The sequence below is a fragment of the Paenibacillus xylanivorans genome (assembly GCF_001280595.1).
GTDB classification, from domain to species: domain Bacteria; phylum Bacillota; class Bacilli; order Paenibacillales; family Paenibacillaceae; genus Paenibacillus; species Paenibacillus xylanivorans.
The window spans coordinates 1-52,361 of the sequence record NZ_LITU01000008.1; the positions used below are offsets into that span (position 1 = coordinate 1).

The window sequence follows — 52,361 nt, forward strand, 5'->3', positions numbered from 1 at the left end:
TGGTGGTTTTTATTTGTTTATAAATAAGAAAATTAGAATTAACTATTAGCTTGGATAAAGGGAACTATATGACTTAACATAGAAAACGCCACCTCGATATGAGGGGCGTTTTCTATATATAGAATGAACCTGTCCGTATGAGAAATACAGTTGTATTCATCAGGCAATACACCTAATATAACCAGGGACTTTCCCTTGACAGTCTAAATAACGCTTTGCTAAGATGGCAATAATAAATTTTTCAGAAAACGTATTTTCGGCATAAAATACAGCCTGGGATCTTCGGGTTTTGGACCGTAAAGCTGAGCAAACATAAGGAGGAACGCCCGCGTGTGGGAAGATAAATTTGGTAAGGAAGGTTTTACCTTCGACGATGTATTGCTGGTGCCCCGGAAATCCGAGACACTGCCTAAAGAAGTGGACGTATCTGTTCGTTTGAGTGACAGCGTTAAACTGAATATTCCTTTGATTAGTGCTGGTATGGATACTGTTACTGAAGCGACATTGGCTATTGCCATTGCCCGTGAAGGCGGTATTGGTATCATCCATAAAAATATGTCTGTTGAGCAGCAAGCGGAGGAAGTGGATCGGGTTAAGCGGTCGGAGAGTGGTGTTATTACCAACCCGTTCTCATTGACAGCGGAACATCTGGTTTCTGATGCAGAGTCGGTTATGGCAAAATATCGCATTTCCGGTGTACCGATTGTTGAAGGAGATCAAAAGCTTGTTGGTATCCTGACGAATCGTGACTTGCGTTTCATCCACGACTTCTCCATTAAAATCAGCGAAGTCATGACTCGTGAGAATTTGGTTACTGCTCCTGTAGGTACTACACTGCAAGAAGCAGAAGGCATTCTCCAGAAGCATAAAATCGAGAAACTTCCATTAGTAGATGAGTCTAACACACTGAAAGGCCTCATTACTATTAAAGATATCGAAAAAGCGATTCAATTCCCTAGCGCAGCTAAAGATGCACAAGGACGTTTGCTGGTTGGCGCAGCGATCGGGATTTCCAAAGATACCTTTGAACGTGCTGATGCATTGGTTCAAGCCGGTGTTGACCTGATTACGGTAGACTCGGCACACGGACATCACATTAACATCATTGATGCGGTTCGTCAGCTACGCGAGCGTTTCCCGAACCTTACGATTGTTGCAGGTAACGTTGCTACAGGCGATGCAACCCGTGAACTGATCGAAGCAGGAGCTTCGGTTGTCAAAGTAGGAATTGGTCCAGGTTCCATCTGCACAACTCGTGTAATTGCTGGTATCGGTGTTCCTCAAGTTACAGCAGTATACGATTGTGCAAATGTAGCACGTGAATATGGCGTACCAATCATTGCTGACGGTGGCATCAAGTACTCTGGTGAGATTACCAAGGCTCTTGCTGCAGGTGCTCATGCAGTTATGCTGGGAAGCCTGTTTGCAGGTACGGCAGAAAGCCCGGGAGAAACGGAAATCTTCCAAGGACGTAGCTACAAAGTATACCGTGGTATGGGTTCAATGGCTGCGATGAAACAAGGAAGTAAAGATCGTTACTTCCAGGATGATGACAAGAAACTGGTTCCGGAAGGAATTGAGGGACGTGTTGCTTACAAAGGGCCATTATCTGACACCATCCATCAGTTGATTGGTGGTCTACGTTCAGGTATGGGATACTGTGGTACAAGTAGTTTGGAGCAGCTTCGTAACAACACTCAATTCATTCGTATTACAGGTGCGGGACTTCGTGAGAGCCATCCGCATGACGTACAGATTACGAAAGAAGCACCTAACTACTCGTTGTAATCTGAATTGTGTTAATTATTTCCAGGGCAGGCTTGGCGATTTTCGCCGGGCCTGTCTTTTTTTGCGGATACCCCTGTGATAGAATAGAACAAGCGGTGATGATCCTTTAATGGATTAGGGCGTTGCGGCGGTTTTTTGACGTGAGTCTATGAAACTACTTCTGACAATGAATTTTGAGTGATAGAAGAGGGTTGCCCAGCTAAAAAATAAGCGCGGACGTCCTTTTACATAAGCATTTCATTTAATGCTAACTAAGTGACAATCGATTCGAACTATAGGAGCAATGACATTGCTCTTTCGATACAGCGCATATACTACACATCTCACACATCATCTTCACCTGATAGGGACTAAGAAAATATCGCAGCTCAAGCTGCACTGAAGCACACAATAGAAAGCTTCGGACCGAAGGGAGTATTCATCATTGAAAGCCAAAAAAATGAATAAGAAAAAACGTCAAATGCTCAAAAAGAGCGTAGCCTCGGTTATGCTGATTAATATGCTCTGCATGTCTGCGGTAATGCCTGTTATGGCTGCTGCAAATGATTCAGGACAGGTGTTGACCGCTGCTGCTACAACAACGAAAACAGAAAAAGCCGTGGACATTCCTTCGGCAGACTCACTGGGACTCGATGTTAAGTCAGCCGTGCTGATGGAAGCCTCAACGGGTCAGATTCTACTCAATGTTAATGCCGATAAAGCAATGCCGCCTGCCAGTATGACGAAAATGATGACAGAGTATATTGTGGCTGAGCAGGTCAAACAAGGGAAATTTAGCTGGGATGATGTCGTTACAGTCAAAAAGAATGCAGCGCAAAGTGTTGGCTCTCGAATTTTCCTCGCTGAAGGTGATCAGCATACTATTAAGGAACTATACATCGCCATGGCTGTAGGATCAGCCAATGATGCTACAGTAGCTTTGGCTGAACACATCGCTGGTTCCGAGGAAGCTTTTGTGAAAATGATGAATGATGAAGCGAAGCGTATGGGAATGAAAGATAGCTATTTCATCAACTCCACAGGTCTGGATCGTGCGGATATGCCTGCGGATTTCCGTCCAACTGAAGATAAAGAAATCGTTATGTCGGCACGAGATGCAGCCATTTTGTGCAGATATATCATCAGGGACCACCCGGACTACAAAGATTTTACAACAATTCAATCCTATAAATTTCGTCCCAATGACAAAGATCCAATTATTAACTATAACTGGATGCTGGAAGCGAATAAAAATATAACCAATTTCAAAAGCTATGCCTACGAGGGTCTGGACGGGATGAAAACAGGCCATACCACGAACGCAGGGAATAACTTTACAGGAACGGCTGAACGTGATGGCATGCGTCTGATTAGTGTGGTTATGGGTACGGATTCAGAGCCGGCGCGTTTCAGAGAAACGAAGAAAGTATTGGATTACGGTTATAACAACTTTGAAGTTAAACAGGCGGTTGCTGCCAAAACTAAAGTCACAGGCTGGGAAGCTGTACCTTTGAAAAAAGGGACGGAAACGACAGTACCTGTAGTGACTGATAATGCTGTTAGTTTCGTTGTACCCAAAGGTACTCAAAACTTGGATGTCACTTTTAAAGCCAATGTAACTGAAGCTGATAAGCTGGTTGCTCCAATCAAGGCCGGAACCAAAGTTGGGACGGTTACTTATACGTATAAAGCGGACGGAATCGAACCTCAGGAGAAGACAGTGAATCTCATTACCGCAGAAGAAGCTGAAAAAGGCGGTTGGTTCCGTCTCTTCTTCCGTGCAGTGAAAGATTTCTTCGTTGATCTGTTTGATGGCATTAAAAACCTGTTCTAATAGACAAGGTTCGAAAGAAGACGCGGTAATATGACATTATTAGTATAGTGTCGTTAGGCCATTGACAAAATCCAAGTAATTCCGACCTGATGGATTGTATATTTACAATTTTTCCGGTAAAATATCAAGTTAGAATTCTACGTACGAATCAGTTAAAAAGTCTATTGTTCTTCTAACTGACACTGCATATTCCAAATCCTGTTCATGGACAAGAACGACACATCCATTACGATAGGGTTGGGGTATGGAAGCGGGAATAGCACGCATTAAAAGAGGTGCCAAAGCTCGGATCGGACATTACGTTGAAGCCAAGGTCTTGGGTGAAGCGTTGCGCCGGATCGGTGAAGGGGCTTCCATGATCCGTACCAATTTCAAACTTGCACCTTCCGAGCGCATGCAGAATCGCGGCTGGTAAGAGAAAGGTGGATTTTAAATGAAGATCGGCGTATTAGCACTTCAAGGGGCAGTCACCGAGCATATTCGTAGTATTGAACGGGCCGGAGCAGAAGGATTGGCGATCAAACAGGTTCAGCAACTCGAGGAGCTGAATGGGTTGATTCTTCCTGGCGGCGAGAGTACTACGATTGGTAAACTGATGCGCAAATATGGTTTCATGGAAGCCATTCGGGCATTCGCTGCTGAGGGGAAACCGGTATTCGGCACCTGTGCTGGTTTGATTGTTATGGCTAAACATATTGCAGGACAAGAGGAAGCTCATCTGGAGCTAATGGATATGACCGTCTCCAGAAATGCTTTTGGACGGCAGAGGGAAAGCTTTGAAACGGATCTCCCGGTAAAAGGCATTGAGGAGACGGTAAGGGCTGTGTTCATACGAGCACCCCTGATTGAGAGTGTGGGGGAAGAGGTAGAGGTTCTCTCCATTTACAAGGATGAGATTGTTACTGCTCGCCAGGGGCATCTGCTGGCTTGCTCCTATCATCCTGAACTGACAGATGATTATCGACTGCATGCTTACTTTGTAGACATGGCTAGGTCGTATAAACAGCCTGTACAGAACCAATAGTGATTAATATACAAACCTATGATCTGCCGGTGAATCGGATCAGTCCTCCAGAGGCTCACAAGGCTTGCTGGCTCGGTACTGTCTGGTCAGATGCCTGCTGTAGCCCGTATCTGCTTCCAAAGCGGGAATCACGGCGTAGGGTAGCGCCGGAGGGCATAGGTTGTTTTTTAACATTGAAGAATGATGAAATTATACGGGGCCGCAAAGCTTTGGAATGAGTTCGTAAGGAAGGTTTCTACTTTGTGGTGTTACTTAGGAGGGGTATCTAGTGCTTGATGTGAAAATATTGCGGAATGAGTACGCACGTGTTGAAGAAGCGTTGACGAAACGTGGCAAATCGCTGGATCTAATCGCCGGGTTCACGGACATGGATGCCAAGCGTCGCGAGTTGCTGCAAGAGAGTGAAAACCTGAAAAGTCGCCGGAATACGGTATCCGGAGAAGTTGCCAAGCTTAAAAAGAGTGGTGAAAATGCGGACGAGTTGATCCTTGAGATGCGTGAAGTCTCCGATCGGATCAAAGCAATGGATGAAGAAGTGCGTGAGTTGGAAGTGAAAATCAACGATCTGACTATGGCGATTCCGAACATCCCTAACGAGAGTGTACCTGTTGGTGCATCCGAAGATGATAATGTGGAGATTCGTCGTTGGGAAGAGCCGAAGGCATTTTCATTTACACCAAAAGCACACTGGGAAATTGCACAGGATCTCGATATTCTTGATTTCGAAGCGGCTGCTAAAGTAACAGGCTCCCGTTTCACCTTTTATAAAGGGCTGGGTGCCCGTTTGGAACGCGCTTTGATCAACTTTATGATGGATCTGCACAGCGATCAGCATGGATACGAAGAGATTTTGCCTCCATACATCGTAAACCGCGACAGCTTGTTTGGAACGGGCCAACTGCCGAAGTTCGAGGAAGACCTGTTCAAGCTGAAAGATACCGAGTACTATTTGATACCTACCGCTGAAGTTCCGGTAACGAACTATCATCGTGAAGAGATTCTAAATGCAGACCAACTGCCGAAGCACTTTGTAGCATACAGCTCTTGTTTCCGATCCGAAGCAGGTTCTGCTGGACGGGATACACGCGGCTTGATTCGTCAGCACCAGTTCAATAAAGTGGAGTTGTTGAAATTGTCTTCTCCTGAGACCTCTTATGAGGAATTGGAGAACATGACTCAAAATGCGGAACGTGTGCTTCAATTATTGGGGCTGCCTTACCGTGTTCTGACGTTGTGTACAGCAGATATGGGTTTCACGTCTGCCAAAACGTATGACATTGAGGTCTGGTTGCCGGAAAGCAATACGTATCGTGAAATCTCGTCTTGCTCCAACTGTGAAGACTTCCAAGCACGTCGGGCTAATATCCGTTTCCGTAGAGAGCCAAAAGCGAAACCGGAATTTGTTCATACGTTAAATGGTTCAGGACTGGCAGTGGGGCGTACAGTTGCTGCTATACTGGAGAACTACCAACAAGAAGATGGAACAGTGGTTATTCCTGAAGCACTGCGTCCTTACATGGGCGGAGTCAGCGTGATCGCACGTCGTTCCTAGGAAGTTCAATTAAATGAATGAAATAAAAACCGTCTCCTGACAAATGGAAATTTAGAACTTTCCATGTTCACAAGGAGACGGTTTTTTGTAGTTTATTGCTTATAACGACTTTATGTTAGCTATAATCATTACCTATGCGAACGCATAATATATTAGTTCACGTATTCTATGGAGCGCAGCGCACGAACCAGGATCATAAGTGCTTCGTCTGTGGTTACTGCCTGTTTCGGTTCGAAGGAGGTACCCAATATCATCAGGATCTGCCGACGCTTTCTCCATTCCGAAGAAATGCTGAAAATAGCTAATCGAATCTCCCTTGTATACGTCGTCAGCTTTATAGTCAATGGCGTTACCCGCCAATACATGTGTCATTAGGCCTGCAGCCAATACGGTCGTCTTAACGGCACGTTTTCTAGCGTTTCCGGCTTTAAGCATTTGCTGATGTACATTCTTTCTTTTCTTTTCCATCTTTTCCACTCCTTATTAAATGTCGAACTAACGCAAAGAAAGAGCAAACGGAATCATATGCTGTGCGACTTCAAACTCCCTATGCGTAGAACCGATTTTGTTCATATTCACTTCAAAAATCCAAATCTCACCCAACGAATCGATCCCTACATCAATGCCCACCTCACAGATCCGCTCCTTCACATGGCCAGCAATATGATTAGCCGTCATGATCGCCATCTGTTGCAGTCTCGTTAGCATGACTTCTTCCTTTTGAGGGAACTCATGCCGAGATAGCCAGTCCCATGTCGTAAATGCACGTAGTGACCCGGCGTGGTTGACAACCTTATGCTCGCTTTGAGTAGAGAGAAAAGGAAATGCAGAAATGAATGACCATTTCCCGCTTCCGTTCTGGACCAAATGCAGTCTTATATGAAAAGGAAGTCTGTTCCGGGTCTCGCTTCGAATAAACTTTTGAATAATAAACCCCTTTTTGGACGCAAGCATGAAGATCAGTTGCCCGAACTCCTCATCATTTATTTTGTGAACATGCTCGTGAGCTTTTACGGCGAAGCCATCCTGTTCACGTTGAACAACGATAATTCCATTACCGAATGAGCCTATAGAGGGCTTAATGATGGAAGTCCCATAAGTATCAATGAAAGCCAAAATCTCTTGAACTCTTTCTACGGCACTATACGGGATTAGATAGGAAGCGAGCTCTGCATTGTCTTCAAGTATTTCGTATATCTTTTTCTTGCTAAAGGAACCTCCGTTTCGTTCATCAGTGAAAGGCACATGTCTTAAAGCCTCGTATACATCACTGTAAATTGTATTTCCACGTGCTTTCAATCTGTCATAGACCACATCGGGGAAGGGGCAATACCGTGCTTCCCACTCCCCGTCTTCCAGGACGTATCCTTTGATATAGCGCAATTCCGCATGAACATCGTGTGGAGCAAAATAATAGAAAGCTGCATTATTCCACTTTGCTGAATACGCACAGGCAGCCGCGAGTTGCTTATCACTGGGGTCATTGGTTAGCATGGCAATAACGGGATGGGGTGCTACTTGTCCGGCTTTAGCTACATATTGCGCATATTCAATGGCTCTTTCTGCTCGTGCCTGTTCATGAAACTGTGTTTGGGGGCTAATATTAGCTTCTAAAAACAGTATTCGGCCTGCCGGAGTCACGATAAAATCCATGCCAAGCTCATCAATGAGAAAGGAATATGAACGGTTAATTGCCTCCGCCATACGAATAGCTAGCCGCTCCATTTCACCGCTGAGCTGATCCGCATGATCCGGGAATAAACGATAGAACATATCAGCTGCATCCTCAATGCGACCACCTTTACTTATATTGCTGATGATGGAATCCGTAATCCCAATGCGGGCATACATCCTGGTCAGGGCCCATCGTCCCGTTCCATCGCGCTGAATATGTATTCGGAAATCAACAACTTCTCCCTTTTCGGTCAGGCACGGAATGTAGGGCTGAATAATATAGGAGCTTTGAGCGAGCTTTTCCTGCAAAACTTCCTGTAAACCAGAATAATCAAGCAAGATGGCTTCGTTTTGCTGACGCGTTACGTAGCGATCGTTTATCTTTTTGACTGTGAAAATGGCATTGCCTCGGCGTCCTTGATCAGGTTTAACTAAAACTTCTCCGTGAACATCCAAATAAGCAAGGAATTGATTCAGATCCAGCAAGCATTCCGTCGGAATGAGGTGATCTTTAAAGAGAGGTTCCAGTTTCCTCTGAATGTCGTTTTTTCCGTGAATCAGAAATGTTGTAAAGGGGACCCTCCGGCGCAGCCAGTTCTCACATTCAGGCCTGCTCTTAACAGGATCAGGTGCTTCATTAAGCACCACGTCTGGGAGGGAGACATTCCTTAAAATCCATGAATTTCCCTCCAGGAAGGTACCATGAATTAATTCCTGTTCCATATCAATGCGGCTGGCATCAAAAAAGAAAACACTCGCTCCCTTTTTCATTCCCTCCGAAATCAATTGGCTGATTCGCTCCTCTGGCAACGTGTTCAAAGGGTCATTTTTGCGATACACACCTATAAACAATCCATCACCCCATCATGAAAAAGTCTACATTTAATTATATAGGGCAGGGCTGAACAGATTCTGAACATCAATTTTAATCGTCAGATAGCACTGTGTACTTTTATTTAGTATGGGGTATTCCCTTCTTGATAAAATGGATATATAAATTCTTATAAAAAGGTTGCTTTTTGGCATACAATTATGTTATGATCAATTTCGTTGGCAAGTTTATAAAAGTTAATGTCCTGGAGAGGTACCGAAGCGGTCATAACGGGGCGGTCTTGAAAACCGTTAGGGGGCAACTCCACGTGGGTTCGAATCCCACCCTCTCCGCCATACTACACTTATAATAAGGATTCGAGCGATAAGCTCGGGTCCTTTTTTGCATATATTTATACATCTAGCGCAGTCGTACAAACGCTGTATTTCCAGAGCATGTTTACGAAAGAAATTCAGTTTGTTTCAATATCTGTGTGATGCATAAAAACATCCGAATCGCCGCACTTTATATAAGAGTGGAGGTGGTAAGATGAACCGCGATTTAAACATAGATCAGACGGAGCTTGTAGGTGCTTGGCAGGAGAGGTTGCCCGAAGTTCTAAATGTCGGAGATCAGGCTCAGGTTATGGCTGACGAGGCTGATCAACAGGCTATTCGAATTCACATCGCAACAGCGGGACACCAGATGTACTCTTTTGATTTCAAGTGTGCCTATGTCGATTCTCGTGAAGTCAATGTGCAGCTGATTGATGTGGAACGTGATGGCAGGACTACGGATGAGCGGACAGAGCCCATTCAGGAATTGGCTCAGGACTACACGCGTCATATTCATGAATGCGCCCAGTCGTTGCAACCCAAAACCAGACAGTAGGCAGAAGTCAAAGGAGTGGTAATACGTGAGCAAAGCCAAAGCTGGAACAGATAAAAACTTGCAAAATGTAGTCGCCGATCTGGATCAGATACCTGTGAATAGTCACCATGCCCAACAGATTCAACAGGACTCGAATGACCGTCGGCACCAGGATTCCATGAATCATGACAAAACGGAAGATATGGATCCGTCCCATTCCTAATCCAACGAAAAGGGGGGAACAACATGAGCAAACCCAAAACAACACCTGTGCCTGAAGCCCAGGCTGCTGAGCAACACCGAAAGCCTGAAAAGCATTCTTCCATGCAGGAACCGTTGTCAGGCTCCAAAAAAGTGAAAAACCAGAACCATGTGGATCATCACAATCCTCAGGGCTAAGTAGGGTAAAGGAAAGATTATTCCGCTCTTCAGCACATATTAAAAATGCATAACAATTCCTATAACTCCGGTTAATAACCGGGGTTTTTGCGCGTTCATACATGATTTAATGGAGAGCACCATTGATATTTAAAGCTTACGTAGGTCTTTGTAGCCAATTTACAGAGTGAAGATCACAAATTTCCCAAATCGTGTTTCCGTTTCAGAATAAATGGTATATCATTGATATTGAATTATTTTTTTGGGGTTATCACGAGAGGAGAGAAACAAATGACTAAACGTATGGGGGCGCTTCTTCTTACGTTGCTGTTAACCGTATCTATGGCACTGACAGCATGTAGTAGCAAGCAAGAGCCAAAAGAGGCATTGAAGACGGCGGCAGTCAATGCTTCCAAACTGACTTCGTATGAGATGAGTTCTAATTTCACTATTAATGAATTGAGCTATAAAGCTGCAGACGAGTCACAACAGGATCCAACGATGTCTCAGTTTATGAGTATGCTGAAGGATGCCCAGTTGAATGTAACTGGCGTATACCAAAGCGAGCCAATGCAGACGGAAATGACGGTAGGCATTGAGCTTAAGGGCGATATGGGTATGACATTTAACATTCCAATGGTTATGACCGCTGAGAAGTTATATGTTAAGGTGCCAAGTATTCCGTTCTTCCCGATTCCGGAAACGGTTGTTGGTAAATTCCTGGAGCTGGATCTGAAAGAACTGGCTGAGCAAGAAGGAACGGAATGGAACCCGGATGCTATGGATGCAGCGAAAACACAAAAGCTGAGCAATGAAGTTATGGATGCGGTTCTGAGCGAGTACGATCAGGATAAATTCTTTAAAAACCTGGACGTGAAGGATGCACAGCTTCCTGAAGGTTTGGATGCCAAGCAAGTCGTTCAATTTTCGGTCAACAATGACAATGTGAAAGAAGCCGTTACTGTTCTGGTAACCAAAGCATTGCCAAAAGTACTGGATATCATCTCTAAAGAAGAGTACCGTGACATGTTGCAAATGAGTCAGGCAGATATCGACAAAGCTAAAGAGGATCTGAAAATCACTGAAGCAGATCAAGCTGAAATGGCTAAAGATCTGGATCAATTGAAAGATACACTGACCATTAACCAGTTCCACATTGATTTTGCTTTGGACAAAAAAGATTTCCCGGTATATCAAAAATTGGTTGCTGATCTGTTGATTAAACAACCTGATACCAAGGATGAAGTTAAACTTGCATTCACTGGTTCGAACACATACACCAAAATTAACGAGAAGCCGGCATTCAAAATCAATATTCCTACTGGCGAAGACGTTATTACAATGGATGAGTTTGAAGAACTAATGAACGCATCTTACGGATACTAAGTTCTCCGATTCATTCGTTAAAATAAAGAGCCGCTCGACCTTAGGGTCGGCGGCTCTTTGTATGTTGTTCTACGGTCTGTTCAATTACTGTAATGATTCACCCAAGTCTTCAGCGAGTACAGCGTAGATCTGATGATCCTGATACGCTCCGTTAATCTTGAGATATTTACGAGCAATGCCCTCAGCCTGAAAGCCGTTTTTCTCCAGGACACGTTTGGAACCGGTATTGGATAACAGAATAGCCGCCTGAACACGATTTAACTTCAGGGCACGGAAGGCGTAGGATACAGCGAGCTTCACAGCTGCTGTCATTCGTCCGCCGCCTTGATAGTCAGGATGGATAAAGTATCCCATATCTGTATAATTGGCAACGCCCTGAACGACATTGTTCAAGCTAACCTGGCCAATAAGAATACCATCATCGATTGTGAAAATTCCGAATTGATACCCTGTTCCTTCCTCGGCCGCCTGCATTCTCTCCTGAATGCGTCTGGTTTGCGCATGCAGCGTATAGAATTCATCATCCCGAACAGGCTCTACAGCTTGGTATGGAAGACGTGTGTTTTGAATAAGAGCAAGATACGCTTCCGTATCTTGTGAAGTAAGTAACCGGAGGCTTATTCCCTTCGGTGTGTCGTATAGTGTAAGCGGCATGGAATGCACTTCCTTTCCTGATGGGTGTATGATTCTATTTTTTGCGTAAACGCCGGAAAAACTGAGTCAGCATGGTGGAGCACTCCAGTTGCAGAATGTCAGCAACCACTTCGGTTCGGTGATTAAAACGAGGTTCCTGCAGCAGATTCATCAGGGTTCCCGCACAGCCGGCCTTAGGGTCAGCGGTACCATATATGACTCGAGGTACTCTGGATTGCACAATGGCACCTGCACACATGGGGCAGGGCTCCAGTGTGACGTACAAACTGCAATCAAGCAGTCGCCAAGCACCGATGGCTTCACTGGCCTGCCGGATGGCGACCATCTCCGCATGTGCTGTGGAATCAAGTGTTGTTTCACGCAGGTTATAACCACGTCCAATAATGCGGTTATGTTGAACAATTACAGCCCCAATGGGTACTTCCCCAAGTGCTTCCGCTTTGTATGCTTCAGCAATGGCTTCACGCATCCAGTGCTCATGTTGAGCCCCCTCCGAGAGATGCGAAAGATCAGGCTGGAGAATGTCATCCTTCATTAAAATATAAAACTCCTTCCAATGGGCATTTGTGCGGCGAACAGACATTCGTTTGTTAACATGTTGTGCATAAGTCTGTGGGTAACTAGCGAGTTGCTCACATAGTTATGAACATATTATCCACACGCCTGTGGATTTGTGTATAACTTTTGGTGGTTATTCCCATTGTAGGCATGGAAAAGACAAAATACAATGGAATTCGCGTTTTTCAGCCAAGCGGTAACTTTTGGACGAGGGTCAATTATCCTTTTCAAATAGACATACAACAGTTATGATGGATATAGGTTTTGCCATATATCGCCAGAGGGTACAAGCCGAGAGGTGAACGAAAAAGTTGTCTATTAAAACGAAATTATCCATGATTATGTCGTGCTCGGTGCTCGTCATATTAGTTTTGAATATAGCACTGAGTTATTATACTACAGAAGAGAATTTAAGGCAGGACAGCGAAACCAAGATGGTGCTTACGGCCAAACAGATTGCAATTGCTGTCGAACAGAGTCAGTCCAGTTCAGAATATGTAAAACGACAGATTGGGAACAATCTGTGGTTGGCCTCTGTAATGGCGGCGGAAGAATTGGACCCGGATATTAATAATATCACAAATGAAGATCTGGTTCGCATGAGCGAAAAAGTCGGTGTCTCCCACATTTCGTTGATGGAGCAGACGGCTGATGATATTGTTGTAACCCGATCTTCCGATCCAAAGGAGATTGGATTGTCTACTAGATCCATGACGTATTGGTATCAGGCATTTAAACAGCTTTTCGAAAATCATCAGGTTACGATTTCACAGGGACAGAAATTGGACCATTTTTGGTCGGATGGATTCGAATATTCTACATCAAATCCGTCGGATGTTGATATCTGGGGTTACTATCACGATGGGAAGAGGAATTACATAATCAATCCCTTCTATAATAATGCCGCTGTTGACAGCTATGTGAAGATCTCTGGTCCAGATGAGATTTTGAATAAGATCCGTGAAGTTAATTCGTCGATTCTGGAGATTACAGGCATCAATCCATTGACCTTCGGTAGCTCGAGCATGAGTAATGACGGAAGGGATACGAACCACAACAAGCTGAACAACAGGCCTATTCGTTTCGGTACATATCAATATGGTGCCGCAGAAGAGGATCACAAGGCGGTCGTACGGGCAATTCGTACTGGGCAGAATGTATCTTTTGTCAGCGAAACTCATGAACAAAAGGTGCTCAAAAGTTTCATTCCTATATTCACTCCAAATGAATCATCTTATGTAATCAGTATTGTCATGGATTATAAGCAAATATCCTCCATGGTATCTGAACAGTTGGTTAGCCATGCCTCGATTTCACTTGTTTTACTGGAGATTGTGATCTTTGGTAGCTATTTGCTTGCGGGATATATTACGCGTCCTATTCAATCTATTTTGGGTAAAGTGAATGATGTGGCTGACGGTCATTTTGATTTTCGTCTTAAAGTGAGAAGGAAAGATGAACTGGGCCAATTAGCCAATCGTATTAATGCAATGATTCGTAATTTGGGGCATTATACGAATCGCCTGAAACAGATGTATGAAGAAAATCGGGCGGTAAAAGAACATTTGGAATCGATTATTAATCAAACGGCAGACGCGATACACATTACGGATCTGGATGGAAATGTACTGCGTGTAAATCGTGCCTTTGAGCAGTTGTATGGATGGCGCAGTCGTGAAGTTGAAGGCCGTCAATTGAAGATTATCCCTCCTGGAACTGAAGAGGAGATGCGAGAGCAGCATGCCCAGCTGATTGAGGGCTTGTCAATTACCTCTAATGAAACGACATGGATGAAGAAGGACGGCAGCCGTGTCGAAGTTAGCGTGAGTACAGCACCAGTCCGGGATGAAGCAGGCGAGATTACGGCACTGATTAGCGTATCCAGAGACATTACCAGCCGTAACCGCATGGAGGAGCTGCTCAGACGTTCCGAGAAACTGACGACGGTAGGCCAGCTGGCAGCCGGGGTTGCACACGAGATACGTAATCCGCTTACAACCCTGCGTGGATTCCTCCAGCTCCAACAAGAGACGAATAAGCTTAATCATCGTCACTTGGATTTGATGCTGTCTGAGTTGGATCGAATTAATCTCATTGTGGGTGAGTTTCTAATACTGGCCAAACCACAGGCGGTTCATTTTCAGGAACGGGATATTCGCTTCATTCTGGGAGATGTTATATCATTGCTGGACAGCCAGGCGCATCTGCATGGTGTGGAATTTGTACTGAATGCTTCATCCGACTCAGCTATGGTACACTGTGAAGAGAACCAGTTGAAGCAGGTCTTTATTAACTTGCTGAAGAACGGCATGGAGGCCATGCCAGACGGAGGTAATATTCGAATTAAACTCAATCATGACGAAGAGAATAATCGGGTTCGGATTGAAATTAAGGATGAAGGCACTGGAATTCCAGAAGAATTGATGCCTAAGCTGGGGGAACCATTCTTTACAAGCAAGGAATCGGGAACAGGGCTTGGCCTGATGGTCAGCCAGCGCATTATTCAATCACATAAGGGCATGATGGATATCAAAAGCGTCATGAACAAGGGGACGACTGTCATTATCGATCTGCCTGCCTCTCAACAGCAACCGGAGAGTGTAGAGGAAGAGAATAATACGGACAATGAACCTACAAACGAAGAGAATTAGATGAGGTGAGATTACCTTTTGCGTATTAATAAATTTATCAGTGAAACAGGCTTTTGTTCCCGTCGGGAAGCCGACCGATTGGTCGAAAGCGGAAAAGTAACGATTAATGGAGTGACAGCAGAACTGGGCAGTCAAGCAGAAGATGGCGATGATGTTCGAATTAATGGCCAACCCATTAAGGAAAAACGGAAACACGTATATATTGCGCTCAATAAACCTGTCGGAATAACGAGTACAACCGAGCACCACATTCAAGGTAATATCGTTGATTTTGTAGGTCACAAAGAGCGCATCTTCCCGATTGGCCGTCTGGATAAGGATTCGGAAGGTCTAATCCTGATGACCAATGACGGAGATATCGTCAATCGGATTCTAAGGGCAGAAGGACGCCATGAGAAAGAATATATTGTCACTGTGGATCGTGCGGTAACGCCAAGTTTCTTGAGAGGTATGAGCACAGGCGTCAAAATCCTTGGTGAAATGACGTTGCCTTGTACGGTGACTCGCATATCAGAACGGGTGTTCCGCATTATTCTGACGGAGGGGAAAAACCGTCAAATTCGCCGGATGTGCAGTGCATTTGGCTATGAGGTTCGGAAGTTGAAGCGGATTCGAATTATGAATATTCATCTCGGTGAACAGGCCACAGGGACTTGGAGAGAACTAACGCCCGCAGAAAAATCGGAATTAAGCAGTCTCCTGGACTATACGATGGAATAAATGATGATTGTCAAAGAGCGGCTTCCCTTGTGGGAAGCCGCTCTTGTTAATATCAGTGGATAGAAAAAAGTCACTCTCCTTTAATGAAGGAGAGTGACTTACGCATGAGCTTGTTACAACGCAACGAACGATCCGTTAGTTACCTTGTTCGACTGCTTTCACGGACGTGTTGTTACTCTGGTATTTCCGGATAATTGAAACTTCTACCCGGCGATTCTGAGCTCTTCCAGCATCAGTTTGGTTGCTAGCGACTGGGTGATACTCTCCATAGCCGCTAGGTGTGAACTTCGCAGGGTCCAGCGTCTCATTCAATAACAGAATTTTGAGGAAATTCAGTGCTCGATCAGCACTCAAATCCCAGTTATCCTTATATTGGCTGTTCGAAATGGGAACATTATCAGTATGGCCGGACACAACGACTTCATATTCCGGGAATTCCTGCAGCATGCTAGAGATGGCTTTGGCCAGCGAGCGTGACTCGGGCTTAACATCAGCCCGGCCTGAGGAGAACAGGGCGTTATCACTGATCGTTATCTTGAGCTCAGACTGATTCAGCTTGGTATTCAGCTGATCGGAAAGCCCATTTTTCTGAATATATTGATCAAGCCGTTTCTTGAGTTTCTCCAGATCTTCCTGTTCTTTCTGAGCCATCTGCGCATCTGTAATCTGAGCTGGTGTTTTCTTGGTGATCTCTTCAGGCTGCTGTTTATTTTTACCCAAATCTGTAGTGGATTCTGTAGGGTTCATGGAGGTATGATCCAGTACACCCGAACCCCCGTTCAATGCGCTGCTCAGAGCTGAAGCCATCTGTTCAAACTTCGTTGCATCTATAGAGCTCATAGAGAATAAGGTGATAAACAGAGCGAGCAACAACGTCATCAAGTCGGAATAGGGAAGCAACCAGCTCTCGTCTATATGTTCTTCATGCGGTTCGTGTTTTTTAGTCTTTTTCACCTGATGAGCCCTCCTTCTCTTCCAATTGCTTACGTTCGGAAGGTGTCAGGAATACAGATAATTTTTGATTAATGGCAATGGTGGATACACCAGATTGTATCGATAACAATCCTTCGACCATCATCAGTTTGATTTCCATCTCTTTCTTGGACATCCGCTTCAGCTTGTTGGACATCGGATGCCACAATACGTAACCACTAAAGATACCGAGGAGTGTCGCGATAAACGCCGCTGCAATCGCATGGGAGAGCTTTTCCATATCACTGAGATCGGCAAGCGCTGCGATGAGACCTACAACGGCCCCGAGTACCCCGAGCGTCGGTGCATACATCCCCGCTTGAGCGAAGATTAAGGCACCGCCACGATGGCGCTCTTCTGTTGCATGAATATCTTCCATGAGTACATCACTTACAAATTCCTGATCATTGCCGTCAATAATCATACGCATACCGCCGCGCAGGAACTGATCATCAATATCTTCGACTTTCGATTCAAGTGCAAGCAAACCTTCACGGCGGGTAGTGGAAGCCCATTCCATAAATTTGCCGATAAGAGAAACACGGTCAATCAGTTGTTGCTTTTTGAACAGTACCTCAAAAAGCTTGGGGATTTTTTTAACTTCAGACATAGGAAATGCCATGAAAATAGTTGCTGCTGTACCAACAAAAATAATAACGTAGGCTGCCGGGTTGTTAACCAGGTTGATAAGGGGCGCACCCTTCAGGAACATACCCACTACAAGTGAAACCAGCCCTAAAACTAGTCCGATAATCGTTGAAATTTCCATAATACACCTCATCCATGAGATAAAATTGAATCCTTTCAAGCGGCTTTATTCGGGCTTCCGGACGAACGTTACACCGCAATCCGTTTAATGTTTGGCATCCCTTTGGGCTGCAGAAACAGTTAAAACGGTCATGTATAGTATTTATCGACCAGAAGGCCTTTTTTTTTAAGGGTTATTTTCAGGTATAATAAGATCAAATCTGCTCCTTAGGGGCTAAACAGGAGTGAAAAGCCAATGGGCGTAAAGCATGGACGGGATTATGAAGGAATATTGACAGATTTGACACAGGCTATAGGCCGAATACCGGACCGCTATGTTTTCTTTGAAATGGATGAGGAAGAATGGTCACGCCTTGGTGTAACAGAGCAACTCGAAGTGGATGAGGCGTTGGCGGAGGATCTGTTCTATGCGCTGGGTGAGGAGTCTGTCATTCCGGTAGGAAGTGGAGTGGTCATTCATGACAAGGATCAGCACCGAATTCATATCTTAATTGGGGAAGAGGAGCTGACTTTTGTACCGCTCATTTAGTAGGCTTCCATAAGATATTTAGCATGGAAACCGGAGTTGGAGAATCTCCCTAAAGCCTTATGGTTAGTGGATCTAGCGCCATTTGTACTATTGGAATTTGAGGCTTGTCCGTGGTAAGATGATAGTCATGAAACGGGCGAACCGCAGGGCGGTGGACCTATTCGTTTGGGTTGCTATGGGTAGCGCCAAAGGTTTCGATGGCAGCATGGACATGTCTGTGATGAGCCATCATATGGGGAGGAAGATAACGTATGGTTTTTTCGCAAGAGGAAGTTGAATCTCATCTGGGAAGGCTGGAAGGCTGGGAACTGGAAGAGGGACGATGGATTGTCCGCAAGTTCGTATTTTCCAACTACATGAAAGGGATTGCATTTGTGGACGAGGTCGCAGCGATTTCGGAAGCGTTCAATCATCACCCTTTTATTACGATTGACTATACAACGGTCACGCTACGTCTCACATCTTGGGATGAAGGTGGCATCACATCTGTAGATATTAAAGAAGCAGAGCAATATAACGAGGCTTTTGAGAAAATGAGGTCGGAATAACCTGGATCGGTTATTATCGCACTACCGGAAGTGAGTGAAGCATACATGTCAGATGATAATCAGAACAAACCGCTTATTACTGTCGTAGGCAGCCTTAATATGGATCTGGTGGTGAAGACGGACATCATTCCCGTGGAAGGGGAGACGGTGAGCGGGGAGGAACTGCACTATCTGGCCGGGGGCAAAGGTGCTAATCAGGCGGTGGCAGCTGCACGACTGGGCGGACAGACAACGATGGTTGGTGCGGTAGGTTCGGATGGTTTTGGTGAACGCTTGCTGCACAGTCTAACGGAAAGCGGGGCGGATGCCTCACAAGTTCGCATTCTGAAAGATACTGTTACAGGTACGGCCTCCATCTGGCTCTCTAAGGGAGATAACCGGATTATTGTCATTCCTGGAGCGAATGGACAAGTTGTCCCTGCGATGATGGAAGAGGCTGATACGGTAAAAAGCCTGACTGCAGCCGCAGCGGTGCTGCTGCAGCTGGAAATCCCGCTGCCTGCGGTTACCCGCGCCGCCCAACTGGCGGCTGAAGGCAGCGCATTGGTGGTGCTTAACCCGGCTCCCGCGGTGCCGGGTCTGCCCCAGGAGCTGCTGCGGTGCGTCGACGTTGTCACGCCGAACCGCAGCGAGCTCGCCGTGCTTACCGGCCGGGATGACCTCCGGCCGGAAGACGTGGATGCGGCGGTCGCAGAGCTCGCCGCATCCCTCGGGGCCGCTGTCGTCACGACGCTTGGCCCCGAGGGGGCTGTATACGCGGCAGCGCCTGGCGGCCGCGTACAGGCAGGGCGTGCGGGCGCGTGCCGTGCGCCCGGCTACGCCGTAAGCGCCGTCGACACGACCGGCGCTGGCGATTGCTTCAACGGCGCGCTGGCGGTAGCCCTCGCGCGCGGAGAGACGCTGGACGCGGCGGTAAGCTTCGCCATGGGCGCAGCCGCGTTGTCCGTGACGAAGCTCGGCGCCCAGACCGGGATGCCGTCCGCACGTGAAGTGGAAGCTTTCCTTGCCGAGCAGAAGGCAAAGGCCCAGTAATTCATGCATGCTTTAGGATGAATCATAGGCGGCAGAATACGCCCATGCAACATGAGTCGCAATAGCGACGCATGTTTTCACCGGAGCTTACATGCAGAGTACGTGAATATGACCAAGAGGCTCTCACTTTCCCGGCAAGGGAGAGTAAGAGCCTCTTCTTTGTATGACCATCGAAAATCCAGTAACACCCTGTAATACGGTTGACTACGTTGTGCGTCCAGCTTCAACGCGGTTTAGAGCAGGTGTAAAGAGCAGGAGGCGATTGAAGCCACCACGCTCACTATACATGCAATCCGCCACAAACTGATCGCCTTAAACTATTGGATTACTTCTTCTCTGCCAGCCACATCGCAACATTTGCGATTTCTTCATCCTTCAACTTGTCTTTGAACGAAGGCATACCGCCACTTTTACCTTTGACGATGGTCGTATAAATCTTCTCCACATCGTCCTGGCTGCCAATCTTCTGCAGACTAGGGCCCATGCCCCCTTGAAGCTGATCACCGTGGCAGGTAATACAGTTTGCTTTGACGAGTGCCTCAGCCTGTCCTGCATCCATTGTAACTGGCGGCATCGTCGGTTTCGCTTCCTCTGCAACTTCCTCTTTCCCTGGAAGCGTAAACATTAGTACAATAGCTAAAGCGCACGCTGCAAAAAATACCCCGCTCATGATCCATTTGTGCATCCCTTATGTCCCCTCCAGAATGAAAGATCATCTAACCTGAAACTATCCATATCATTATAACGGAACCTGTAGTTACATCATAGCATTTTGTGGTAATTTTTTGAACTAATCACATAACCGGGGACTTTTTCGGTGGTTTCACGGCCCATTTATTCGCGAGGACCTTCATAGACCATGCAGTAAAAAGGATTCAAACCACTCGGTGTCTGTCGTTCGTATGTATCCTGCGTAACAAATCCGGCCTTGAGATACACACGAATGGCCCGGTCATTCCAGGTCAGGACTTCCAGATCAATTTCGTTTGCAGGATTCCGGCGAATGGCTTCCTGCACAATGGCCGAGACAAAAGCAGTTCCCTGACCATGTCCACAGCGTTCGGGGTGCATGCCAAGCCCAATGCGGGTGACGCCTTCAAGTGGGAAGTATTGAGCGAAACCGCAAATTTGATGATCCTCTCCCAGCACCGCTGCATATTGTTCCTTACGTAGCCGGGGATCTCCGAATTCGACTTCTAGTGCTTTCATCTGCTCCCAGGGCAGCCAGCTATAAATATTATAAGGCGGGTCATACTGCCAATCGCAGATTAGCTCCGCATGTTCTTCTTGCATGGGCACAACGTGAAACGTCACAGGGGCTTCATCCATACAACTGCACGCTCCTCTCATTGTGAACAAGCTATAATGATTTCAATTTGTCCATATACATATGTCATTCCATATCTAAGCTTGTTCTTCACTCTACAAAAGAGGCGTTCATTTGGCAAGTCCTCGTTTTCGAAAAAATAATTGAAACAAAAGTTCTGGTAATTTCGTTTATATTATAGTGGGATGGGTAAAAACATTATAAGAGCACGGACGAAGCAACCCAAACTAGCCCTAGAAAAAGTAAAGTTAGGTTTGATAGCTTATCCCGAATACTTTTGAAGGAAACGAAGTACAAAAAAACCGCCGGATACATTCCTGCGGAGAATGTACCAGACGGTTCTATTATGCTTCGTTACAGTAGTGTTATTGTTACAGCATGACGTTGCTCAGCTTGTCCTAGTCGATGGCCAAAGTCTCATATGCGTCCGTGCTCATAATCCGTTTAGCGCCAACATAGCGGTTAGCCCAGTAGCTTTCACTTAATGCGCTGATTGTAACTCCTTTGGAAGAAGAGGAGTGGGCGAAATTTCCATCCCCTACAAAGATCCCTACATGCGAGATCCCTTTGCCCGTTGTATTGAAGAATACCAGATCACCTGGTCTCATTTCCATACGGGATACTGAATCGCCCATGTCGAATTGTGAACTCGATTGGCGTGCCAGATCAATGCCCAGCTTGTCGAATACATAACTTGTGAACCCAGAGCAGTCAAAGCCGTTAAGCGTTGTTCCTCCGCTTTTGTATGTAGTTCCCATTGCCGAATCAATGACTTGGTCCATTTTTGAATCTGCGAACGCGCTGCCTGCTCCAAGCGATAATGCGAATGTGAGGCTGAGTACAGCTGCGGTTAATTTCTTCTTAAACAAGAGATATACCCCTTCCAATGCCTGCGAGGTTAGCTTAAGGATTCGGTTGAAGGTCCCCTATGATCCCTCTGTTGCAAGATCAATTCACCCATAACTGGTTCCCCCGCTTCCCAGGTGCTAGGAATTTGGCTATGCTAGTTGTGCACCTGCGAAATCAAGAAATGACGATTAAATTTTAAGTAGTTACAAATATGAAGGTAAAGATTACAAAGTTGTTACTAAAAACTCACTGCGATTATTGTAACAGAGGTATATCACTTTGGCAACGTTTAGCAACAAAATTAGCAAAAAAAACCTCGACCTTTGACGGGGAAAGGTCGAGGTTTGCTTGTTTAACGGCATTTGATGAACATAACTTTACATAGAGATGGTAACCATTTTTAACCGTTCAATTTATTCCTTGACCGAGTTAGACTGCCATAACCGGAAATGAGCACATATTTTCCACAGGCTCAGCAAGCACCGGGCAAGTGGGTACGTCTGTTGTAGTATAAGGCCAGTTAAGCCCGTTACTAACCATGAAGCAGAAGTAAAGGCACCAAAGACCAGCAGATGAAGTCCGCCCAGTAGGACCGAAATACCGATTAGGGTGATGATTTGGCGCAGAGCAATCCATAGAGCTTGAAACGTACCACGCGCTCCACCTTCCCCATCAGGAGCCGAGACACCAAACTGCATGTAGAGAAGGGTATGATGTATTACCCACCCATATACAATCCAACCAGCAACATAGGGAATAGCAGGCAAGAGCAGTTGGAGGGAATGAAAACCATCCATAAAGATGGAATAGAGCTTTGGTGCGAGCCAATAGGCCGGCAGCAACAGCAATATGGTTCGAATAGTGTGAAGCAACAGCATCGGTTTCCACAAATTTCTGATGCCGCGAATGAATGGAATGCGCTCTTCCGAATGATTAAAATGCTGGAGCGAGTAGAGCAGCCCTGCCTGAATAAGGGGGCTAATTAGCATTCGCAACAGCAGCATAGCCCCTAGAATCCACAGATAGCGATGGACCTCCGGGTTCGTTGACAGGCCGAGCTGGCTCTCCATTTTGAATAAAATCGTGCTTAGTTCCCCTGCATCAGGTTCAGGATAACGCAGGAGAAGCGGGACAACAGCTGACTGAACCATTCGATAAAGAAAGTATCCCCATATTAATTGATAGAGAAATAAGAGTGCCGCAATGAACATATGCTGACGGACGAGAAACCAGCCTTCACGTATTTTCGCTTTCACTGTATCCACCTCACCATGACAGACTTCCGAATATGGCTTCTATAAGTTTGGTTGCGCTCATGCTCCAGCGGGATTTGGTTGGCTCATCCAGTCCGGCTTTCAGAAAATTGTTCATATGATGGTTCTCCAGCACAATCGTGTATAGCGGATCAGTCATCGCCCAGGAAACCGGGGAAGTATAGGTTAGTTTGTAGGTAATGCGCTCCTCGCTACCATCCCATTCTTTAGTCATGGTTTTCCCATCTTCGAACATAATTCGAACAGGCACTTTCTTATATTCACTACCTTTTTTCTGCAACGTAACCGACGACTCGTACAACGTTTGACCGTCTTTCAGGATAGGATTGATTGCGATCTTCTCCACTGCAAAGTCAGCCATGCCGTCTCCATATACATACTGATTAAAATAATCGGTCCAGGATGTACGCGTCACTTGCTCCACAACCTTTTGAAAATCAGACGAAGTAGGGTGCTTGAAACGGTATTTCTTCACATAGGTCGAGAGAATACGTTCCATCGTTTTTGCACCAACCTGTTGTTCTATCCCGAGTAATACAAGCTTGCCTCTTGTGTATACGTTGGCTGCATAATGATTCTGGGAATCAAACTTCCAGGATTCTTGTGTCAGTGAGGCTGGAGAAGTAATGAGACCTGATTGTACGGGCAGATTCGGGATAAGTCCGTATTCCTGTTCCATCAGTTTGTCTTCCGCATAGGAGGTGAATCCTTCGTCCAGCCAAGCCTCTTCAAATTCATTACTGGCGACCATTCCGTAAAAATACTGATGTCCAATCTCGTGCACAACCGTGCGTTCCAGATCGTAACCAGGAGCGGAATCATCCGCACCGAAGGCAGTGACCAAAGTAGGGTATTCCATTCCCCCTGCGCCATTTCCTGATTTGGGCGGGACAACGATGGACAGTGTAGAATACGGATAAGGCCCAAACCACTTGCTATAATTGGATAGCGCTGCTTTGGCGGCGTAGAAATAACGTTCCTTCAGATCCTCATGAGCAGGGTCGAGATACAGCTTGATTCGAACGCCTGGCACATTGGGAGCAGAGAAGGGCTCTTCCGCATAAACAAAATCAGGAGAGGCTGACCAGGCAAAATCATGCACATCATCGGCATAGAACTGATATATTTTTTCGCCGTTCTTCACCACAGCTTGCTGGGTTGGGAATCCTGTAGCAGCCACTTTGTATGTTTCCGGCACTCGAATACGCACACTATAGATACCGAAATCAGCGTAAAACTCTGAATTGCCGTGATACTGATGCAGATTCCAGCCTTCGGTCGTTCGACCTCGCGTGCCTACTGGCTCATATACGCTAAGTTTAGGAAACCATTGACCTGCCATAACAAAGTTATCTGCTGTTCCCATGCGGGCAAAAATTTTCGGTAGCTTGACCTCAAATCGGGTGTGAAGCGTGATGCTTTCGCCGCCTTTGACGGGTTTGGGCAGCCGTACCTTAATGAGGGTAGTATCTTTCATATTACCGTCATCCGGTTGCACATACTGCATCCGATGCAAGAGGGAAAGCCCGTCCTCTGTTTTCATTTCTGTAATTTGCATGGAACCATAACCGTCCGTAGGCATGACATCACCGCGAAGCTTTCCCCCGGATTCTTTCATAAAAGTGGTGTCGGCAGAAGAGAAGGCATTGGGATACATGTGAAAATAAAGTTCGCTGACGGTTTTCTTGCCTGGATGTGTCCAGGTTATCGTCTGAGTCCCTTGCAGTACATTTCCGTCTACCAGCTTCACATCCATGTGATATTCCACTACGCGGTTGCTGAACACTTCAGCGGTAGGTGTCTGTATACTTTCCGGAGATGTTTGGGTTTTGACGGGTGCCGTAGGCTTGCCCGATTCCGGGGCGAGCGCAGGCAAGTCAGAATGAATGGAGCGTGTGGAACCCAGACCAAGCCATATCCCCCCGGCAACTACACACAGGGCTATAATTGCGGTGAGCCAGCTCTTGGCGCGTCGTGGAATCATCGTTAAATACCTCCCGTTGACAAGCATCTACAGCATGTATATGTTTGCAATGGGACGATTATTAGTTAAAATATTTGTATCAACCCTTGGAGGCTATAAAATGGACCAAAACGAGCAAAACGGCAAAAAACAGATTGCCTTGAATATCGTTAGTGCAAAGAGCAAACACAAAGGTTTCGGTGCAGGCTCCATCGATCTGAACAACCTGTCTCCAGTTATTATTGATAACGGAGAAGCTAAGATCGATATTGGTGCAATGCATGCGAAGAGTAAGGTAGAGCGCAACATTAAATTCTCCACCAATCGTGAGGACGTACCCAATGGACGCCAGGTATGGCTGGTATGGGTAGCTGTGGACCGTAACGAACAGGGGCAACTCTATGGTGGAGCAACCGCGTGTGAGATGTGGATTGATACAGAAGCTCGTCGTGGATGGAAACTGCTGGCCGAACATGTGAATCGTATGGATTATGCCATGAAGCGCCGGTTCATGCTGGATGGTCTTGGACCGGAGGATCGCGCAGCACTCAAGAAACTGCTGATTACGCATAACGAAGAATGGTGGAACGCTTCTCCAGATGAATTGAAAGAAGCGCTTGCCTAATTAATGTACAAAGCCGTTCAAAAAGAAGAAGCAAAAGCCCCGTGACCGAGATGATCGGTTCATGGCTTTTGCTTCTGTGCTGAAACTGGCTTTTGAGGGTGATGACGCAATTACGGCATTACGTATTTACGTCACTTTGGTCATTCCACCCACCAGCGTTTGAAATCCTTCCACCATGAATGCTTCTCTTCCTGTATTCCCTGCTGGTTCTGCACTTCGCGACTGTCTTTATCATCCTCTGAACCCGAATCGTCCGAAGCGCTGCGACAGACCTCGGTCGGCTCTGTGCCATCAATAAAAACTTCCAGCCGTTTCTCGGCGCAGCCATTGCCAGCCAGTTTGCCAGATTCGGGATCGATATATACACTGACGACGTTATCCGGTACGGTAAAAATCTTCGGTGGAACACTGGCTAGAGCCTGTTCCGTGAACTGGGCAAACATGGGTGCTGCTCGACGCCCGTCGGATGTGGAAATGGCTTTGCCTTGATCGTAACCGACCCAGACAGCCGTAGAGAGCTCTGGGGTAAAGCCAACTAACCAGGCATCGGTATTCGTTGTCCCCGTTTTACCGGCGACAGGCCGTTTAATGGTTGCAGATACCCGATTACCTGTTCCGCCATTTTCGAATACACTTTCCATCAAACGTGTTAATACATAAGCAGCAGCGGGTTCAACGACCTTCTCGGCCTTGTTCTGAGGCGCTTCATAGATTACTCTTCCTGCGGCATCCGTCACTTGCAGAATGGCTACAGGAGGTGTTCGCTGTCCACCTGCGGCAATAGCGGAGAATGCTGAAGCCATCTCCAGTGGACTAACAGGTGAGGTGCCGAGTGCAAGGGAGGGTACGGGGCTCATGTTGCTCGTAATCCCTAGATTCTGTGCCATTTTCACCACTTGTTCAGGTCCAATCTGCATAATCGTATTTACCGCGTAGATGTTGTCTGAAGCGGCGATCGCCTGTCTCAGATCAATCTCACCTAGATACTTATCCCCGAAGTTGCCGGGTTTATAGGTCTTGCGATCATTGTCATAATGAAACAGGGTCGGCTCGCTTTTAAACATGGAAGCACTGGTGAGCTGTTTAGATTCCAGGGCTGCCAGATACATAATCGGTTTAAAGGCAGATCCCGGCTGGCGTGTAGTCGCCAGTACATGGTTAATCTGATTGGTGCGATAATTTTTGCCACCCACCATCGCTTTGATGTATCCGGTACGGGGGTCGATCGATACCAGAGCAGTTTCCAGCTCGCTTTTGGCATCCATGCCTTTGGCTACGGCGTCTTCCGCCGCTTTTTGTACACGCAGATCAAGCGTGGTGTATATATTTAAGCCTCCATGATCCAGCATAGCCTCGCTGATTCCCAGCTCCTTGATAGCCAGATTTCGGATATAATCGCGAAAATAGGGTGCACTTTCCACGGTTTTGCGTTCGCTTTCCGGCTTGAACGAGAGCATTTCCTCATAAGCCTTGTCTGCTTCGGCTTGCGTAATTTTGCCGATGTCAGTCATGGCATTCAATACAACCTTCTGTCGGTCCTTGGCGTTCTTCATGTGATTATATGGAGAATAGTAGGTCGGACCCTTTGGAATCCCTGCAAGCATGGCACTTTCGGCGAGCGTCAACTGATTGGCCGATTTGCCAAAATACATCCGTGAGGCTGCTTCGATCCCGTAGGCGCCATGACCGTAATAAATTTCATTCAGGTACATCTGCAAAATTTCATCTTTGGTGTATTTCATCTCCAATTGTGCCGTGTACATGGCTTCCTTGGCTTTACGGGTCCATGTCTTTTCATGGGACAAATACAAGTTGCGTGCGAGCTGTTGGGTCAGTGTGCTTGCGCCCTGAGACATCTGCATATGTTCCAGGTTTACGAGAACAGCCCTTCCCATTCCTCGGATGTCGAAGCCGACATGATCATAGAATTTGCGGTCCTCTACAGCAAGTGTGGCGTTAACCAAATCAGGCGAGATATCTCCCAACTGCACAGGTACCGAGTCTTTGCCGCCCGCCGAGAACGTGGCAATGACTTCGCCCTGGCTGTCCAGCAGCCTGGAATTGCGATCCGAGTCGGCCAGCGGCAGGCTGGTAGCGTATAGGTAGACCAATCCTGCTGCCGTGGCGATAAGGCCGAGAATAGCGAGCAGAGTCAGACTTTTGATGACTTTCCATATGCGGAACCCGCGTTTGCGGGTCTTTTGGCTTGGTTGGGTCATGGAACGGGCTCCTTTCTTTTCTTTCCAGTATGGGAATTCAGTGACACGGATATTCAATCCGCCCATTTAACGGCTTAAAATATAGTTTTTTTGCAGAAAAAACCGTTTTGCAGTATAAACGTCAATCGCGTATAATGCAAAAGGGTAATGAAAGATAACAGTTCGGCACAACATACAATAGGCAAGAAGATCGAACAGTGCCATTGTCAGTGATTCTTTGATCAGTCAGACGCTATGTACGCTCTGGTCAATTTAATCTATATAATGTAGTGAAACGCGGACCTTTCCCGCAGCCAGCAACCATAACGCTGTATGGCGCCGAACGCTGGACGTGCTTGGGCGAACCGGCAGCGCGTCGCGCTCTGTCAGGTATGGCTGATCATTAACTTTACGGAAAGAAGGTAGAGATTATGGAATTGTGGTTTACGGAGAAACAGACCCCCGCATTCGGAATCACCGCGAAGATTAAGCAGACCTATGTAAGCGAAAAGACGGATTTTCAAGATCTGGCTATGGTAGAGACCGAGGAGTTCGGTAACATGTTGCTGCTTGACGGCATGGTGATGACGACGGTGAAAGATGAGTTCGTTTATCACGAAATGGCCGCTCACCCTGCGCTGAACACACACCCGAATCCGAAAAAGGTGCTGGTTGTCGGTGGCGGCGACGGCGGAGTTATCCGTGAAGTCATTAAGCACGCTGCTGTAGAAAAAGCAGTTCTCGTCGAAATCGACGGGAAAGTGATTGAATATTCCAAAAAGTATCTGCCAGAAATCGCCGGAAAACTGGACGAGCCTAACGTTGAAGTGCTGGTGAATGACGGCTACATGCATATTATAGAGCATAAAAATGAATACGATGTAATCATCGTTGACTCCACAGAGCCTGTAGGTCCGGCTGCGCCACTGTTTGAGCGCGGTTTCTACCAGGGCATCTATGAAGCGCTGAAAGAAGACGGGATCTTCGTTGCTCAGACGGACAACCCGTGGTTCAAAGCGGATCTGATCCAAAAGGTAAACAAAGACGTTAAAGAAATCTTCCCTATCGTACATGTGTACGGCTGTAATATCCCTACGTACCCAAGTGGTCTGTGGACCTTTACAATGGGTAGCAAAAAACATAATCCGCTTGAGGTGGACGAGAAGCAAATTCCAGAGATGGATACGAAATATTACTCTCCACGTCTGCACAAAGCGGCGTTCGTTCTTCCTAAATTCGTGGAAGACCTTACGAAATAAGGAGGAATAATGAGATGAAATTGGATCAAGCTTATTCAGGTAACGTGTTTATTTGCAGTTCGGAGGACTATGAGAACTCCAAAGCGGTCATTTATGGTATGCCGATGGATTACACCGTCAGCTTCCGTCCAGGGTCCCGTTTCGGTCCTTCCCATATCCGTCAGGCGTCAGTTGGACTTGAAGAGTACAGCCCTTACCTGGATAAAAGTATTGTGGATATGACTTACTTTGATGCTGGCGATCTGCTTCTGCCTTTCGGTAATGCAGGACGCAGTCTCGAAGTTATCGGAGAATATATCGGTGGCCTGCTGGCTGACGACAAATTCCCGATTGGTCTCGGGGGTGAACACCTCGTCACTTGGCCTGTCATTCAGCAAATGTACAAAAAATATCCCGACCTTATCCTGATTCATATTGATGCACATGCGGACCTTCGTGAAAACTATGAAGGTGAGCCGTTGTCCCACTCAACGCCGGTGCGTAAAGCAGCTGAACTGATGGGCGGCAAAAATATTTATCAGTTCGGAATTCGTTCCGGCTCCCGTGAAGAGTTCCAATTCGGACGGGAGAACATCAACTTCTATCCGTTTGAAGTGGCAGCTCCGATGAAGGAAGCTCTTCCGAAAATGGGTAACCGTCCGGTATACGTGACAATCGATATCGACGTGCTTGATCCGTCTGCGGCTCCGGGTACAGGAACAGCAGAAGCGGGCGGTATTACGTCCAAGGAACTGCTTGAAGCCATTCACATGATTGCAGGATCAGATGTAAATGTAGTAGGTTGTGACCTGGTGGAAGTGGCGCCTATTTACGATCCTACGGAACAAACACAAATTGTGGCTGCGAAAATGATCCGTGAAATGCTGCTCGGATTCGTGAAGTAATAAATAGCAAAATAACAGCGTCCCCTGTCTGCGTTAGGTTGAAGCCTGCGTAGGAGGGAGCGTTTTTTAGTGGCTAGGGAATCTAGTTAAATTACTTAACTTAATTGAACCTCATTTCTGGACTGTGTTATACTGACTACAAAAGTATTCAGTAATATATTAATTGATATATTACATTCGTGAAGTATATGGTGATCGGGTTCGACCATATACTAAAAAAAGAGCCTTTACCGCGCCAACGGTAAAGACTCTTAGGACCCGAAAGGCTGTGGACTGCCACGGCGTGCATGAATTAAATATTGCTATTCAAGCGAAACCCACCGTCAGGCTGTCAACCTTATGAGGTGGGTTTTCGCTTGCTACGAAACTTTTTGCGCAACCAACGGTAAAGCCTTCGGATACTCAGCACTAGACTGAGAATCGCAGCAATCCACCGGATTACATCAAGCATCGCCACAAGTTTGACCATCGACGTGACCCCCTTTCGGGAAGCTGCGCCGTGATCAAGAAAACATCCACCGTTATTCAAAGTCTATAACATCGATTGTAGGGCGTATGTTCTTATCCCTCTACCATTTGTTGTATATATGATTCCGCCCGCGCGTTAAGCGGAAACATGTATTTGGGATGACTCTATCTTAATATTTATGTATAATATGGAAATAGAGGAAGGTGATCTTGTTATGCATGCAATCTGGGCACAATTGAGTATGTATCCCAAATGGTTCATAGCGGTTCTTATGATATTTACCATCAATCTTATATTAACGATGACTGTATTCCTCAATTTAACACTAATATTGGTTAATCTCGCCATGCTATATGTTGCCTATAGCATCAGGAGACTTAAATACAATAAACTGCATTTCGCTCTGTGCCTTCTTTTAAGTATCACTTTTGTGATTATTGCATTTCAGACATATCCCATTTAAATGAGCTTGTAGTAAGATTAATGATGATCCGCTCATGCCCACAAGATAAAAAATGTGGACGTGAGTGGTTTTTTTATTGCAATAATGTCACGCGAGATAAACAAATTGTTACGTTAAATCCTGCAAAATGGGGTAAAAACATAGAAGGAGGTGTCACAATGACAACGAAGAGCAGAATGACATGGAAACGGATTGGCGCACTCGCACTATCGGTAACGTTGGCTTGGGGACTGGGTCCGGTACATACACTACCAGGCGCTAACGCTGCATCCTCCCCAACGTGTGGAAATGGAGATCATGGATTAACGGCTACATTGAAAAAGGGCAGTGGTGTGGAAGACCAAAGACTACAATTTACGGATATCGACTTTCTAAACAATACAACCGGGCGAGCCGGGGGCGAAGGATTCCTGATCGGCACCTCGAATGCAGGCTGCACGTGGCAGTCCATTTATACCGGTCAATGGCAGTTCACACAACTTGATTTTCCGAATAATGTGAATGGATTTGCATTGGCACAGGCGAAGGATTCTCCTACGACGTATCTCATCCGCTCAACGGATGGTGGCGCGCACTGGACACGGATGGATACTAAAGGCATACAATTTAAACGTATTGATTTTCGCAATAAAAACGAAGGCTTTGGATACACCTATAATGGAGCTTATTTGACGAAGGATGGCGGTGCAACATGGAATCGAATCTCCACACCAGCCAATACACGCGGAGCTGTGTTCACGACAGAGAAGCAAGGTTATGCGGTTGTAGTGGCTCCTGGCTCGGGGTATCGAATCATGCAGACAAGTAATGGGGGCAAGAACTGGACGCAATCGATGAAGGTAACCTCAACAACGTGGAGCGGTGGAGACTTATACGCAAGCGGTAACCAGGTATGGGCCCTTCTGTATGGCGATGCAGGCATGTCCCAGCAGTCGTATTCTCTCTACGCGAGCGGGAATGAAGGCAAGAATTGGAGACAGGCCTTCGCTCAATCCACAGCAGGTGGTGGCCCGGCTCCAGGTGCAAGCAGCACGGGGAATGGAAAAGGCCCAGCAGACCCAGGGGGTCACCCGGGGAACATGGCGTTGATCGGTAATCAGACGGCTTATCTCTCAGGAGGATCACCTGCAGCTGGCAAAGTGGGGATTGGACGTTCTTATGATGCAGGTTCCACGTGGAAAAATATCGACCTGAAAGATCCAGGCTATAGCTCCCGCATTTCGTTCCCTTCTGCCAAAACAGGTTGGCTCGTCGTAACAAGCGACAATTCTCCTGCGATTTATGAGACGACAGATGGCGGAACAACATGGAAGCAAAAAATATTGTTGCCCGCTGAAAACGAGTAAATGGCATCATGCCATGGAATAATTTTAAGGCGATTTCAATCTAAAAGTGTATAAATCTTAACTTAAATGGCCTGATGAGGCCGACATGAACAAACAAGCCCTTTCCGGATTTAAATCGCCGGTGAAGGGCTTGTTTTTGCTTGAATAAAAACGGTTGAATCCTGTTCAGAAACACGTTATTGTAAGCGATAACAATACTTTTTAGGAGGTTGAAATTATGGTTGATGTTATTTTAAAGACAAATTCGGAACAAGGATTAATAAAACGCAATATATATGGTCACTTCTCAGAGCATCTGGGGAGATGTATTTATGAAGGACTGTGGGTAGGGGAAGATTCACCTATTCCGAATACAGAAGGTATACGCAATGACGTGCTGAATGCACTGCAAAAACTTCATATTCCCGTACTTCGTTGGCCTGGTGGTTGTTTTGCCGATGAATATCACTGGAAAGATGGCGTAGGTCCAAAAAGTGAACGCGCCCGCATGATCAACACACACTGGGGCGGGGTAGAAGAGAACAATCATTTTGGTACGCATGAATTTTTGAGATTGTGTGAATTGCTCGGTACAGAGCCGTATATCAGTGGCAATCTGGGAAGTGGTACGGTGCAGGAGATGCAGGAATGGGTGGAGTACATCACATTTGATGGAGAATCTCCAATGGCGAACTGGCGGAAGAGCAACGGACGGGAGGAGCCGTGGAAACTCACTTATTTTGGTGTGGGTAATGAAAACTGGGGTTGCGGTGGTAATATGCGGCCTGAATACTATGCGGATGAATATCGTCGTTATGCTACATACGTACGCAATTATTCCGGGAATAAGATATATAAAATCGCCTGCGGTCCAAACGACAACAACTATCATTGGATGGAAGTGTTGATGCGGGAGGCCGGTCGTTTTATGGATGGAATTAGTCTTCATTATTACACCATTCCAACAGGTGAGTGGGCAGATAAGGGTCAGGCTACAGGATTTGGAGACGCCGAATGGTTCACGACGTTGAAAAAGACGCTATATATGGAAGAGTTGCTTGTGAAGCACTCCGAAATTATGGATAAATACGATCCTGAGGGCAGAGTTGGCATTATCGTGGATGAGTGGGGAACGTGGTATAACGTTGAACCAGGTACGAATCCGGGATTCCTGTACCAGCAAAATACGATGCGCGATGCTGTACTTGCCGGGATCAACCTGAACATTTTTAACGCACACAATAAAAGAGTGCACATGGCCAATCTGGCACAGATCGTTAATGTTCTCCAGTCACTCGTTCTGACTGAAGGAGATAAGATGCTCCTTACGCCTACATATCATGTGTTCGATATGTATCAGGTGCATATGGATGCACAGCGATTGGAACTAAACTATGAGAGTCCGGGATATACATTCGGGGAAGAGACCATCCCTCAATTAAGCTTGTCGGCTTCTCGCAGCAAAGATGGAATTATTCATGTGACAGCGTGTAACCTTAGTCATACGGATGAGCTTGAAGTAGTCTGTCACATTGAATCAGCGGATGCTGCTTCTGTATCCGGGCAAATTCTACATCATGCAGATTATGGTGCTTTCAACACATTTGAACAGCCGGATCGGATTCAACCTGCGGAATGGAACGGTATTACACTCGAAAATAACAAACTGCGTTTTGTACTGCCTCCGGCCTCTGTTGGAGTGGTCTCTGTAAAGGGCTGATAAAATGGATGCAACTGTGACAGGTGGACATGTCGAGAAGCAGCAACCATGCAAGGGATGTAATGATCAATATGATGTAAAGATCAGTGAAGCCAAGATGGCCCGGCTCGTGGAGTTGGCTTCACGCTCACGTCCGGTGGTCCAGGATGCTGAATATGAGCGGCGTTTATCCATCTGCTCCGATTGTCCAGGGGTGCAATACGGTACGACCTGCCGCTATTGTGGCTGTCTCGTACAGGTGCGCGCCAAGCTGGTAGAGTCGACCTGTCCGTTTCCTTATGAGCCGCGATGGACCTGATCAAGAGCATATTTCTTTATTAATGAAGCAAGGCAGAGCTGCACTTTACAGGTGTGGCTCTGCTTTTTTTTGGCGCTGGTGGCCAAAAACTCTGAATTTGGATTTGAATTGAGCGGGTGAACTGGATATAGTTATACAGTAGAGTGTAGGATAGCGAGCTATCCGGGAATATGAGCGCGTATAGCGGCACAACAATACAGGAAGGGCTGTTCTCACCGGCCGTGCCTGATTTTGCGTCGCCTCGAATATAATGGAGGTTAACATTCATGTCGAACATGCGACCGGTTCAGATCCGGCTGCACAGCCGTTATGAAGGTGAAGATGTACTGCAGGAAATGCAGGGTGAAGCCGTGTTGAAAGGACCTGTGCTCTATGTTCGGTATGAAGAGCCACAGATTGGACCCGAGGGCGGTATTACCCGAACAACATTGAAGCTGGGCGGACAATCCATCAAGATTATACGTCATGGCGAGGTTGAATCGGAGCAAACGTTTGAATTGAATCGCAAGCTCCCTGGTTTTTACCGCTCGCCTTATATGTCGTTTGCCTTGTCCACGCATACACAGGAGCTGGAACTTTCCATTCAGGGATTGAGCGCACGCGCAGCGTGGAGCTACGACTTTTACCGCTTTGACGAAGAATCCGGACATTTCGCGATTAGTTTGCATATACAGGAGGAACCAATTTCATGACACGTAATCCATTAGATACTATTAACGAACGGGTAAGTACAGCCATCGGCAATGCCATTGTGACTGCTGGCATTGTTGCGCAGGAGGACCTGCCGACCATCACCCTTGAAGTACCACGCGAGAAAACACACGGTGATTTGGCGACCAATGCGGCAATGCAACTGACCAAGATTGCCAAGCGTAATCCACGCCAGATCGCAGAAGAGATTATTGCCAATCTCAACCTGACTGAAGCTGGAATCGAGAAGGCGGAAATTGCCGGACCGGGATTCATTAACTTTAAATTGGACAAGAGTTATCTCTATCCTGTTCTGGGGCTCGTACATGAGCAGGGTGAGAATTATGGAAGAATCAATGTTGGTGAAGGGCGCAAGGTCGAGATGGAGTTTGTCAGTGCCAACCCGACAGGCAGTCTGCATCTGGGCCATGCGCGTGGAGCGGCTGTGGGTGATGCGCTTTGCAACATCCTCGACTATGCCGGATATGATGTAACACGTGAATACTACATTAATGACGCGGGTAACCAGGTATTTAATCTGTCTCGCTCCATTGAAGCTCGATATTTGCAGGAATTGGGCCAGGACGCCGAGATGCCGGAAGACGGTTATCACGGTGAGGATATCAAAGGATTCGCCAAGGAGCTAGTAGCTGAGAAAGGTGATTCATTGTTGTCCATGCACCCAGGTGACCGTGCTGCGTATTTCCGCGACTTCGGTTTGGAGAAAGAACTGGATAAGATCAAACGTGACTTGAATCGCTTCCGTGTCAATTTCGACATCTGGTTCAGCGAAACTTCACTGTATGATAACGGAGAAGTATTGCGTGTGCTTGACGAATTACGTGATCGTAATGAAATTTATGAGCAAGACGGAGCAACTTGGTTGAAAACCATGCAGTATGGTGATGACAAAGAGCGTGTTTTGATCAAAAATGACGGTACGTATACGTACCTTACGCCGGATATTGCTTATCACCGTGATAAATATGCGCGTGGATACGACACCATGATTAACATTTGGGGAGCGGATCACCACGGCTATATTCCACGGATGAAAGCAGCCATGCAAGCACTGGGCAACGATCCGGAGAAATTGGTCGTGCTGATTGCTCAGATGGTAAGCTTGTTCCAGAACGGCGAGAAAGTGAAGATGTCCAAGCGTACAGGCAAGGCGGTAACGATGGAAGATCTGATGGACGAAGTTGGCATCGATGCCATTCGTTACTTCTTCACCATGCGCAGCATGGACTCTCATCTGGACTTTGACATGGACCTCGCAATTTCGACGTCCAATGAAAACCCGGTATTCTATGTACAATACGCTCACGCTCGGGTATGCAGCGTATATCGTCAAGCTGAAGAACAAGGCATTGAGCTGTTACCACTGGCACAGATCGACCTCTCGAAGCTGACAACGGAGCATGAATATGACCTTCTTCGCAAAATGGGTGAACTGCCTGAGGAAATCGCAACTGCTGCTACGGGATATGCACCTCATCGTATTGTTCGTTATGTATATGAACTGGCATCCTTGTTCCACAGTTACTATCGTGCAGAGCGCGTCATTACTGAAGACGCGGGACAAACGCAGGCGCGTCTGGCGTTGATCGGTGCTGTACGTACCGTCATCGCAACAGCGCTTCGTCTGGTGGGCGTATCCGCACCGGACAAAATGTAATTCAAGCCTTGGCGGTGCTCAGCCGCCCTATGGCTTTGGCAAAAAGTCTCCATGCACCACGCCTGCAATGCAGCGTGGACATGGAGACTTTTTGCTGTGCCCGCGGCCAAGGTCACACGGCCCCGAGGCACCCAGGGCAGCGCTGCCTGCCGCCATGGACAACCACCGTGAAGCATCACACCGCGCAGCAGTGCTACGCTTTGCGATGCTTCACGGTGCGGCTTTTCTCGGCGGCAGGCGGCGCTCCTTACCCTCCGCCCTCCTGCATTAGCTTGAGGGCGTCAATCTCACCACCGCGTATTTTGCTCTTCGCGGTGGTTGTCTTGCGTGCGCGCAGCGGAACGGTTGCGCGCTTCACGAGCGTTTTGATCTCGGCTGGCGACAGGCCGGGATGCTTTGCAAGCAGGAGCGCTATGGCGCCACTGACGTGCGATGTCGCCATGGAGGTGCCGCTCATCTCATGGTGCTTGCCTTGCACCCAGGAGGAGACGATTTTGTCCCCTGGCGCATATACATCGACGAATACACCTCGGTTACTGAACGAGGCAATCCGCCGGTTTTTGTCGGTTGCCCCAACCGATATCGTTTGCGGATAACGTGCCGGATAATCAATACTGCGGCGTTTGCCGTCATTTCCTGACGAAGCGACAATGACAATCCCGGCCTGGTAGGCACGGTTCACGACATCAAGCAATGCTTTGCTACGGGTTTTCATGCCAAAGCTCATATTGATAATATCGACCCGATTTCGCACACACCAGTCGATACCAAGCACGATGTCTGACACGAAGGCCGAACCATTATGGTCGAACGCCTTCACCGGATAGATCAGCGAGCGAGGAGCCACACCGATCATGCCTGCCGTACTATTAGCTGCGGCAATGGTTCCGGCAATATGGGTACCATGACCGTTATCATCATGTGGAAGCAGACTGCGATTTAACAGATTGATTCCGCGTGCCAGCGAATAACGAAGATCCGGGTGTTGATAATCGGCACCTGTGTCAATTACACCGATTTTTATCCGGTGCCCTGTGGAAACGGACCATACTTTGGGAGCGCGAATCTGTTTTACGCCCCAAGGTACGCCCTGAACGCTACTCGGTTTACTGTGTAGCGCGGTGGCATGCAATGAAATGGACGCATCTTCTTCTACCGTAATGTCATCGCTGTAGCGATATAGCTCTTCTGGGTCATGAACCGGGGCGATAATGGAGCGGGCCAGCCTGCAGGAGCGGACCGCACCAAGATCAGTAAATTCATTCCTCATCCGCGACAGTTCCACGAGGCAGGCTTCATATTGCTTCGGTTTGGCGAACCGGATTAGGTATCGCCGCCCCTGTTCTGGTTCGGGACGTTGCATTCCTTCAACCAATTGATGTAGAAAACCAGTATAGTCCATAATGGGCAGCCCCCTTCGGGATGAACATGCTGAGGTATTCTATGAATGCGTTCATCCCGCCGCATGGGGAACCTGCCCTTTTTTTACAAAAACACATTCTCTTCGTGTCAAAACGGGCGCAGGGACATATGATGGATGGAGGGCTAGAGGGCTCTTGCGGGGACCCTGGTGAGGAGCGATCCTTCAAGGGTATACAGTCAGAAGGCGGAGGGGGACTCCGTCTTTTTTATATCATGACGCCTTTTTTGGTCCAAAGACGATATGCGCGCGAGTTAGATGTCTCTTACCGTCTGTATATTGCTCGTTTGAAGTCGCTTCTTGGAATTATGAGACCTCCATACATAAAAACTTGCTTTTTGACGCTAAATAGGTTTTACTTAGGTTTGTTAATGGATATGTTATACGTAACGTTCCAGTTCGTAGGGATATAAAGTGAATTTTGTGTGAGAGGAAGTGTCTGTCAGTGAGTACCTCGCTCAATTTGAAAATTGATAAAGAAAAGGTCAGAGAGATTCCTTTGGTGGACCTCGCCTTTATGGTGCTGAAAGCGGCCAATACGCCGTATTACTACCGTGATTTGATGAATGAGGTAGCTAAACAGCGCGGAATGACTGATGAAGAAATCAACGAGTTTATCGCCCAGCTATATACCGAGATTAATATCGATGGCCGTTTTGCCTACGTCGGTACAAGTCTGTGGGGCTTGAAGCGCTGGTATCCGGTAGGTGGAGCGGAAGATACCATGACGGGTGCGAAGCGTCCGCGTATCATCAATGACGAAGATGATGATCTGGAAGACGAGGACTTCGGAGAAGAGGAAGACAGCTACAATAGCGACGAAGACTTCGATAACTCAGATGATGATCAGGACGAAGAAGATGAGGACGAGGATGAAGAAGAGGAAGAAATCTTTGACGAAGAAGACAGTGATGAAGAAGTTCTGGTCGAAGAAGATGATTTAGAAGAGGAAGACCTCGAGGAAGACGAAGATGAGTCCGAAGACGAGGGTGAATTTGACGACGATTCTGATAATCGGTAGTCATTTTTGATGTCTATATTTTACCCGTTTTCCCCGGATAGTCAGCCTTGACAGCAGACGGGGTAACGGGTAAACTATTGCATGGGCTTATGAATGAGCGACTTAATATTTATGTTTTTTATAAAAAGTGCCCCGTCCTGCGGGAGTACTTTTTTTTGTATTTTTAGAGGCAGAATTTTGCAAAATGATTTGAATTCCGCATGCTCCCGGCCAACAATCCGTGGTCTGTTTTTGTATATCCAAAACACCAAATTCATTGATCCGATGATCTCTGTTTGGGACAGGTCTGGATAATGGCTTCCGGAAGGTTTGCACCATTCTACGCTGTAGAACAACGTTGTTTACACATGGTCTTCGCATGAAAGAGCAGTTCGCAGATGCAGGGAATTTCTGCCATTGCTCTTTTTAACGATGATTACCTGGGAAACGGGTTACGATAATACCATATATCGCCTGAATTCCGTACTTATATTAGGAGGGTAATAACAGTGACAAAGTATATTTTCGTGACGGGCGGAGTTGTGTCCTCCCTGGGCAAAGGGATAACGGCTGCCTCGCTGGGCAGATTGCTGAAAAACCGAGGGTTGAAGGTAACCATTCAAAAATTTGATCCATACATCAATATCGACCCGGGAACAATGAGTCCTTATCAGCATGGTGAGGTGTTTGTAACGGATGATGGCGCGGAAACGGATCTTGACCTTGGCCACTACGAACGTTTTATTGACATCAACCTCTCCAAAAACAGCAACGTCACGACTGGTAAAGTATACTCCTCCGTCATCAGCAAAGAGCGGCGCGGGGAATATCTGGGCGGAACGGTACAAGTCATTCCACACATAACGAACGAGATCAAAGAGCGCGTATTCCGCGCAGGACGTGAAGCGGGTTCGGATGTCGTTATTACGGAGATCGGCGGTACGGTGGGTGACATCGAGAGCTTGCCTTTCCTGGAAGCTATTCGCCAAATTAAGAGTGATGTAGGCCGTGACAACGTCATGTACATCCATGTAACACTTATTCCTTACATCAAGGCTGCTGGTGAAGTGAAAACTAAACCAACTCAGCACAGCGTGAAGGAATTGCGCAGCATCGGTATTCAGCCAAACGTCATTGTTTGCCGTACAGAGTACGAGCTGTCCAAAGACATGAAAGCCAAAATCGCTCTCTTCTGTGACATTGATGAAAACGCCGTGGTGGAATGTCGTGATGCAGACACATTGTACCAGGTGCCTTTGAACCTGCGTGAAGAAGGCTTGGACGAGATCGTGGTGAACCACCTGAAGCTGACTACTCCTGCACCGGATATGAGCGAGTGGGAAGGGCTGGTTGACCGTATCAACAAGCTGGAGCATACAGTGGAGATTGCCATTGTAGGTAAATATGTAGCATTGCATGATGCTTATTTGAGTGTTGTTGAATCTTTGTCTCATGCAGGGTTTGCCTCCAATGCTGATGTGAAGATCCGCTGGATTCACTCCGAAGATATCACCGATGAGAATGTGGGCGATCTGCTGCACGGCGTAGGCGGAATCCTCGTACCAGGCGGATTTGGTGATCGGGGTATTGAAGGTAAAGTATCTGCGATTCGTTATGCCCGTGAGAAACAAATTCCGTTCTTCGGTATTTGCCTGGGTATGCAGGTTTCTGTTATTGAATATGCACGTTCCATCGTTGGTTTGACTGGAGCGAACAGCTCTGAGATCAATCCAGCTACGGAGTTCCCGGTGATCGATCTGTTGCCTGAACAAAAAGATATCGAAAACCTGGGTGGTACAATGCGTCTGGGTCTGTATCCTTGTAAGCTTCAGGAAGGTTCCCTGGCAATGTCTTGTTACGATGATGAACTGGTCTATGAGAGACACCGTCACCGGTACGAGTTCAACAATGAATACCGTGAAGCGATTGAAAAAGCAGGCCTGGTTATCTCCGGTACATCTCCGGATGGTCGTCTGGTTGAGATCGTCGAGCTTCCGGGACACCCATGGTTCCTGGCAGTACAATTCCATCCGGAGTTTACTTCCCGTCCGAACCGTCCACAGCCGTTGTTCCGTGAGTTTGTAAAAGCTTCTCTGGAGAGCATTGGAAAATAAGTATTGATCATTAAGCTATAAATAAAGGGATGTTCTTGGCAACCGATAAGGATGCTGGGGGCATCCTTTTTTAGTGCCTCGAGATAAGTGAAAATGGTTTTTGGCATTTTGGGATGTAAGCAGGATTTCAATGGGGGAGGTAGAATACTTATCATGACGACTATGGGATACTTATCCAGATTCAGACGTACATGCTTTCCTAATTCTAGGAGGTTAATCAGTGGAAAATAAAAAAGTGTTGATTGTCGATGACCAGAATGGTATTCGAATCCTGTTAATGGAAGTGTTCGGCAGCGAAGGATATAATACGTTTCAAGCGCCTAATGGGAAGATCGCCCTGGAAATAGTAAATAATGACAAACCTGATCTTGTGCTGCTTGATATGAAGATACCTGGCATGGATGGCCTGGAAATTCTGAAACATATTAAGGAAATTGATCCGGATATCAAAGTCATCATGATGACGGCTTATGGTGAACTGGACATGATCAAGGAAGCTACGGATCTTGGGGCGCTCATGCACTTTACGAAACCGTTTGATATCGATGAAATGCGAGTGGCAGTCAATATGCAGCTTCGAAATGATACTGCGAATAAGTGCAGCTGAATCCTGTGGATACAGGATTTTTTTGCGTGTGAAGCTTTGAGAGTCTGCGGGTGGACATACAGGGTATTTCAGTCTGGTATCCGGGGAATATTGGAAATGGGGACGTCGTCATGCTGTGTCTATGAAAACTGTGCTGCAAAGCACAGCATTTTTGCAAATGCTTGTTTAGTATTTGACATGGGATGTGGTATAATAAGCCCGTATGTGATTTCGGCTAAAAACCATAGACACAACCCAACACCCCTAGGAGGATTGAAACCATGCCATTAGTATCTATGACAGACATGTTGAACAAAGCACTCGAAGGAAAATATGCAGTTGGTCAATACAACATCAATAACCTTGAGTGGACTCAAGCGATTCTTGCTGCTGCTGAAGAAGAGAAATCCCCAGTAATCTTGGGCGTATCCGAAGGCGCAGCTCGTCACATGAGCGGTTTCTACACAGTAGTTAAAATGGTAGAAGGACTCATTCACGACATGAAAATCTCCGTTCCAGTTGCTATTCACCTGGACCACGGTTCCAGCTTTGATAAGTGTAAAGAAGCGATCGATGCTGGGTTTACATCCGTAATGATCGACGGTTCCCATCACTCCATCGATGAAAACATCGAAATGACTAAAAAAGTTGTTGAATATGCACACGCTAAAGGCGTTTCTGTAGAAGCCGAAGTAGGTACTGTCGGTGGACAAGAAGACGACGTTATCGGTGGTATCATGTACGCTGACCTGAACGAGTGTGTACGTATCGTTAAAGAAACGGGTATCGACACATTGGCTCCAGCTCTTGGTTCCGTACACGGTCCTTACCATGGCGAGCCTAACCTGGGCTTCAAAGAAATGGAAGAAGTTCGCGATGCGGTTAACGTTCCATTGGTACTGCATGGTGGTACAGGTATCCCTAAACATGATATCGACAAAGCCATTTCCCTGGGTACTTCGAAAATCAACGTGAACACTGAGAACCAAATTATGTTCTCCAAAGTGGTTCGCGAAGTGCTTGCAGCTAAACCAGATGCTTACGATCCACGTACATTCATCGTACCAGGCCGTGATGCAATCAAAGAAACCGTTAAAGGTAAAATTCGCGAGTTTGGTTCCAACAACAAAGCGTAATTTATCTTTACCAGTTCCATACTGTGAAAATGGAAAGAACACCGCCTAGCCGGTGTCTTTCCATTTTCACGCCTTATTTCTACATCGAAAGCCAACAGCACGTATTGCCGTTAACCGGCTGCAAAACACGTAGGGGGACATTAAGCTTTATGGAGAAATTAATGATAAGTGGCGGACGTCCGTTACAGGGTACTGTAACTATAAGCGGCGCCAAGAACAGCGCCATCGCGCTTATTCCTGCAGCATTGCTTGCCGAATCAGAAGTCGTGCTGGACAACCTGCCGCTTTTGAGTGACGTGGCGGTTTATGCAGAAATTTTGGAGGAACTCGGGGCTCGTGTACACTGGGAAGGCAGTCAGATGAAGATCGATCCTTCCGATATTAAATCCATTCCCATGCCGAATGGTCCCGTGAAGAAGCTCCGTGCTTCGTATTATATGATGGGAGCACTGCTTGGGCGTTTTAAAGAAGCAACCATTGGTTTACCTGGGGGCTGCAATTTTGAGCCTCGTCCAATTGATCAGCATATCAAAGGGTTTGAAGCGCTTGGCGCAACCGTAACGAACGAACATGGCTCCATTCATTTGCATGCCAAAGAGCTGCGCGGAGCAAAGATTTATCTGGATGTAAGCAGTGTAGGTGCAACCATTAACATCATGCTGGCGGCTACTCGTGCCAAAGGCTCTACAATTATCGAAAACGCGGCTAAAGAGCCTGAGATTATAGATGTAGCAACACTTTTGAATTCAATGGGTGCCAGTATTAAGGGTGCCGGTACCGAAACGATCCGTATTGAAGGTGTATCGGAGCTTAAGGGATGCCGTCATTCCATCATTCCGGACCGTATACAAGCGGGCACATATATGATCGCTGCCGCTGCGACGCGTGGCGACGTTCTGATTGACAATGTTATTCCCAAACATCTGGAGGCTTTAACGGCAAAGTTGTTGGAAATGGGTGTTGGCATTGAAGAGCTCGACGAAAGTATTCGTGTCATTGGCAAACCGAGCTACAATCATGTAGACGTTAAGGCGCTCGTATATCCCGGTTTTCCTACGGATTTGCAGTCCCCGATGACCAGTGTGTTGACACAGGCAAAGGGTGTGAGTGTCCTGAGCGACTTTGTATATAGCAACCGATTTAAGCACGTTCCTGAGTTGGTACGCATGGGCGCAAAGATCCGTGTCGAAGGGCGCTCAGCTATCATTGAAGGCAGTGCTTTGAATGCGGCCAAGGTAAAAGCATCCGATCTTCGCGCCGGTGCAGCGCTGGTGATCGCAGGTCTCACCGTTAGTGAAGGTGTGACCGAAGTGACTGGCGTGGAATTTATCGATCGTGGATACGATCATCTAGTAACCAATCTGCGTCTGCTAGGTGCAGATGTGTGGCGAGAAACAGATTAATTCTGTATTGTATGACGAGTTTTACGGCATTTAAGTGATTATTTTGACAGAACTGCATATCCTTTCAGTAATTGGGTAAACCTGATTTAATAGAGTTCTCAGTCTCTCCGGGATAAGACGAAATGTTCCTGTTTCCTTTACCGGAGGGTCTTTTTTTGAGTCAGACTTCATATGGCTGTAAGAACATCATTTCCTTTTCCTCAAGCCCCGGTTTTGTTTGAACTGCGCTCCATAGCCGGTCTGCCCGGATCGAACGCCTCATGTATTCGTGTTCACTCACTAGCGGATATTGCCGAAAGCTGGCTATCTCGCCCGGAAACTTACACTCAAAGACAAGTATTTGCATTATAACGGTTACATTCCGTACAATGGACAGAAGAGAATTGCAGAACGATGCTGCTCTTATAGCCGGAACATCAAGCGAAACTATCCATTTCACGGACTTATTAATTGAATAGGTGGTTATTATATGGATCTACAAATTTCCGATTTGGAAGAAATGAAACTAACGGACCTCTACAAACTGGCCAAAAAATATCAAATTCCCTACTACGGCACATTGAAAAAGAAAGAATTGATCTTCGCCATACTACGTGCACAGGCTGAACAGAGTGGATTGATGTTCATGCAAGGTGTGCTAGAAATTCTACCTGAAGGCTACGGATTCCTTCGTCCGATCAATTACCTGCCAAGTACGGAAGACATCTACATCTCAGCCTCACAGATTCGCAAGTTTGACCTAAGAACAGGTGACCTCGTATCAGGTAAGTGTAGAACGCCTAAAGAAAACGAGCGATACTTCGGTTTGCTGCAAGTCAACGCTGTAAATGGTGAGAATCCATCAGCGGCTGCGGAAAGACTTCACTTCCCGGCGTTAACCCCATTGTACCCGCAGAAGAAACTGGTTCTCGAAACATCCCCCAACCATTTGTCCACACGCATTATGGATGTGCTCGCCCCGGTAGGACTGGGACAGCGCGGATTGATCGTAGCACCTCCCAAAGCGGGTAAAACACTTCTCCTCAAAGAAATTGCCAACAGCATCTCAACCAACAACCCAGAAATTGAACTATTTGTCCTGTTGATTGATGAACGTCCGGAAGAAGTTACGGATATGTCGCGTTCGGTTAAAGGGGAAGTTGTGGCTTCTACGTTCGATGAGCTTCCAGAGAACCATATCAAGGTTGCAGAATTGGTGCTTGAACGTGCGCTGCGTTTGGTTGAAGCGAAAAAAGATGTCGTTATTTTGATGGATAGCATTACGCGTCTTGCTCGTGCATACAACCTAGTCATCCCACCTTCCGGACGGACACTTAGTGGAGGTATTGACCCGGCAGCATTCCATCGTCCGAAACGTTTCTTCGGTTCTGCACGGAATGTGGAAGAGGGTGGAAGCCTGACAATCCTGGCTACAGCATTGATTGATACGGGTTCGCGTATGGATGATATCATTTATGAAGAATTTAAAGGTACGGGCAATATGGAGCTTCATTTGGATCGCAAGTTGGCAGAGCGTCGTATTTTCCCGGCTATCGATATTCGCCGTTCTGGTACACGCCGCGAAGAAGTGTTGCTGAGCAAAGAAGAGCTTGATACAATCTGGGCGATTCGTAAAAACATGAACGATTCCCACGACTTTGTCGAAGGCTTCTTGAAGAAACTGCGTAATAGCAAAACGAATGCTGAGTTCTTGGCGGCATTTGATACAGCTGGCAATAGTCCAACCAGCAACTCCGGATCGACTACGACTCGGCGCTCACCAAGACAGACTGCTGCGTCCGGTACAACTACCTAGAATTACGTCGTTGATTTAACTCAAATTTTGCAGCGTTGCTGCTGGATTAACAATATACTCGTCGTTTGGCTTTAACCCATTAGATGTGAGGAGAACATCATGTATTTAGTATACGCAGATGAAAAAGGTAACGTATTTGATCATCCTTCCCTGTACGGGCTTGCCCGAAGTGGAGATATGATCGTTGAAATTATGGATGATGAGTTGATTCCTTTGCCGGAAGGTGCAACGCTGGTTGGACTGCCGAGTACACGTCCGATTGGTATGGATCCGGATACTGGCGAGATGCTGCCAATGCCTAGTGACACACAGGCGGTTGGGGCTTTGCTTCCGCAAGGGTTCACTCGTTTGTGTCTTCCGGGGTATGTAAAGACGGATAAGGAGTATAAACTGCCTTTGTTCGGTTACTCGGCTGTCGTGTGGAAAGATGGTGAGTTTTACGTCACTGCGCGGATGTCTGATCATCCAGATCAATGGAATCCGCTGAACTGTGATCGGGATGATGTACGTGCGGGTGTGAAACGTTTAACGAAGCAATATCCCGAAAATCGCCTCTATACCCATCTGTCCAATTGTGCGCTCGGATATGAATGTCTGACTTCGTCTAATACCTTCCTGAATCGTTGGGAAGGTGGCGTTCCAGTATCCTATTCCTGCAACGCAGGCTGCTTCGGATGTATTTCGGAGCAACCCGATGATAGTGGCTTCGTTTCCCCGCAGACCCGGATGAATTTCCGTCCACGTGTGGATGAAATCGTTGAAGTGATGCTGGAGCACTTGAAGACGCCTGAATCGATTATCAGCTTTGGTCAGGGTTGTGAAGGGGAGCCTTCCACGCAGGCCAAATTAATTATTGAAGCTATTCGCGAAGTGCGCTCCATAACCGACATGGGATATATCAACATTAACACCAACGCAGGTTTGAATGATCACATGAGAGGCATTGTTGATGCAGGGCTCGATCTGATGCGTGTAAGTACGATCAGTGCATTGGATGACCACTATAATGCATACTACAAACCTCGCGGATATACACTGGCCAATGTAGAAAAATCAATGAAATACGCTGCTTCACAGGGTGTATATACGTCGATTAACTACTTGATCTTCCCAGGAGTAACGGATCGTGAGGAAGAGATTGAAGCGATGATTGAGTTTGCTCGCAGAACCGATTTGCGTCTTATTCAAATGCGTAATCTCAATATTGACCCGGAGAGCTATCTGGAATTGATTCCTCCAGCTCAAGGTGATATTTTGGGTATGAAGCAAATGATTGAGATTTTTGAGGAAGAGCTACCAGATGTCGTTATTGGCTCCTATACGCACATTCCCCCAGCCGGAATGGCACGTCCAAAACGCCTCATTACCTCTTGACAATTATGGATTGCAACTGACATTAGGCCGTGTTATAATCTTCGATGTTGTGCCATTTACTCTGGGTCCGCTTGAGGCTCAGGGCGGAAAGAGGTGAAAGGTAATGAAAGCAGCAATTCATCCTAAATACACGATTGGTCAAGTATCTTGCGCTTGCGGGAATACTTTTGAAACTGGTTCGGTTAAAGACGGACTTCGTGTAGAGATTTGCTCTGCGTGCCACCCGTTCTTCACCGGTAAACAGAAGTTTATCGATGCTGGCGGCCGTGTGGACCGTTTCAAGAAAAAATACGGAATCTAATTCAACAATTCTCTGGGAATTGTCTGATTATTACATCCAAATCACCTCTGCCGTTCCGGCAGGGGTTTTTATATGTTTTTTTTGTGATTGTATTGGCTCCCATTCCCTCTGGTTGCAATTTAGACAACCATAAGTTATACTATTTCTTACCGTGCTAGATGGGGAGGTAGCGGTGCCCTGTAACTCGCAATCCGCTACAGCGAGGTTGAATTCCTGCTAGAGGTTTTGTCGATGTGAGGTTTGGTCCCTTAACGTGGTGTTGACGGTTGGGTCCTCCGCAATGAGTACTCATGAACCTGGTCAGGTCCGGAAGGAAGCAGCCATAAGTGAGATCACTCTTGTGCCGGAGGATCGCCTAGCCCGAGCTGTTGTTAAGGGGTGCCGCTTGGATCGCAAATATCGATAGCAGGTGCACGGCTTACCATTTAAATGTAGAGACCTTTGCAGTTGTATGTATGCAGAGGTCTTTTTGATATGTCTAAAAAAACCAAGCATGATGAGTCAGATAAAGTTTGGATTCACCCCGGAATATAGTATAATGGGGGAACGACAAAGGACTCGAATGCGAAGTGGAAGGAAGGTAACGCATCATGGAGCATATCGCGTTATACCGGGCTTGGCGTCCCCAGTCGTTTCAAGATATGGTGGGACAACAGCATATTATTCAGACCTTGCAGAACGCGATTCGTGAACAGCGAACTTCCCATGCCTACTTGTTTAGCGGGCCCAGAGGTACAGGGAAGACAAGTGCCGCCAAGATTTTGGCCAAAGCTGTGAACTGCGAGCGCGGGCCTGCGCCAGAGCCTTGTAACGAGTGTGAAGCTTGCCGCAGGATTACGACGGGCGCTGTGATGGATGTGCAGGAAATTGATGCCGCATCCAACCGTGGCGTTGAAGAAATCCGCGATCTTCGGGAAAAGGTAAAATACGCCCCGACTGAAGTCCGGCAGAAAGTGTATATTATTGACGAAGTGCACATGCTGACGACAGAGGCATTCAATGCGCTGCTCAAAACATTGGAAGAGCCTCCGCCACATGTGATGTTTATTTTGGCAACAACAGAACCCCATCGTCTTCCAGCAACGATTATTTCTCGCTGTCAGCGATTTGATTTTCGCCGGGTATCTCTGGAAGAACAGACAGCACGACTTACGCTGATTTGCGAACAGGAAGGCATGGAAGCGGACCAGGACGCACTCCAGTATATCGCACGTCTGTCTGACGGGGGGATGAGGGACGCACTCAGTGTCCTCGATCAAATCTCTTCCTTTACAGATGGCAGGGTAACCTATCAGCAGGTTATGGATATGACCGGAGGCATTCCTTCTGAACAGTTTGCGAAGCTTGCTGCTTCTCTGCTCAAGGGCGATGTAGGTCATATCTTGCAAATGATCGAAGGGTTCATGCATGAAGGCAAGAGTGCGGACAAGTGCATGGAGAATTTGCTTTATTATTTCCGTGATTTGCTTATGATTAAGATGGTGCCGGATGCAGATAAACTCACGGATCGGGTGCTTAATCCCGAGACTTTCCGTGATATGGCGGAATCATTCACCAAGGAACAGCTGTTCCAGATGATTGATACCCTTAACCGGTACCAGAGTGAAATGAAATATGCAGTACAGCCGCAGACGCTGTTTGAAGTAGCTCTCCTTAAACTGTGCAGCATTCCGGCCCAAGGGGCGTCATCGGGTCAGGTGTCAGGTTCGGTTGGTGCGGCTTCTGCCGTATCCTCGCCAGCGGATGGTGGGGAGATCAACCGATTGAAGCAACAGCTTGCTGAACTGGAGAAAAAGCTGGATCGTGCGCTTAAGGGTGGTTTGTCTGGGGGAGAGGCTGCATCAAGTGCCCCTTCACGTCCGGCAACACGAGCTCCGGTGTCGAGAGGCAATTCGCCCGCGAAGCTTCCTCCGCAGCTCGATCAATATGTTGCGCGTAAGGGATCTCCTGAGTTTGTGGAGGTCAGCAAGAAGTGGGGGCAGATCCTGCAACGCGTAAAAGAAGAGAAAGTAACTGTTCACGCCTGGTTTATGGATGGTGAACCGGTATCACTGCTGGAAGACAATGTTCTGGTGGCGTTTAAGAACAACATCCACCGTGAAACTACGGAGAAGCAGGCTAATCGCGAAGTGATAGAACGGGTACTGTCTGAACAGCTTGGACGTTCAGCGCGTCTTGTGACGATGATGCTTAAAGATTGGACCGGAGCGATTGATGGGGCTACCGAAACGCCAAAGGAGGACTTTAAGCTTGAACCTGAGCATGAAGACGGCGGTTCAGGCAACAAGCAGCCTTGGATTGACGAAGCCATTCAGCTCTTTGGTGAGGACCTTGTAGTGATCAAAGAATAGATATACATGCGCCTGGCGCAATAACTATAACAAAGGAGATGAATAATCATGAACAATATGAACCAAATGATGAAACAAGTGAAAAAAATGCAGGAGCAAATGCTGAAGGCACAGGAGGAGCTGGCGGACAAAACAGTCCAAGGCACTTCTGGTGGTGGTGTTGTAACTGCTGAAGTTAACGGACACAAGAAATTGCTGGCTATTACCATCAAGCCAGAAGCGGTTGATCCAGAAGATGTAGAAATGCTGCAGGATCTGGTTATGACAGCAGTCAATGATGCAATGACCAAAGCTGATGAAATTGCGAACCAGGATATGGGTAAATTCACAGGCGGCATGAAAATTCCGGGATTATTTTAATTTAAATTGATCCTATCAAAGGAGACGCAATCGATTGTATTATCCCGAACCGATAGCAAAGCTGATTGACGCCTTCACCCGTTTGCCGGGTGTTGGCCCCAAGACGGCAGCGCGACTAGCTTTTCATGTGCTTAAAATGAAGGAAGATGACGTTATTGATTTTGCCAAAGCACTCGTAAGTGTGAAGCGGAATCTTCATTACTGTTCGGTGTGTTGTAATATTACGGATACTGATCCTTGTCGGATCTGTCAGGATAAATCCAGGGATGTCTCGGTGATCTGTGTAGTCCAGGATTCCAAAGATTTGGTGGCTATGGAACGTACCAAGGAATTTGATGGATACTATCATGTGCTTCAGGGTGCGATCTCTCCGATGGAGGGAATAGGTCCGGATGATATCCGTCTGAAGGAACTTTTGACTCGATTAAGTGATGAACGGGTTAAAGAACTCATTCTGGCTACAAATCCGAATATCGAAGGTGAGGCCACGGCGATGTATATTTCCCGTTTGGTCCGTCCGTTTGAGATCTCGGTGACTCGGATTGCCCATGGATTGCCTGTTGGTGGCGACCTGGAGTATGCGGATGAGGTGACTCTTTCCAAGGCGCTCGAAGGGCGCAGGGAAATGAGATAGCTACGCGTGCTGCTTGATGAGAGTGTACACATATAATGTTTTATTTTTTTAATCAGAAGAATAGATGAGTTTGGATTACTTGGAGAGCCCTTTAGGCTCTCTTTTTTTGTTCTAATACTCGTTTTAACGCAGGTTAGATGTGAAGACTCTCAATTCTAATGATGTATGTATATTGAAACGAAGAATAGCGCTGGCATCAAATTAAAGATTCATTAAATTATTTGGTTCAGTTCTAAGTTTGTCCTTTCCCTGATATGTATGAGAATAAGCTGTGCTGATCAGGAGGGGGAGGGCTTATGTTGATATGGCGAAATGTAGGAAGATCTGTGGAGAAACGTGAAAGAATGCTAAAGGAAATGGAAGAGGACCAGATCTATTCAGATATTCAGAAAGCCAAGGCGGAGTGGGAACGGGCGGTCAGACAGTTTGAAGAGGCGCAAGGGGAGGACGAAATTGATTATGCGATCTATGTATTGGAAGCTGCAGAACGTAAATATCAGATTCATTTGAAGCGGGCTAAGCGTGTGGGAGTTACGAGGGTGGCTATAGGTGATCGAGGGTTGGGAATGTAGGTGGGGGTATGATGATATTCGAACTTGGGGGTGCTAAGTATGAAGAGTCTAATATTAGGAAGCGTGCTTGTTGTATCGTTATTGGGATTGATAATCATTTTGTTTAGAAAACGGATTGGGCTATCCTTCTTTACATCATTCGGGATACATTTGGTATTGGCTGCGGTGGGGATATATATCGTAAATTATTCAGGCTGGATCACCGGAACTTACATTCCACTGAACCCTGCCACAATAGGTACTGTAAGCATTCTGGGATTGCCGGGGGTTGGATTATTGTTGGGTTTGAAAATTTCTTTGTTTGGGTAGTTGACTCCTGAGAAGTTTATATGGTACATTATATCTCGTTGCTTTGCTTGATTGGGTTAAATGCTTTTGACGAAATGAATGAGTTCACTAAGAACTTGGAAAAAGAATTTCGAAAAAAGCTTGACTGAAACAAACGAAGTATGGTATATTATAAAAGTCGCCGCTGAGAGAAAATGGTGACGAAAAAGAAAGAAAATCATCAAGTTTGATCTTTGAAAACTGAACAATGAGTGAGTAAACATTCTGCTTGCAGAAT

The 52,361-nt window shown here is 46.7% G+C and carries 48 protein-coding genes, 1 tRNA gene, 1 other RNA gene, 1 pseudogene and 1 riboswitch; of the genes and pseudogenes, 37 read left to right on the forward strand and 14 right to left on the reverse strand.

Annotated features, from left to right (window positions below):
- The first annotated feature begins 330 nt into the window (after window positions 1-330).
- The 5 genes and pseudogenes from guaB (at window position 331) to serS (ending at window position 6,177) form a co-directional block, all read left to right on the forward strand.
- Entirely contained in the window at window positions 331-1,788 is a 1,458-nt protein-coding gene (gene guaB / locus AMS66_RS00750) for an IMP dehydrogenase (protein WP_053779018.1), read from the forward strand.
- Between the two features lie 439 nt (window positions 1,789-2,227).
- Window positions 2,228-3,601, forward strand: coding sequence for a D-alanyl-D-alanine carboxypeptidase family protein (locus AMS66_RS00755; RefSeq protein ID WP_181014077.1), 1,374 nt, complete (start codon window positions 2,228-2,230; stop codon window positions 3,599-3,601).
- A gap of 277 nt (window positions 3,602-3,878) precedes the next feature.
- Window positions 3,879-3,968: pseudogene (locus AMS66_RS34610) on the forward strand (pyridoxal 5'-phosphate synthase lyase subunit PdxS); the annotation flags it as partial.
- A gap of 66 nt (window positions 3,969-4,034) precedes the next feature.
- Window positions 4,035-4,625 carry a pyridoxal 5'-phosphate synthase glutaminase subunit PdxT gene (gene pdxT, locus AMS66_RS00760; RefSeq protein WP_053779020.1) on the forward strand — a complete coding sequence of 197 codons (591 nt, stop codon included), beginning with the start codon at window positions 4,035-4,037 and terminating at the stop codon, window positions 4,623-4,625.
- A 268-nt stretch (window positions 4,626-4,893) separates the two neighbouring features.
- On the forward strand, window positions 4,894-6,177 hold the full coding sequence (gene serS, locus AMS66_RS00765) for a serine--tRNA ligase (protein WP_053779021.1): 1,284 nt from the start codon (window positions 4,894-4,896) through the stop codon (window positions 6,175-6,177).
- A 132-nt stretch (window positions 6,178-6,309) separates the two neighbouring features.
- Here the strand turns inward: serS and AMS66_RS00770 are convergent, their stop codons facing one another.
- Complete coding sequence (locus tag AMS66_RS00770) at window positions 6,310-6,645, reverse strand: hypothetical protein (RefSeq protein ID WP_053779022.1); 336 nt, start codon at window positions 6,643-6,645, stop codon at window positions 6,310-6,312.
- A gap of 27 nt (window positions 6,646-6,672) precedes the next feature.
- Window positions 6,673-8,703, reverse strand: a complete 2,031-nt coding sequence (locus AMS66_RS00775) for a YheC/YheD family protein (RefSeq protein WP_053779023.1) — start codon at window positions 8,701-8,703, stop codon at window positions 6,673-6,675.
- Between the two features lie 226 nt (window positions 8,704-8,929).
- On the opposite strand from AMS66_RS00775, the gene AMS66_RS00780 reads away from it, so the two are divergent.
- The 5 genes from AMS66_RS00780 to AMS66_RS00795 all read left to right on the forward strand — a co-directional run bounded on the left by AMS66_RS00780 (window position 8,930) and on the right by AMS66_RS00795 (window position 11,296).
- Window positions 8,930-9,018 (forward strand) — tRNA-Ser (locus AMS66_RS00780).
- A 193-nt stretch (window positions 9,019-9,211) separates the two neighbouring features.
- Window positions 9,212-9,553, forward strand: a complete 342-nt coding sequence (locus tag AMS66_RS00785; RefSeq protein ID WP_053779024.1) for a hypothetical protein — start codon at window positions 9,212-9,214, stop codon at window positions 9,551-9,553.
- A gap of 25 nt (window positions 9,554-9,578) precedes the next feature.
- A complete protein-coding gene (locus AMS66_RS32925) occupies window positions 9,579-9,755 on the forward strand; it encodes a hypothetical protein (protein WP_173405207.1) in 177 nt (58 codons plus the stop codon).
- Between the two features lie 23 nt (window positions 9,756-9,778).
- Window positions 9,779-9,931, forward strand: coding sequence for a small acid-soluble spore protein P (locus AMS66_RS00790; protein ID WP_053779025.1), 153 nt, complete (start codon window positions 9,779-9,781; stop codon window positions 9,929-9,931).
- A 270-nt stretch (window positions 9,932-10,201) separates the two neighbouring features.
- Complete coding sequence (locus tag AMS66_RS00795) at window positions 10,202-11,296, forward strand: hypothetical protein (RefSeq protein WP_053779026.1); 1,095 nt, start codon at window positions 10,202-10,204, stop codon at window positions 11,294-11,296.
- Between the two features lie 84 nt (window positions 11,297-11,380).
- Here AMS66_RS00795 and AMS66_RS00800 read toward each other — a convergent pair whose 3' ends face one another.
- Window positions 11,381-11,950: a GNAT family N-acetyltransferase gene (locus AMS66_RS00800; RefSeq protein ID WP_053779027.1), complete on the reverse strand. Its 570-nt coding sequence runs from the start codon at window positions 11,948-11,950 to the stop codon at window positions 11,381-11,383.
- Between the two features lie 34 nt (window positions 11,951-11,984).
- Window positions 11,985-12,485, reverse strand: a complete 501-nt coding sequence (gene tadA, locus AMS66_RS00805) for a tRNA adenosine(34) deaminase TadA (protein ID WP_053779028.1) — start codon at window positions 12,483-12,485, stop codon at window positions 11,985-11,987.
- Window positions 12,486-12,819: 334 nt separating this feature from the next.
- Here tadA and AMS66_RS00810 point away from each other — a divergent pair, with 334 nt between their 5' ends.
- Together AMS66_RS00810 and rluF are read left to right on the forward strand one after the other, a co-directional pair.
- Complete coding sequence (locus AMS66_RS00810) at window positions 12,820-15,159, forward strand: PAS domain S-box protein (RefSeq protein ID WP_053779029.1); 2,340 nt, start codon at window positions 12,820-12,822, stop codon at window positions 15,157-15,159.
- Window positions 15,160-15,177: 18 nt separating this feature from the next.
- A complete protein-coding gene (gene rluF / locus AMS66_RS00815) occupies window positions 15,178-15,879 on the forward strand; it encodes a 23S rRNA pseudouridine(2604) synthase RluF (RefSeq protein WP_053779030.1) in 702 nt (233 codons plus the stop codon).
- A 135-nt stretch (window positions 15,880-16,014) separates the two neighbouring features.
- Here rluF and motB read toward each other — a convergent pair whose 3' ends face one another.
- Together motB and motA are read right to left on the reverse strand one after the other, a co-directional pair.
- Window positions 16,015-16,833 (reverse strand): flagellar motor protein MotB, encoded by an 819-nt coding sequence (gene motB, locus AMS66_RS00820; RefSeq protein WP_053779031.1) that lies wholly within the window; start codon window positions 16,831-16,833, stop codon window positions 16,015-16,017.
- A complete protein-coding gene (gene motA, locus AMS66_RS00825; protein WP_053779032.1) occupies window positions 16,820-17,620 on the reverse strand; it encodes a flagellar motor stator protein MotA in 801 nt (266 codons plus the stop codon). The genes motB and motA overlap by 14 nt, the downstream gene beginning before the upstream one ends.
- Before the next feature lie 234 nt (window positions 17,621-17,854).
- Here motA and AMS66_RS00830 point away from each other — a divergent pair, with 234 nt between their 5' ends.
- From AMS66_RS00830 to rbsK, 3 genes are all read left to right on the forward strand, one after another.
- Window positions 17,855-18,148: a hypothetical protein gene (locus AMS66_RS00830; RefSeq protein WP_024628802.1), complete on the forward strand. Its 294-nt coding sequence runs from the start codon at window positions 17,855-17,857 to the stop codon at window positions 18,146-18,148.
- Between the two features lie 251 nt (window positions 18,149-18,399).
- The gene (locus AMS66_RS00835; protein ID WP_053779033.1) at window positions 18,400-18,696 is read left to right on the forward strand and encodes a 4a-hydroxytetrahydrobiopterin dehydratase; all 297 of its coding nucleotides are present in this window, start codon (window positions 18,400-18,402) and stop codon (window positions 18,694-18,696) included.
- 45 nt (window positions 18,697-18,741) lie between these two features.
- Entirely contained in the window at window positions 18,742-19,728 is a 987-nt protein-coding gene (rbsK, locus tag AMS66_RS00840; RefSeq protein WP_053779034.1) for a ribokinase, read from the forward strand.
- 325 nt (window positions 19,729-20,053) lie between these two features.
- On the opposite strand, the gene AMS66_RS00845 is transcribed toward rbsK, so the two are convergent.
- The 5 genes from AMS66_RS00845 to AMS66_RS00865 all read right to left on the reverse strand — a co-directional run bounded on the left by AMS66_RS00845 (window position 20,054) and on the right by AMS66_RS00865 (window position 25,162).
- Window positions 20,054-20,413 (reverse strand): c-type cytochrome, encoded by a 360-nt coding sequence (locus AMS66_RS00845; RefSeq protein ID WP_053779035.1) that lies wholly within the window; start codon window positions 20,411-20,413, stop codon window positions 20,054-20,056.
- A 149-nt stretch (window positions 20,414-20,562) separates the two neighbouring features.
- On the reverse strand, window positions 20,563-21,057 hold the full coding sequence (locus tag AMS66_RS00850) for a GNAT family N-acetyltransferase (protein ID WP_053779036.1): 495 nt from the start codon (window positions 21,055-21,057) through the stop codon (window positions 20,563-20,565).
- 396 nt (window positions 21,058-21,453) lie between these two features.
- Window positions 21,454-21,924 carry a C40 family peptidase gene (locus tag AMS66_RS00855; RefSeq protein WP_053779037.1) on the reverse strand — a complete coding sequence of 157 codons (471 nt, stop codon included), beginning with the start codon at window positions 21,922-21,924 and terminating at the stop codon, window positions 21,454-21,456.
- 3 nt (window positions 21,925-21,927) lie between these two features.
- Window positions 21,928-22,065, reverse strand: a riboswitch (cyclic di-AMP (ydaO/yuaA leader).
- A 252-nt stretch (window positions 22,066-22,317) separates the two neighbouring features.
- Complete coding sequence (locus AMS66_RS00860; protein ID WP_053779038.1) at window positions 22,318-23,160, reverse strand: hypothetical protein; 843 nt, start codon at window positions 23,158-23,160, stop codon at window positions 22,318-22,320.
- A 10-nt stretch (window positions 23,161-23,170) separates the two neighbouring features.
- Window positions 23,171-25,162, reverse strand: a complete 1,992-nt coding sequence (locus tag AMS66_RS00865) for a M1 family metallopeptidase (protein ID WP_053779039.1) — start codon at window positions 25,160-25,162, stop codon at window positions 23,171-23,173.
- 100 nt (window positions 25,163-25,262) lie between these two features.
- Between AMS66_RS00865 and AMS66_RS00870 the strand changes: the two genes are divergently transcribed.
- Window positions 25,263-25,766, forward strand: coding sequence for a YwhD family protein (locus tag AMS66_RS00870; RefSeq protein ID WP_053779040.1), 504 nt, complete (start codon window positions 25,263-25,265; stop codon window positions 25,764-25,766).
- A 140-nt stretch (window positions 25,767-25,906) separates the two neighbouring features.
- Here AMS66_RS00870 and AMS66_RS00875 read toward each other — a convergent pair whose 3' ends face one another.
- Complete coding sequence (locus tag AMS66_RS00875) at window positions 25,907-27,985, reverse strand: transglycosylase domain-containing protein (RefSeq protein WP_053779041.1); 2,079 nt, start codon at window positions 27,983-27,985, stop codon at window positions 25,907-25,909.
- Window positions 27,986-28,395: 410 nt separating this feature from the next.
- Here AMS66_RS00875 and speE point away from each other — a divergent pair, with 410 nt between their 5' ends.
- Window positions 28,396-29,223: a polyamine aminopropyltransferase gene (speE, locus tag AMS66_RS00880; protein ID WP_053779042.1), complete on the forward strand. Its 828-nt coding sequence runs from the start codon at window positions 28,396-28,398 to the stop codon at window positions 29,221-29,223.
- A 14-nt stretch (window positions 29,224-29,237) separates the two neighbouring features.
- Window positions 29,238-30,107, forward strand: coding sequence for an agmatinase (speB, locus tag AMS66_RS00885; protein ID WP_024628791.1), 870 nt, complete (start codon window positions 29,238-29,240; stop codon window positions 30,105-30,107).
- Between the two features lie 337 nt (window positions 30,108-30,444).
- On the opposite strand, the gene AMS66_RS34290 is transcribed toward speB, so the two are convergent.
- A complete protein-coding gene (locus tag AMS66_RS34290) occupies window positions 30,445-30,576 on the reverse strand; it encodes a hypothetical protein (protein ID WP_269084517.1) in 132 nt (43 codons plus the stop codon).
- Between the two features lie 621 nt (window positions 30,577-31,197).
- Between AMS66_RS34290 and AMS66_RS00895 the strand changes: the two genes are divergently transcribed.
- The 5 genes from AMS66_RS00895 to argS all read left to right on the forward strand — a co-directional run bounded on the left by AMS66_RS00895 (window position 31,198) and on the right by argS (window position 36,750).
- Window positions 31,198-32,385, forward strand: a complete 1,188-nt coding sequence (locus tag AMS66_RS00895; RefSeq protein WP_053779044.1) for a WD40/YVTN/BNR-like repeat-containing protein — start codon at window positions 31,198-31,200, stop codon at window positions 32,383-32,385.
- 217 nt (window positions 32,386-32,602) lie between these two features.
- Window positions 32,603-34,084, forward strand: coding sequence for an alpha-N-arabinofuranosidase (locus AMS66_RS00900; RefSeq protein WP_053779045.1), 1,482 nt, complete (start codon window positions 32,603-32,605; stop codon window positions 34,082-34,084).
- Window positions 34,085-34,088: 4 nt separating this feature from the next.
- Complete coding sequence (locus AMS66_RS00905; protein ID WP_053779046.1) at window positions 34,089-34,382, forward strand: DUF6171 family protein; 294 nt, start codon at window positions 34,089-34,091, stop codon at window positions 34,380-34,382.
- 266 nt (window positions 34,383-34,648) lie between these two features.
- Window positions 34,649-35,074: a DUF1934 domain-containing protein gene (locus tag AMS66_RS00910; protein WP_053779047.1), complete on the forward strand. Its 426-nt coding sequence runs from the start codon at window positions 34,649-34,651 to the stop codon at window positions 35,072-35,074.
- Complete coding sequence (gene argS / locus AMS66_RS00915) at window positions 35,071-36,750, forward strand: arginine--tRNA ligase (RefSeq protein ID WP_024628786.1); 1,680 nt, start codon at window positions 35,071-35,073, stop codon at window positions 36,748-36,750. Before AMS66_RS00910 ends, argS begins: the two co-directional genes overlap by 4 nt.
- 247 nt (window positions 36,751-36,997) lie before the next feature.
- Here argS and AMS66_RS00920 read toward each other — a convergent pair whose 3' ends face one another.
- Window positions 36,998-38,152 carry a S8 family peptidase gene (locus AMS66_RS00920; protein WP_053779048.1) on the reverse strand — a complete coding sequence of 385 codons (1,155 nt, stop codon included), beginning with the start codon at window positions 38,150-38,152 and terminating at the stop codon, window positions 36,998-37,000.
- Between the two features lie 463 nt (window positions 38,153-38,615).
- Here AMS66_RS00920 and rpoE point away from each other — a divergent pair, with 463 nt between their 5' ends.
- The 14 genes from rpoE (at window position 38,616) to AMS66_RS00995 (ending at window position 52,105) form a co-directional block, all read left to right on the forward strand.
- Window positions 38,616-39,191, forward strand: a complete 576-nt coding sequence (rpoE, locus tag AMS66_RS00930) for a DNA-directed RNA polymerase subunit delta (protein WP_053779050.1) — start codon at window positions 38,616-38,618, stop codon at window positions 39,189-39,191.
- Between the two features lie 488 nt (window positions 39,192-39,679).
- Entirely contained in the window at window positions 39,680-41,284 is a 1,605-nt protein-coding gene (locus tag AMS66_RS00940) for a CTP synthase (protein ID WP_053779052.1), read from the forward strand.
- A 220-nt stretch (window positions 41,285-41,504) separates the two neighbouring features.
- Complete coding sequence (locus AMS66_RS00945) at window positions 41,505-41,891, forward strand: response regulator (protein WP_053779053.1); 387 nt, start codon at window positions 41,505-41,507, stop codon at window positions 41,889-41,891.
- A 260-nt stretch (window positions 41,892-42,151) separates the two neighbouring features.
- Window positions 42,152-43,006 (forward strand): class II fructose-1,6-bisphosphate aldolase, encoded by an 855-nt coding sequence (gene fba, locus AMS66_RS00950; RefSeq protein ID WP_053779054.1) that lies wholly within the window; start codon window positions 42,152-42,154, stop codon window positions 43,004-43,006.
- A gap of 149 nt (window positions 43,007-43,155) precedes the next feature.
- Window positions 43,156-44,409, forward strand: coding sequence for a UDP-N-acetylglucosamine 1-carboxyvinyltransferase (locus tag AMS66_RS00955; RefSeq protein WP_053779055.1), 1,254 nt, complete (start codon window positions 43,156-43,158; stop codon window positions 44,407-44,409).
- A gap of 469 nt (window positions 44,410-44,878) precedes the next feature.
- A complete protein-coding gene (rho, locus tag AMS66_RS00960; RefSeq protein ID WP_053779056.1) occupies window positions 44,879-46,204 on the forward strand; it encodes a transcription termination factor Rho in 1,326 nt (441 codons plus the stop codon).
- A gap of 99 nt (window positions 46,205-46,303) precedes the next feature.
- On the forward strand, window positions 46,304-47,578 hold the full coding sequence (locus tag AMS66_RS00965; protein WP_053779057.1) for a radical SAM protein: 1,275 nt from the start codon (window positions 46,304-46,306) through the stop codon (window positions 47,576-47,578).
- A gap of 103 nt (window positions 47,579-47,681) precedes the next feature.
- Complete coding sequence (gene rpmE / locus AMS66_RS00970; protein ID WP_024628775.1) at window positions 47,682-47,879, forward strand: 50S ribosomal protein L31; 198 nt, start codon at window positions 47,682-47,684, stop codon at window positions 47,877-47,879.
- A gap of 149 nt (window positions 47,880-48,028) precedes the next feature.
- Window positions 48,029-48,296: signal recognition particle sRNA large type (gene ffs / locus AMS66_RS31470), an RNA gene on the forward strand.
- 173 nt (window positions 48,297-48,469) lie between these two features.
- The gene (dnaX, locus tag AMS66_RS00975) at window positions 48,470-50,230 is read left to right on the forward strand and encodes a DNA polymerase III subunit gamma/tau (protein WP_053779058.1); all 1,761 of its coding nucleotides are present in this window, start codon (window positions 48,470-48,472) and stop codon (window positions 50,228-50,230) included.
- Between the two features lie 48 nt (window positions 50,231-50,278).
- Window positions 50,279-50,590, forward strand: a complete 312-nt coding sequence (locus AMS66_RS00980) for a YbaB/EbfC family nucleoid-associated protein (RefSeq protein ID WP_024628773.1) — start codon at window positions 50,279-50,281, stop codon at window positions 50,588-50,590.
- A 34-nt stretch (window positions 50,591-50,624) separates the two neighbouring features.
- The gene (recR, locus tag AMS66_RS00985; protein ID WP_053779059.1) at window positions 50,625-51,224 is read left to right on the forward strand and encodes a recombination mediator RecR; all 600 of its coding nucleotides are present in this window, start codon (window positions 50,625-50,627) and stop codon (window positions 51,222-51,224) included.
- 344 nt (window positions 51,225-51,568) lie between these two features.
- Window positions 51,569-51,796: a DUF2508 family protein gene (locus tag AMS66_RS00990; protein WP_144424380.1), complete on the forward strand. Its 228-nt coding sequence runs from the start codon at window positions 51,569-51,571 to the stop codon at window positions 51,794-51,796.
- Window positions 51,797-51,835: 39 nt separating this feature from the next.
- Complete coding sequence (locus AMS66_RS00995; protein WP_053779060.1) at window positions 51,836-52,105, forward strand: pro-sigmaK processing inhibitor BofA family protein; 270 nt, start codon at window positions 51,836-51,838, stop codon at window positions 52,103-52,105.
- Window positions 52,106-52,361: the final 256 nt, after the last annotated feature.

What these genes read in the sequence shown, in the direction of transcription:
- AMS66_RS00955 (WP_053779055.1), top strand. Translation starts at nt 43,156, where the DNA reads ATGGAGAAATTAATGATAAGTGGCGGACGTCCGTTACAGGGTACTGTA.
- AMS66_RS00830 (WP_024628802.1), top strand. Translation starts at nt 17,855, where the DNA reads ATGGGCGTAAAGCATGGACGGGATTATGAAGGAATATTGACAGATTTG.
- AMS66_RS00785 (WP_053779024.1), top strand. Translation starts at nt 9,212, where the DNA reads ATGAACCGCGATTTAAACATAGATCAGACGGAGCTTGTAGGTGCTTGG.
- AMS66_RS00770 (WP_053779022.1), bottom strand. Translation starts at nt 6,645, where the DNA reads ATGGAAAAGAAAAGAAAGAATGTACATCAGCAAATGCTTAAAGCCGGA.
- AMS66_RS00850 (WP_053779036.1), bottom strand. Translation starts at nt 21,057, where the DNA reads ATGGATGAAGCCCCTGTGACGTTTCACGTTGTGCCCATGCAAGAAGAA.
- argS (WP_024628786.1), top strand. Translation starts at nt 35,071, where the DNA reads ATGACACGTAATCCATTAGATACTATTAACGAACGGGTAAGTACAGCC.
- dnaX (WP_053779058.1), top strand. Translation starts at nt 48,470, where the DNA reads ATGGAGCATATCGCGTTATACCGGGCTTGGCGTCCCCAGTCGTTTCAA.
- AMS66_RS00895 (WP_053779044.1), top strand. Translation starts at nt 31,198, where the DNA reads ATGACAACGAAGAGCAGAATGACATGGAAACGGATTGGCGCACTCGCA.
- tadA (WP_053779028.1), bottom strand. Translation starts at nt 12,485, where the DNA reads ATGAAGGATGACATTCTCCAGCCTGATCTTTCGCATCTCTCGGAGGGG.
- AMS66_RS00835 (WP_053779033.1), top strand. Translation starts at nt 18,400, where the DNA reads ATGGTTTTTTCGCAAGAGGAAGTTGAATCTCATCTGGGAAGGCTGGAA.
- speB (WP_024628791.1), top strand. Translation starts at nt 29,238, where the DNA reads ATGAAATTGGATCAAGCTTATTCAGGTAACGTGTTTATTTGCAGTTCG.
- AMS66_RS00910 (WP_053779047.1), top strand. Translation starts at nt 34,649, where the DNA reads ATGTCGAACATGCGACCGGTTCAGATCCGGCTGCACAGCCGTTATGAA.
- AMS66_RS00790 (WP_053779025.1), top strand. Translation starts at nt 9,779, where the DNA reads ATGAGCAAACCCAAAACAACACCTGTGCCTGAAGCCCAGGCTGCTGAG.
- AMS66_RS00795 (WP_053779026.1), top strand. Translation starts at nt 10,202, where the DNA reads ATGACTAAACGTATGGGGGCGCTTCTTCTTACGTTGCTGTTAACCGTA.
- AMS66_RS34290 (WP_269084517.1), bottom strand. Translation starts at nt 30,576, where the DNA reads ATGGTCAAACTTGTGGCGATGCTTGATGTAATCCGGTGGATTGCTGCG.
- rpmE (WP_024628775.1), top strand. Translation starts at nt 47,682, where the DNA reads ATGAAAGCAGCAATTCATCCTAAATACACGATTGGTCAAGTATCTTGC.
- AMS66_RS00990 (WP_144424380.1), top strand. Translation starts at nt 51,569, where the DNA reads ATGCTAAAGGAAATGGAAGAGGACCAGATCTATTCAGATATTCAGAAA.
- rbsK (WP_053779034.1), top strand. Translation starts at nt 18,742, where the DNA reads ATGTCAGATGATAATCAGAACAAACCGCTTATTACTGTCGTAGGCAGC.
- fba (WP_053779054.1), top strand. Translation starts at nt 42,152, where the DNA reads ATGCCATTAGTATCTATGACAGACATGTTGAACAAAGCACTCGAAGGA.
- rho (WP_053779056.1), top strand. Translation starts at nt 44,879, where the DNA reads ATGGATCTACAAATTTCCGATTTGGAAGAAATGAAACTAACGGACCTC.
- AMS66_RS00905 (WP_053779046.1), top strand. Translation starts at nt 34,089, where the DNA reads ATGGATGCAACTGTGACAGGTGGACATGTCGAGAAGCAGCAACCATGC.
- AMS66_RS00870 (WP_053779040.1), top strand. Translation starts at nt 25,263, where the DNA reads ATGGACCAAAACGAGCAAAACGGCAAAAAACAGATTGCCTTGAATATC.
- AMS66_RS00965 (WP_053779057.1), top strand. Translation starts at nt 46,304, where the DNA reads ATGTATTTAGTATACGCAGATGAAAAAGGTAACGTATTTGATCATCCT.
- pdxT (WP_053779020.1), top strand. Translation starts at nt 4,035, where the DNA reads ATGAAGATCGGCGTATTAGCACTTCAAGGGGCAGTCACCGAGCATATT.
- AMS66_RS00845 (WP_053779035.1), bottom strand. Translation starts at nt 20,413, where the DNA reads ATGCACAAATGGATCATGAGCGGGGTATTTTTTGCAGCGTGCGCTTTA.
- AMS66_RS00800 (WP_053779027.1), bottom strand. Translation starts at nt 11,950, where the DNA reads ATGCCGCTTACACTATACGACACACCGAAGGGAATAAGCCTCCGGTTA.
- speE (WP_053779042.1), top strand. Translation starts at nt 28,396, where the DNA reads ATGGAATTGTGGTTTACGGAGAAACAGACCCCCGCATTCGGAATCACC.
- AMS66_RS00875 (WP_053779041.1), bottom strand. Translation starts at nt 27,985, where the DNA reads ATGACCCAACCAAGCCAAAAGACCCGCAAACGCGGGTTCCGCATATGG.
- AMS66_RS00980 (WP_024628773.1), top strand. Translation starts at nt 50,279, where the DNA reads ATGAACAATATGAACCAAATGATGAAACAAGTGAAAAAAATGCAGGAG.
- AMS66_RS00995 (WP_053779060.1), top strand. Translation starts at nt 51,836, where the DNA reads ATGAAGAGTCTAATATTAGGAAGCGTGCTTGTTGTATCGTTATTGGGA.
- AMS66_RS00920 (WP_053779048.1), bottom strand. Translation starts at nt 38,152, where the DNA reads ATGGACTATACTGGTTTTCTACATCAATTGGTTGAAGGAATGCAACGT.
- AMS66_RS00900 (WP_053779045.1), top strand. Translation starts at nt 32,603, where the DNA reads ATGGTTGATGTTATTTTAAAGACAAATTCGGAACAAGGATTAATAAAA.
- AMS66_RS00755 (WP_181014077.1), top strand. Translation starts at nt 2,228, where the DNA reads ATGAATAAGAAAAAACGTCAAATGCTCAAAAAGAGCGTAGCCTCGGTT.
- AMS66_RS00865 (WP_053779039.1), bottom strand. Translation starts at nt 25,162, where the DNA reads ATGATTCCACGACGCGCCAAGAGCTGGCTCACCGCAATTATAGCCCTG.
- motA (WP_053779032.1), bottom strand. Translation starts at nt 17,620, where the DNA reads ATGGAAATTTCAACGATTATCGGACTAGTTTTAGGGCTGGTTTCACTT.